Origin of the sequence: Mucilaginibacter frigoritolerans (assembly GCF_007830615.1) — a bacterium.
GTDB lineage: Bacteria > Bacteroidota > Bacteroidia > Sphingobacteriales > Sphingobacteriaceae > Mucilaginibacter > Mucilaginibacter frigoritolerans.
Genome location: NZ_VLLI01000008.1, coordinates 115344 through 173014, shown reverse-complemented (window position 1 = coordinate 173014; position 57671 = coordinate 115344). Strand labels below are relative to the sequence as shown.

Sequence of the window (57671 nt, the reverse complement as noted above, 5' to 3'; positions counted from 1 at the left end):
CTACAGCCTACACTTCACTAACTAATGCAAACTCGCAAGCTCCTTCATACGGGCTTACTGCATTATTTAATCACAAGTTTAAGCACCGCCATAATTTGAGTATTAACGTAACTTTAAGTTCTGCTCCAAGCACATCTTATCAAAACCCAACTTACGATTATACTCAAGGTACTCCTACAGCGCCACTTAACCAATTGGTTAATACCTATAGCCGCACTAACAGCTACGGAACAACAGTATCGTATCTTTCCCCTATTGGCAAGTTCTCTTATATTGAATTTAATTATGCTTTCAATCGTGCCATTACTACAAATAATAAGCAAACAGATACAACGTTTGACCCTTCAGTTGTCGCCTTTGCAAAAGACAGCGCTTTAAGCAACTTATACAATTACACATTTACTACCAATAAGTTTGGCTTAAACTACCGGTTTATACAAAAGAAATATAACTATACTTTAGGAGTTGCTGCGCAGCCTGCTGTTTTAGATGGCAATTCACCTTCTACCGGGGTTGACACACACGTATCTACATTTAATATCATTCCAACGGCCCGCTTTGTATACAATTTTTCAAGAAGCCGTAATTTCACTGTTAATTATAACGGATCAAGCAGTACGCCAAGCTTCTCACAATTGCAGCCTGTTACCGACTTTTCCAATGCGCTTTACCCCGTACAGGGAAATCCTAACTTGAAGCCCCAGTTTACCAACAATTTTTCTATCAGGTACAATAATTTTAGTTTTGCCACTGGGGATATCTTTTTTGTAAGCTTACAATACCAGGCTATATCTAACTATGTAACTACAAATACCACCACTTTCCCAAGAAAATACGGACCTGATACAGCTTTCCAGAATACCATATTAACCCAATATTTAAATACCAGTGGCTATAACACCACTACAGGCCAATTAACTTACGCAAAACCATTTGACAACCGGAAATTTACAGTTTACTTGCGGGGAACGGTAACCTATACTAACAGCGTAGGCTATTTAACAAATATCGATCCAACAACTTATGCAGCAGATATGGTTAAAAACGTTGAAAAAAACCTGCAGTTTACACCGCAATTTCAATTCAGGGTTGATATAACCGACGTTATAGACGCACAGGTTTTAACTAACTATGCCATTAATAAAACGCAGAATTCTGTACAAGATTCCCTTACAAACGGCAATTCAAACATACGCACCTGGAATGTTGGATTAAACGGTAAAAACTATTTTGGAGATTGGACCTTTAGCTATGATTACACCAAAGCTACCAATTATGGCTATGCAGCTAATTTAAAGGTTACTAATCCAAACATCTTAAATTTATATGTTGAACGCCGTTTTATGAAGGACCACAGAGGTACAATAAGGCTATCAGCTTTTGATTTATTTAATGAAAATACAGGCTTTTCATCAACACAAACAGTTAGCTCTCTTACTGAAACGCATGTTAACAGGCTTGCCCGCTACTATTTAGCAACCTTTACCTTGAGGCTGCAAAAATTTGCCGGCAAAGTACCTACACCAGATAATGGAATGCGTGGTTTCAGGAGAAATGGTGGCGGTGGTGGAGGCAATGGCCCTGATGGCGGTGGTTCTGGTGGCCCATCAGCAGACTAACCGATATCTAATAGTATTAATAAAAAAGGCTGTTTCCGTATTTCAGAAACAGCCTTTTTTTTAATATCAAAATCGTTTTCTAATTATTGTTTACCAAGACGGCATTGATAACCCGCTCAAGCTCTTCCAGATCAAATGGCTTTGCCAGGTAAGTTTCGGCACCGGCATGATTAGCCAGCAATTCAATGTCACTGTTAGCAGAAAAGTATATCACCGGTATACTTTTCAATTTTTCATCCTTTTTTAAGGCTTGGGTAGCAATAATCCCACCGTCATCGGGTATCCAGTTATCCATTAATATAACATTGGGCAAAATCGCTGATACTTTTTCTACGATGTTATTACATTCGGTAAAAGCATGGACTGTCCATCCTTGCTCTTCCAAAATAAAGCTACAGATTGACAGAATGTCTTCATCATCATCAAAAATGACGATCTTTTTCTCAGGGTTATTCATTAGTGTCGTGATTGGTGAAACTATGAATTTCATTTTATAAAAACAAATAATTTTATAGTTTCATAAAATTACTTTTAATTTAATTTCACCCAACATTTTAGTTAATAAAGGCTTTAATAGCGGCCAAATTAAATAATTTCAAGATAGTTAAAGCAGTTTTACCGGCAGGTGTTAATACGTTTTAAATAACGTAAAAATACGGTTGACTTTCCTATCAATTTAAAATACATTTAACTACCAATTTAAGCACCAATGGCCGAATTTATCACAGCTTTTAATATCACCATGCAAACTGAAGGAGGATACAATCCTGGCGATGGTGAAGCAGAAACTTATATGGGTATTGACCGTTCCCAAAACTCCGGATGGAGCGGCTGGAACGTTATTGATTCGGTAAAAGCGGCCAACCCGGGAGCTAGTGTTTCAACTTTAAATACAATCTTCCAGGCAAACACAGATTTACAGACCGATATTCAGCAATTTTATAAAGTTAACTATTGGGACACCCTGCAACTGGATACCGTTAATGACCAACAAGTAGCAAATGCCTTATTTGATTGTTCTGTAAATCCTTGTATTATAACTGCTTCAAAAGCTGCACAAATGGCCTGTAATACAGTTATTCAAAAATCTGTGGGAGTTGATGGATCAGTAGGCCCTTTAACTATTGGCAGCATTAATAGTTTACCTCCAAACTTATACCTAACTGCATTTAATGGTATCAGAGTAGCCAATTATTATGAAAGAATAAGGCTAACACCAGCCAACCAGCAATGGTTAAGCAGTTGGCTGGGAAGATGCAAATCTTATGCAGAGCCGAATGCCTGACATTCCAAATAAAATCGCATATATTAAACCTATTGACGTATCGAAACGTACTAAGGCTTCGGCAAAAGCAATATATTTTTACATATGTGATTTTTTTATCCCCTTATTAACTTTCAAGTTAAATTATTTTTAGATTTATCAAATATTAAATGGGGTGTATTTAGCCAACCGGATTTGATTTAATATTATTTTCATTTATCCAGCTTTAATGGCCGCGCCATTATTATAATAAATAATAACTATTTGACACAAACTGTACTTTTCCCTATGGTGATTAAAAAATGGGCGATAAAATTCTTCGCTATCGGAGTAGTTTTAATTTGCTCCTGCAAGTTAACTTACGCTCAAATAATTTATCAGCCTTACTCATTTCAGTTTTACCAAAAGCTAAATGATCAGCTTTATTTTGGTGATTCAAATTTGCATACTGCGGTAAAACCTTACCTGATAAGTGACTCTTCTTCACTAAGGATCACCTATGATTCATTGATGAATTTAGGCGTTGATACTAATAGAAAAAGCTGGTTAAGCCGTAAATTATTTAATGAACATGGCTTTGACGATCGTAACAAGGATTTCACTTTTTATGCAGATTACCTACCTGATTTGCAAATAGGAAAAGATCTTACCGGTAAAAAAAACACTTATCTTAATACGCGTGGCTTTCAGGTTGGCGGTACTATTGGAACGAAATTTTTCTTTTATACCAGCGCCTATGAAAACCAGGGCACTTTCCCGGCTTACCTTACTAATTATATCCATACTATTGGATTAATTCCGGGGCAAGCTTCTGAATTTACCTTGGGAACTCCTGATTGGTCTTACGCAACCAGTTTAATTGGATTTAACCTAAGCAAGTCGGTTAGTTTGGTTGCAGGGGTTGATAAAACTTTTATAGGCGACGGATACCGGTCCTTACTCTTATCAGACTTTGCTGCTAATTACCCATTATTCAGAGCAACATTTAGCCTGGGCAAGCATGTTCAATACATGGCTATGTGGGCTTTGCTGCAAGATCAATCGGCTACACAATTCCCTAGCCAGCACGCGCCTTACAGAAAGAAATGGGCCGCTTTTCATTATATAGACTGGACCATAACCAACAGGGCATCTCTTGGCTTTTTTAATGCCATTATCACCGCTGATGCTGATGATAATGGAAGCAGGCATCCTTTTGATGTTAACTTTATTAACCCAATATTATTTTCAAAATCGCTGGGGCCATCAACCCAAATACCTGATCATACTTTATTAGGCTTTAATGGCAAATACAAGGTATTGGATAAAACCACCCTTTATGGTCAATTATTATTTGACCAGGAAACGTCTACAGCCAGCTCGGGTACTGAATATGGCTATCAATTGGGTTTACGCGGGGCCGATTTATTTAAAGTACATGCCTTTAATTATTTGTTAGAATATAATACAGTAAAACCATATACCTACTCAAGTCAGTATCCGCTGGTAAATTACACTCAATTTAATGAAACACTAGGCGATCCTTTAGGCGCTAATTTTAAAGAGTTGGTTGGTATTTTAAATTACTCTATGGGAAAATTTGATTTTCAAGGTGAGCTTACCTATGCAAAGCTTGGCCTGGATGCAAATAACATAAGTTACGGTGGCGATATCTTACTACCATCGGGCATTGCTCCGACTAGTGTACCCGGATTTGGGACCAATACTACCCTTAAATATGCAGAAGGGAAGGTGGCATATTTAATTAATCCTAAATATAATTTAAGGTTTGAGCTTGGGCTTATTTATCGCAATGAAGATGGCCCATCCATAATCAGCAAAACAACCTGGATAACTTTTGGATTGAGAAGTACCTTCAGAGATATTTATTCAGACTTTTAAATCTGCAGGTAAATTAAACACAGTAAAAATCACTTCTATTTGAATTATGCATTTGCTACATAAATATAAAACAGGTTTAATTGCACTGATAATAACTATATCAGCAATGCAGATGGCTGTTGCGCAATCAGAATATCAACCTTATTCTTTTCAGTTTTATCAAAAATTTAGTGATGATCTGTACAGCAGGGATACCCGCATACATACTTCCATTGCACCTTATTTTGTTGATGACAGCTTACTAAAAAAGAAGTATGATTCCCTGATGAACGTGGGTGTAAAAACCCGCACCACCTGGCTTGGCCGCAAATTGTTTAATGAGCATCAGATTGATGTTAAAGGCAACAATTATACTTTATATGGCGATTTCTTACCGGATGTTTCTGTTGGGCGCGACTTTTCCAACCATGCTAATGTATGGAATACTACTATTGGTTATCAAATGGGCGGTAACGTTGGCAAACAGTTTTCTTTTTATGGAAGCATTTATGAAAACAAGGCTCAATTCCCTGCCTATATTACCAACGAAATAAACAGTACCTATTACATTCCAGGGGAAGGTAAAGACAACAACCCGGGGCAAAACGTTAAAAACTGGCTTTATACTTCCTTTTTACTCTCGTATACACCTGTTAAATATGTAAACTTCTCCCTCGGAAAAGATAAAACATTTATTGGCGATGGCTACCGCTCTATGCTGTTATCAGACTTTGCTTCTAACTATCCTTTCTTTAAAATAACGGCAACATTGGGCAATGTTAGGTACATGACTATGTATGCTTTTATGGATGATCCGAATGCCCCGCAAGTACCAAATAGTAATAGCACCCGTAAAAAATGGGCTTATTTCCAATACGTAGACTGGAACGTGAGCAAAAGGTTTTCTGTGGGACTCTTCCAAAATGTGATGGCAGTAACCCGCGACTCAACAGGGCAGCGACGTGGTTTTGACCCGAGCCTGGCCAGTCCGTTCATCCTTTTGTCGGTAATGAACAACAGCGAAAATGACCCAGATAAAAACCTGCTCGGCCTAACATCCAAATTTAAACTGTTTAACAAAACTATTATTTACGGACAGTTTGCCCTAAACGAATTCCGTGCTCAGGATTTCTTTAGCTCTGATGGCAGCTATACCAATAAATTTGGATTTCAGTTGGGTGTGCGTGGAGCCGATCTTTTCAATGTAAAAGGCTTAAACTACCTGGGCGAATATAATTCGGCCCGGCCATACACCTATTCATCATTTGATCAAACCAGCAATTACAGCCAGGATGATCAGCCATTGGCCGATCCTTTTGGTGCCAACTTCCGCGAATGGGTGGGTATTTTAAACTACTCTGCCGGGCGGTTTGATTTTCAGGGTCAGTTTGATTATGCCTATTTCGGTCTGGACCTGAATGGTGCCGACTATGGCCAGAATATTTTTATTTCCTACAATAAGGCGGTGCACATTTACGGCAACTACATTGGCCAGGGGTTAAGCACCAATTATTATTACGGACAGGGAAAAGTTTCCTACCTATTGAATCCTAAATATAATCTCCGCCTGGAATTCAGCGCATTATTCAGGGATGAAAAGAATAGCGTGTTTAACGCCAAAACATCAATGATCACTATTGGCTTACGCAGTTCATTCCGCAATATTTATACTGATTTCTAAGCAAAATTCATTTTATAAGCTGAGCCACACGTGCACCAGATGGCACACATGGCTCAGTTTAATTATTTAATCGCTATCCATTTTTCAGGAAGGTTCCATCCGCTTATGGCTACCTGTGCATTCGTAACCGGCAGATTATAATCTATCGTTACCTTTTTCACTTCACCAGGTAAAACAGATACATAGTTATCCGAATAAAATACAGGAAGTATCCTCTTTTTTGTTACCGGATTAACTAATGACAACCTGTTAAAAAAGGCAACAGGGGCATTTTTGTTATTGCTCAACGTAACTTCAACCTTCCCTTTTGTAATTTGTTTGGCTGATACAGATAGCTGTGCCGGTTTCATTTGCTGCAGGCCCGAATAGTTGCCGGTGTTATCAGGCAACCAGTAAAAATTGTCGCTGATGATCTTATTATTCGGATCAATTAACCGCAATGATAAAAACACACCTTTACTGTTACTTGCTTCTGCAACCGCTTTTTGTATGTTGGTAACAGCTGCTGAACCTGTTGCGATTGAATCTTTATAGATTTTTGCCAATGAAGTTTCTGCTCCATTAATATCAAATAGCTTTATAGAAACAGTGATTTTCTGTTTAGCCTTAAAGGTGTTGTTAACCGTGCTTACCGTACCATCAATGGCATTGTACATAATATGTACCGGTTCGCTTCCGCTGTGTAAACCATATAAACAAGCATTAGGGTCAAGGTAATAATCGTACATCTGCCCGCGCATGGCTGTCCACGGGTTTTGTGTTTTCCAGATAATTACACCGGTATACCAATCCCACATATGCGAACTAAAACCTTCCATTAAACCGCGGTACTGATCGTAATTTACCAGTTGTGCTTTTGCTGCAAAGTCTGCAACATCTTTAGGTTTGCCATAATTATCGGTATAGTGATACCCGATATAAGTATGGTACTCCCAAACAGAATCATACTTCACCTTATTTTTACCGTTCTCTTCTTCCGGAATCACCAGATTAGCTGCCGGGATAAATCTTTTTAATGATTCAATATCGCCTATCCCTACTGAACCTACTTCCGAGTTAAAAGGATAAGTTCTGTGCTGCCAGAAGGTTGACAAAGGTTGGATACCGTAAGGCCCATCACTGTTTACACCGGTTGAATCCTGCGACATGGCTGTCGAATTAGAAAAATCAACAAACCAGCGTGTATTATCCAGCTTAGGCATAATGGTATCGCGTATAGCAGCTAAAATATCATCAGGCGGGGTAATTTCATTGCCACCGCACCAAATGGCTAATGAGGCATAATTGCGCAGCATTTTTACCTGATCTTTTACCGATTCTAAAAACAGCGGATGGTTATCGGGATATTTACGGCGCGTAGCCTGATCTTCCAGCTTCATTGGGTCAACCCAGCGGCCATTACAATCGCCCGATCCCCACATATCCTGAAATACCAGGATCCCGTATTTATCACAGGCTTCATAAAATTCAGGTCTTTCGGTTAAACCACCGCCCCAAACCCTTATCAGGTTAAGGTTCATATCGCGGTGAAAACGCACTTCAGCATCATAACGTTCTTTCGAAAGGCGCAATAACTCATCTGATACAATCCAGTTGCCGCCTTTTACAAAAATCTTTTGCCCGTTAACATTGGTTTGCCTGCTGCGGGTATGCGCGTTCCACTCAGAAGTAAGCTCGCGTACCCCAACTTCAATATTCTTTTTGTCGGATAATTGATTACCAGCCGTTACAAACTGGAGTTGCAGATTATATAAATTTTGAGGGCCATAACCATTGGGCCACCACAATTTAGGGTTCTTTAAGCTATAATCAGCCAATTGAACAGTTTGTGTAGCATTGGGTTTAAGGGTCACTTTTTTGGCAACCGGAACGCCGTCTAAATTATATTTTAAAACACCGGTTACGGTTTTATTGGTAGCGTTTTGTAAGTCAGCCGATACTTTTATAATAGCTGGCTGCTGTACGCCTTCAACCTGCCTTACCCCCGGAACAAGGGTAATTACATGCGGATCAATAATTTTTACTGCCCCGGTTTTCTCTATTGTCACCTTATCCCAGATGCCGGTATTTCTATCGCCGATAGCTTTTATCCAGTCCCAGCCTGCGGTATATTGCAAACTTACATTGCGGGCTATGGTACCATCGCCTCCCTGGCCGCCATTAGGGTTACCCACTACATCTACCGGATAAACAATTACCGCTAAACGGTTATTGCCACTTTTGGCAAGCCATGAGGTAATGTTATAATTTGCGCGTAAAAACATACCTTCGTGGCTCCTCACATTAAGTTTATGTCCGTTTAAAAAAACATCAAAACTATAGTTAACTCCTCTAAAATTCAGGTAAACCTGCTGGCTGCCTGTTGCCGGTAATTCTTTAAAATCCTTTACAAACCAATAGGTATAATAATCCCTGCCGGTTTTATAAATCTCAGGGATCAGCTTGTTATTCATCCCATAAAATGGATCTGGAATCTGTTTATTGGCAATTTGTGAGGTTAAAACCGTACCCGGAACAACGGCAGGATACCATCCTTTAAGGGAGTAATTTAATGCCGAAATAGCTTCGCCTTTGTCGCCAACTGTTTTGATGGGCGCATATTTCCAGCCGCTGTTTAATTCATAAACAGTTTGGGCCGATGATTTTTGGATGCCGATAAATAAAAGGGTCAGCAAAAAAACAGATTTTAAAGAAACACTCAATTTGGAAAGATGATTGCGAAGATGATGCATCAGTTGTGAATTCGGATGATTAATAAATGTACATATCCATTGGAGGATCAGTGCCAAATATAATTAAAATGTTAAAATAGTATTGATGTGAGTTGTAACAAATAAAGCCCCCTCTATATCTCCCCCGGAAGGGGAGACTTTAGCTTCATCAGCGCTTATTTTAAGTCCTCCCTACCGGGGAGGATTATTCATAGCTTGTTTTATTTAAAAAGGCATTCATGAAGGCTTCGCCGTTTAGGAGGGGCTAACTCTCAACCTGTACTGCTTCACCAGCCTGAAAGTTTTAAGCAGCGAAAAAGTAATCACTCCGGTAAATAACGCGGCTATAAGGGCCAGGGTAAAACTGCCGTAAACGTATTGTAATAGATGGCTGTTGATGTTTTTGAATGACAGATTTGCATCACTACCACCCACACAGTACCGCCCAACCTTAAAGCTTAACCATATAATTACCGGGAAAATGGCAGGAAAACTCACCTGCGAAAAAACAATCACCAATGCCTTGTTCAGCTTAAAAGTTACTGCCAGAAAAATAGCTGTAATGGTTTGAAAACCCCAGATAGGAATTATCCCCATAAAGATGCCAAACGCTGCGGAAAAAGCTTTCAACTCGTCCGATTGGTCTGGGCTATAAAGTTGCGCAACTATCCTACTCCATGTTTTTTTTGCAAACAGGGTTTTAATTTGTTTAAGGATATTGGCGATAAGTAATTGCATTACAGCTCAGTAACACAAAAATAGTTTTGCTATAAAACCTGTACATAGCAATAGTATTAAACTTTTGTTAATAACCGTGAGTGGAGTTAAATCAATATCCCAGCAAAATTTATTTGCATTAATTAGGATAAGCCGGTAAATTGCATCACCACTAAACCATCACAACAATGAGCACACTATCAACAGGCGCACAAGGATATGAAGTAATGATATTACAGCAGGGGCTGAATAGTATCAATGGCACCACCATAACTGTCGACGGCAATTTTGGCAACGGTACCCAAGCCGCCGTAATTCAGCTGCAAACCGCAAAAGGACTCACCGCCGATGGCGTGGTTGGCCCCGATACCTGGGCCGTTCTGGATCAGTTGGCGCCGCAGGGCATGGATATATCGCACTTTAATACTATTAATTGGGATACCCTTTCGCCGCATATCCAGTTTGTGTATTGCAAGGCTACCGAAGGCAGCAACATACAGGATGCCCAGTTCACCAACAATATCAACAACGCAAAAGGAAAAGGCATCATCACGGGGGCCTATCATTATTTGTCGTTCCAAAATACGGCGCAGGCACAAGCGGATAATTTTTTGGCCAGCGGCTTTGATTTTTCTGCTCCCGGCACTTTGCCGCCTGCATTGGATGTGGAAGAAACATCGGGCATTACTGCCGCTAACCGCGCCAGCTGCGTGCAATTAATCAGCGATTGGCTATCAATCGTATCCGCCCAAACCAACCGTACACCTGTAATTTACACCTATAAAAGTTTCTGGATTGATAACTTATGGAACCCGGCACAGTTTGGGAATTACCCGCTGTGGATAGCCTCCTACCAGGCCCAAAAACCCGGATTACCCGCAGGCTGGGCAAACCAAACCATATGGCAATACTTTGGCGCACCCGACAGCCCACCAACTAACATAGCCGACCTTGACCAATTTAACGGAACGCAGGCTCAATTGAAAACTTTTGCTTTGGTGGGGATTTAGGGGTAAAAAAGCTTTCCGTTATTTCAACTAGGCGGCACGCTTAATTGGGCGGGTGACAATAAATAGAATAATCTATATGAAACAAATTTCTAAGAAGCACCACTATATTCCACAATTTTATCTTAGAAATTTCACTAACGATGAAAATAAATTCCATGTTTATTTAGTTAAAGAGAACCGTTATAAGGCAAATGGCAAGCTTTTTTCTCCCGAAACACATTTTTTTGAAAAAAACGGCAATACACTATTTATCAAAGATGAACCAACAGATTTTTTAGAGACAGATTTTTACGGTGATTTAGACAATGACGTGGCCCAGTTATTCAATAAAATAAAATATTCAACCGAAGAGCGCCATGGGTTAACCGAAGCAGATATGCCAATGCTACAATTCTTTGTGGCTCATTTATTTTGGAGAAATCCAAGTAATGATGAATTTGTAAAAGACTTATTGCAAAGAAAAGGTTTAAGTGGGCTCGGACTAAATATAAGCGATACAAATACTAAACAAATTTTATTAAATTCTAAATTTGAAAAAGAAATAGTAGGAAACGAAAGTTCCTATAAGATAATTAAATATTGGTTGCCGTTTATTCTTTTCCAAAATTTAATCGGTAATAATTCTCCTTTGACTATCTTGCGTTTCAATCCTGGCGAAAAGCCATCGTTAATATCTGATAATCCATTGATTTTACGAAATCCCCAAAATTGTAATGTGTACAAAGATGATTTTATACTGCCGCTTAGCGGCGATAAAGTTTTAATCAGAACAAAGAAACTAAAGCCTCTATATCACAATATGGCTAGAGTTCTTATTGATCACCTGTTAATTAAACAGGCTAATAATTTTATTAGCACAACAGATATGCGATATATTCCTCAGCTTAATGAGATAAAAAAAGATATATCTATTGAAGAACTAAGGCGACAAGTCTTCGCATGTCTTGTTGAATAATGGTAAAAGATATAAGGTAAGGAGATATTAAAAAATTAAAATCTAAACTTCTCATTCCTGGCGCGAGTATCCGGGCAAGCCATAGCTTTGGCAATACTCGTGACTTATCTTTGATTTTATTGAATGACTTAACCAAAAGTATCTGTTCAAATTAAGTCACGAGTCTCATTTTCGCACACAGACCCGCGCCAGGACAATGGGAATAATTCCTTTATTTTTTAGTGAATAGATCTATCATTGATTGACATGCATTATTATCATAATGAAGACTTTTGGCCATTTCAAAATCTTTTATTGCCGCAGCGCTATGAAAATTATATCCTTCAACATAACCTCTTTCAAAATATAAGTATCCATTTTGTTTATTTAAATATATCAAACTATCCAGCAATTTAAGAGCTTGATCAGACTTATTTGTACGAGTCAATTCTTTGACGGTTATCCTCAGTTTCTTTTCATCAATACCATAATTATCCATTCTTTTTTTTGATGAGGTGTATTTGTTATTTTTATGACACCCCCAAAGTAAAAAAATCAAAATTATGAACATGTATCTATTCATTTTGTCTCTTTTAAATTCATTATTAATCTAGTTCACAAGTCCGAACAAGCCATAACTTTGACAATATTCGTGACTCATCAGGTTTTAAATGCCTGACCGGTGGATTACTCATTTTATGCTCTCCTCATAATCAAATCCCCGCAAATAGGAAATTTTCCATTTGCCATCCTCTTTTACTACTTTAAATGGTTCTCCAAAATCTTTCCAACTCGGGTCAGTTCTCGGATCAAGCTTCCCCCAGTTCCATTTTAATTCTCCTTTATCCCCACTAAGTTTAATAACCTCAACCTCCACATTACCCCACGGGAAATTATCCTGGCATGAACACCAGGGGCTTGAATCATTGGCAAAAACAAATGGGGGTAATTCATAAACATTCCAGGGTTCAAACTCTTTGTTTTTTATTTTTTTGTCGAGGGTTTGAATAATTTGATCATAGTTATTAATGAACTCTTCAGCAAAAAATCCAGTCTCTTTTAGTTTTTCAAGCGTCTGCTTTTCCTTGTCAAAATCAAATCCAGTACAAATGCTATCTTTACTTAAGATTGGCAGCAAATCAATTCCTTTTCCAGAATCGGCCCAGATGAGCATATTTCTGATGAGCGTCTGAATCTCTTCCTTATCTTTAGTTATCGTTTCAGAACTATCTTTTGCTGAAACTTTGGCCTTACTATTACTTGATAGTTTTGTTGTATCAGTTTTAGTTTTCTTCGATGCTTCGGATTTAGTATCAGAACTGCATCCGGAAAGAATCAGTCCAAAAATTAAGCTTAAAAGTATAAGGTTTTTCATATTTTATTTCTGCTGGCTGTCTGTGGTTCAAATCAGCTTTTCGTTACTTCTGTCAAGCGGCACACTTGACAGAAGTGGTTTAGTTCTTATCAAATAAATAATCTGTATCCAGTTTAATAGAAGTCAAAATATCATTATCGAAATAGTAATAATCAAAAATGCCCTCAAGTGCTGAAACCATTTTTATTATTTTGATTCCTTTTAATTTCTCAGGTGAAACTCTATTGAAAAAAATATTTATAAAATCACTTTTTGTAATACCTATCCTAATATTCTTAACAAGAATTACTTCATGATCATGAATCTGACCGGATACAATTTCATATGTCTTTTTTTCATCGTCATAAAAAAACTTTAAAAAACTATTTTTATAAGTCATTCTATAAAGTTTGTTGGGTGATGAGGCATCCGATGTGTCAATTTCCAAAGAATCTTTAAAAATTCTCAAAGCTTGATTTAGACTGCCTAATGTTTTAAATTCCCCAAAAGGATAAAATAAAAAACCAGCATCAGAGACAATTTCCAAAGTATCTTTTTTGATGTGAAGCTCATTAAGCTCTAATTCTTTTTTTGCGAAATTCTGTAAACCGTCCGTAGACCTTTTATCTTCTGTAAGTACAGATTTAGTGACTTCATTGCTGCTACTATCAGATTTTGTGGTAGTACTTTCTTTTTGTTTGTAAGTGCAATTTAAAAGCAACAGTGAAAACAGTAGTAAAATTCTTTGTTTCAAAACTTTCATGCTATTATTAAAATTATTGTTTATTAATTTCTCACCGTTCATAGTTCAAATTAGCTTTTCGGTACTTCTGTTAAGCGGCACTCTTGACATGGCGGAGTGGGATACTTTTGCCATCAAAACATGCATTTTTTAGCCCACGTTAGCCCAGCTTGGCCCACACAGTGGCATTAACTTAGTGATTTATAGCGATAGCGTGCTCCGCCCGGCCCGGCTTGTATTTTTTGTCCCATATATTCGCGGGACAAGGATACTGCATCCCCACTACCCTGCCCAGCCTTCCCTGTCCAAACTTCTGAAATGGATAGCTTCGGCTAAGTGTTCCAGTTGAATTTCGTCGCTGCCTGCCAGGTCGGCAATGGTGCGGGATACCTTCAGGATGCGGTCGTACGCCCTGGCAGAAAGGCCGAGCTTTTCCATTGCTTTTTTGAGCAGATTTTGTCCGGCTTCGCTTATTTTGCAAATGTCGCGCACCATTTGCGGGCTCATCTGGGCGTTGGCATGCAGATCGGGCTTGTTGCCAAAACGCGTAGCCTGAACATCTCTTGCTTTAATTACCCGGTCGCGGATAAACTCACTTTTTTCCGCCAGTCTATCTGATGCCAGCTCGTTAAAGTTTACCGGGGTTACTTCTACATGCAGGTCAATCCTGTCAAGCAATGGGCCGGATATTTTGCTCAGATATTTCTGCACCGTTCCCGGCGGACAGATACAATCCTTCTCTGGATGATTAAAATATCCGCACGGACACGGATTCATACTGGCCACCAGCATAAACGAGCTCGGGTAGTCTACCGTAAACTTAGCGCGCGATATGGTTACCCGGCGTTCTTCCAGCGGCTGGCGCATTACTTCCAACGCACTGCGTTTAAACTCGGGCAATTCATCCAGAAACAAAACGCCATTATGAGCCAGCGAAATCTCACCCGGCTGCGGGTTGCTGCCCCCACCCACCAAAGCCACATCACTAATGGTATGGTGCGGTGAGCGGAATGGCCGCGTGGTAACCAATGCATCCGCAGCAGCCAGCTTCCCTGCCACAGAATGGATCTTGGTAGTTTCTAAAGATTCGTATAAACTCAAAGGCGGCAAAATAGAAGGCAAGCGCCGCGCCAGCATGGTTTTACCTGCTCCCGGCGGACCGATCAGGATCACATTGTGCCCACCTGCGGCGGCAATTTCCAGTGCCCGTTTAATATTTTCCTGTCCGCGTACTTCGCTAAAGTCGCTGTCGTAATTGGTAAGGCTTTTGAAAAACTCTTCGCGGGTATTTACTACTTCGGCTACCAGTTGAATTTCGTCATTGAAAAAAGCTGCTACCTCTTTAATGCTTTCTACGCCAAACACTTCCAGATCATTTACTATAGCAGCCTCGCGGGCGTTTTGTTTGGGTAATATAAAACCCTTAAATCCATCCTTACGGGCTTGTATGGCTATGGGCAATGCGCCTTTTATGGGCTGTAAACTTCCATCAAGCGAAAGCTCGCCCATAATGAGGTATTTGTCCAGGTTTTCATTTTCTATCTGGCCCGATGCCGCCAGTACGCCAATGGCTATAGTAAGATCATAAGCCGAGCCTTCTTTTCTGATATCGGCAGGGGCCATGTTAACCACCACCTGCTGACGGGGCATCCGGTAATCACAATTTTTCAAGGCAGATTCTATCCGGAAATAGCTTTCTTTTATGGCCGTATCAGCCAGGCCGACTACAAAATATTTTGTCCCGGCCAAAATGTTTACTTCAATAGTTATGGTGATGGCCTCGATACCATAAACGGCACTTCCGAAAGTTTTAACTAACACAGTAATAAAGTTTATTTACAGCGTAAGTTATATAATTTACTTGAGGGATAAAAAATATCGCTAAAAACCTTCAGGTGCGATGTTATGGGCAATTATGAAGCAGGCCCCGAAGAGCCTGCTATTTAGTAGATTATGTATTAAAACTCCAATTCGAGCAATACCGGGCAATGATCCGAGTGCCTGGCTTCCGGCAGTATAGCGGCTCTTTTTATGTTGTTTTCCAGGGCACGGGTGGCCATAGCATAATCAATGCGCCAGCCCAGGTTCTTGGCTCTTGCATTGGCCCTGAAACTCCACCAGGTATAATTATGCGGTTCCTTGTTCATATGCCTAAAAGTATCAATATAGCCCGACTCAATGAAGCTCTCCATCCACTCCCGTTCCTCGGGCAAAAATCCGGATGAATTGGCATTTGATTTTGGGTTATGAATATCAATTGGCCGGTGACAAATATTATAATCGCCACATACCACCAATTTAGGGCATTGTGATTGCAGCAGTTCCAGGTATTTGCCAAACTCATCCAAAAAGCGGTATTTAAATGCCTGCCGGTCATCACCGCTTGAACCTGACGGAAAATAAACACTCATTACCGAAACATCATCAAAATCAACCCGGATATTACGCCCCTCCCTGTCGAAATCGCTGATACCACATCCATATTCTACTTTGTTAGGCGTTTTTTTGGTGAGGATAGCGGTGCCGCTATATCCTTTTTTTTCTGCGGGATACCAGTAATGCTCATACCCTAATTGTTCAATCAAATGCAGATCAGTCAACACATCCGGCGAAGCCTTAATTTCCTGCATACAAACCACATCGGCATCAGTAGCCTGTAGCCAGCCCAAAAAGTTTTTGCTCATTGCCGAGCGGATACCATTAACGTTGTAAGTTATTATTTTCATTAGCGTAATTTGTTTTTTAATGGCAATGAGGCTATCATGAGCTGTTTTATTAGTTTCGGTTTATGAGCGGTGGCTCATGATGGTTTCATAACCCTTAATCCCCTGAAGGGTAATTTTTTATAGTGATAAATTTAAGTTTTTTCTGAGTCTATCCAACCCCTCATTTAGAAGCTACGGGCGGGTAAAGAATCGCATTCAATTGTTTACACTCTTTTTTGCTAAGCAGTTCCACAGTCATGGGTACATCTTCCAGCGGGCGGTCTTTTTTATCTTTCTTTACGGCAGCAATACGGTCAACCATATCAATGCCATAAACTACCTCGCCATACACGGTATAGTTTTGATCCAGATGCGGAGCGCCACCAACAGATTTATAATATTCCCTTTCCCAAGCCGGAATTTTGTGCCCTTTTAAACGGGTTTGCTCTAAAGTATCCATTTTACCATCGGTAAATCGTTTACCCTCCACAATATAAAACTGGCATCCGCTTGATGCCTTGGTTGGGTTATCATCCCTCGCAGCGGCTAAAACACCGCGTTTATGAAAAAGGCTATCCCTAAACTCGGCAGGTACAGTATAGCCTACATCTCCATTGCCCAGCTCAGCACCTGGTTTGGCTTTACTTGTATCTTTTGAATCGGGATCACCACCCTGTATCATAAAGTTTTGTATAACCCTGTGGAATAAAGTTCCGTTATAAAATCCCTGCTTTACCAATTTAATAAAGTTATCGCGGTGTTTGGGCGTTTCGTTATACAAACGAATAATACAGCTACCATAACTGGTTTTTATGCGTACATATTGATTTTTAGGCCCCTTGGCAAAGGCGGTAAATAAAATAAATACGGCTAATAAAAGTGTTGTAAAAAGTTTCTTCATTCTTATAAAACGATTTAGATTAAACTACGCAGAATCATTAATTATTCTCCAGCTCCTCAAAATAGGTTATGATTAATGATTTAATCATAAATTCCTGTTCAAGCAGGGTGTAATTGGGTACGGTTTTTACTAATTTCCAATGCGGCCACCCATCCTGATCTAACCCCTCCAGCTCATAAAAGCCCATCATACTGAACAACTTGCAATTGGCAATATGCATCAACTCCTCTTTTTGCCTTTTACTGAACTTACGCGGGCCCTGACCAAGCTCCTGTACGCCTATTAAAAACAGCATTACCTTTATATCTGGTTTCTCATTATCAAACTCATCAGCAATGCGCTGCTGTAATGCATCCCATTTTAAATTAATTTCAGCAGGTTTCATATGGGCAAAGATACATATAGTTCATAGTTTTTGGTTCATTGTTCATAGGCTCAGCTTGCCAAAAATACTTTTCCATTGAAAACCAAATAAGACATAAACCGCTTCATTAAATAAAACTTTGTTGCATTTAGCAACATTGTTACAATATGACGGTCTTCTGATCGTTTTATTAATTACTTTTGCATAAAGTTGTAAAAAACTCATTAACAGGTTTGAAAACGAATAAATATCATATTATCTATTCTAAATTATTGCTTATCTGCTTCATTGCCGGGCAATATATGGTATTTGCTCACCAGCACAATATTGTTAATATCCCTGCAAAGAATTACAGCTATACTAAAGGCATACCGCATCAAACGGTTACTGATAAATGTTCCCTTTGTGATGTGATGCATCATAATGCTATGGTGATTAACAGCCAGGTATACTTTAATCCTACCAATGTAAGTTTCCATGTATTTAAAAATGTTGAATATGGCTTTACCAGTATTCAGCTCATTCTCTCCTGTGGACGGGCTCCACCCCTATCCGGTTATAAATCATAAAATTTAAAGCTAAGAGCTCCTTATTGAGTCAATTTTTGAATGAATTAAATCATTCAAAATAAATATGAGCAAATCATTCTAAGTTTATTTATAACGATAGGTTAGCCCTATCTCCAAAAGGTTCAAATATTTTAATATTTTCTACTTCAATACAAATGAGCATTAAAATTCAATCATATATCACTGCATTCCTCTTATTCATATTATCCTCAACGGCCATGGCGGCAGGAAAACTGTCGCCCGATGATGGTAATGGAACGCTTAAGGGTGTGGTAACCGATAAAAAGGATGGCCAAGCCATTGTTGGGGCAACGATAAGCGTGCCTGATATTAAAAGCGGTACTACAAGTGATGTCAGCGGGCATTATTCACTAACCGGTTTACCAAAGGGAATTCACCTGGTACAGGTAAGCTATATTGGCTATGCCACTTTTACACAGTCGGTTGACTTTACCAAAACCACTGTACTAAACATTCAATTGCAATCCTCATCTATTGAAACCAGTGAGGTAGTGATTACTGGCGTAAGCAAGGCTACTGAAATAAAAAGAGATCCAGTTCCAATGGTTGCTGTTGGCAAGGCTTATATTGATCAGCACTCGGCATCGGGCAACGTAATTGATGAGGTAGCCAACCTACCTGGCGTAAGCGCAGTTACCACCGGACCAAATATTTCTAAACCATACATACATGGTTTAGGCTATAACAGGGTAATTACTCTACAGGATGGCATCCGCCAGGAAGGTCAGCAATGGGGTGATGAGCATGGCATTGAGGTTGATCAGAACTCTATTGACAGGGTAGAGATCATCAAAGGCCCTGCAAGTTTAACCTATGGCTCTGATGCCATTGGCGGTGTGGTGAACTTAATTACTGCCCCTTCCGTACCTGATGGTAAAATATTAGGATCTGTACAAGGTATTTACGGCACCAATAATGGATTAATCAACGGATCTTTCAAATTACAAGGCAATAATAACGGTCTGGTTTGGGGAACGGTAATATCAGACAAAGAAGCCAAAGACTACCAAAACCAGCACGACGGAAGGGTTTATGCTACAGGTTTCCAGGAAAAGGATGCCAGGGCGATGATCGGCTTAAATAAATCATGGGGATCATCATATTTAAATGCTTCCATTTTTGATGATTTGCAGGATATTCCTGATGGCAGTCGCGATTCGATAACCCGTCAGTTTACCAAACAAATTACCGATGCAGATACCTACAGGCCAATTGTTCCGGAGTCAGAATTAAACTCTTATGCTATTCCTACGTTGCACCAGCATGTTCAGCTATACCGCATTTATGATAACAGTAATTTTAATGTTGGTGGTGGCACCCTGATTGTTAACCTTGGTTATCAGTACAGTCATCGAAGAGAATATACACACCCTGAAGACCCAACCATTCCCGGCCTTAACCTGGAACTAACCACTTATACTTATGATGTTAAGTACGATTTTGACCTTGGCAAAGGCTTCGAAACTACGGTAGGTGTAAATGGCATGTACCAGAATAACAACTTAGGTTATAGTACTGATTTTCCTATCCCGGCTTATCACCAGTTTGATATAGGCCCGTTCTTTGTATTGAAGAAAACTTATGGAAAACTTGATCTTTCCGGAGGATTAAGAGAGGACAGCCGTTCATTTAGCGGGAAAGCGGCTTATATTGATACCAGCAAACAGTATTTCCCAACCCTTTATACCGGCCCAAATCCAACCGGAACACCTAACGTTACGCAGCAATTTAGTGCGTTAAATAAAACTTTCTCGGGTACTTCTGGCAGTATAGGCGCTACTTATAATTTCTCAGATAGTTTCCTGTTGAAAGGCAATGTTGCCCGGGGCTTCCGTGCGCCAAGCATTGCTGAATTATCAGCCAACGGCCCCGACCCTGGTTCACAAATCTACCACGTGGGCAATAGCAGCTTTAAACCCGAATTTAGTTTACAGGAAGACATCGGTGCGTTTTTAACACTGCCAAATGTATCTGCAAGTGCCGAGTTTTTTGATAACAACATACAGAACTATATTTTTCAGGAACAAATACTGGATGCAAACGGTAATCCTGAAAGGGTAAATGCTGATGGTTCAAGTAACCCTAACGGCGAGTACAGTAAATTCACCTATGTACAAAGTAAAGCCCGTATTGCCGGTGGCGAATTTAGTTTAGATATTCACCCTGTTTCATGGCTGCATTTTGAAAACTCCCTTACCTTAACTTATGGTACTAACCTGGGTAATGGTGGCAAAGTTCCTGATAGTTTAAGATATTTACCTTTCATTCCACCAATGCACACTCACTCCGAGTTGCGCGGCACCTTTGCTAAAGGCGCGGGCAATTTCAAAAATCTGTATGCTTTTGTTGGCTTTGATCATTTTAATGCACAGGGACACTTTTTCTCAGCATATGGAACAGAAACTTATACGGGGGCGTACAATCTGTTAAGTGCAGGCATTGGGGGCAACCTGGTTGATAAAAATGGCAAAAAGGTAGTTGAACTATTTATTGAAGGCACCAATCTGGCCAACATCAATTACCAAAGCAATATGAGCAGGTTGAAATATTTTGATAATGCAACCGTACCACCAGGTGTACAACCCGGTATTTTCAACATGGGTCGCAACATCAGCTTTAAAGTTGTAGTACCATTTGATTTATCGGCACATCCCAAATCATAATTGATTTATTTAACGTTATAAAAAAAAGCGATGGTTTAAAACCCATCGCTTTTTTTATAGAATACGATTTTTTGATTAAAATGAAAATTTCAGAATTTCTTCAACCGATTTCTTTTCCTGGGTGCCCGAAATCATATTTTTAACGGTCAGCAACCCGCTTTCAATTTCTTCACTACCGATGATAATGGTATACGGTATATTTTTACCATTAGCGTAATCCAACTGTTTCTTCAACTTGGCTCCCGCAGGATAAAGCTCTGCATTAATATCCTTTTTACGCAATTCCTGTAAAACCGGGAATGCAAATTTTTCGCCCTCCTTATCAAAACAGCAGATCAGTAATTGAGTAGATTGACTGCTTGCCTCCGGAAACAGGTTCAGTTCTTCCAGTACATCATAAATCCTGTCAGCACCAAAAGAGATCCCTACACCTGTCAAACCTTTCAGACCAAACATCCCAGTAAGATCATCATAACGGCCACCGCCGCCAATGCTGCCCATTGCAACCTCATTAGTCTTTACTTCGAAGATCGCACCTGTATAATAGTTTAATCCGCGGGCCAGCGTGATATCCAATTCCAGTTTGGCAGTTTGGAGTTTACCGTTAGCAATATAATTGAATACTGTTTCTATTTCCTCGCAGCCTTTCAATCCGGTTACTGAAGTTGAAAGCGCAGTGCGCAGGCTTGCCAGCTTCTCTTCATTTGAGCCTTCTAACAAAATAACTGGTTTAATCTTTTCAATATCGGTTTCGGTAAAGCCACGCTCTATTAACTCCTTTATTACACCTTCAAGGCCAATTTTATCCAGTTTATCAATGGCTACAGTAAGGTCAATTATATTATCTGCCTTATCTATAATTTCGGCAATACCCGATAGAATTTTTCTATTATTAATTTTTATGGTAAAATCCTTTAACCCAAGCTTACTCAAAGCATCATCATAAATCAGGATAAATTCCGCCTCATTCAACAGTGAATCAGATCCTACCACATCGGCATCGCACTGATAAAATTCACGGTAGCGCCCTCTTTGTGGTCTGTCGGCACGCCAAACAGGTTGCACCTGGAACCGTTTAAATGGAAAAGTGATGTCATTTTGGTGCATTACCACGTAACGAGCAAAAGGCACTGTCAGATCATAACGGAGTGCTTTTTCTGAAATAACAGGAGTCAGTGTTTTCGAAGTAAACTCAAAGTTTTCTATCTTCTGCTTTTTGCTTTCTGCATCGCTCCAAAAATCACCGCTATTCAATACCTTAAATATCAATTTATCTCCTTCATCTCCATACTTGCCGGTTAGCGTAGACAGGTTTTCCATTGATGGAGTTTCAATCTGTTGATAACCGTATTTTCTGAATACACTTTTAATCGTATCGAAAATAAAATTACGTCTCACCATTTCTGTTGGTGAAAAATCACGGGTGCCTTTTGGTACTGATGGTTTAATAGATGCCATTCGGCAAAGGTAATATTATAGTTTTAAAGGTTATAATGATTAAAGGCACTTGAATAACATAGATATCAACTGCAAACAGCGGGCATTTTTTCGGGTTTTAACTAGTCTTTTGTCATAAAACAAAATAACTAATAAAACCCCGCTGAATAATCGCTGATTCGCATAAATTTGGATACATGAACATTATAGCCCAAACGCCTAGTTTTGTAATCCGAAATTTTACGCCCGAAGAAGAAGCAACCTATTTATCCCTTTTTGAGGATGAAGATGTAATTGAACATTTACCCAAGCGGAGCTTAAAAGAAAACATTGCCATTTTTCATACAACACTAATCGACTACACCGAAGGCAAAGCTTTAGGCAGATGGGGAATTTTCAATAATGGCGATAATGATTTTATAGGCATTTGTCTTTTAAGAACCTATAACTATGAACCTGGCAAGGTTGAATTGGGCTATGTATTAAATAAAAAGTTTTGGGGCAAGGGAATAGCCAGTGAAATGGCCCGCATAATGGTGGCTTACGGTTTTACACATACTGGTGCCCATGAAATTGTTGCCGTAACCTCTTTAGGAAACACCGGATCACAAAAGGTATTGGAAAAAGCAGGTTTAAAACGCATGCCCAATTTTAAAAGAGATGGTGAGGAACTGGCTTATTTTAGGGTAGAAAAACTGGCCTGGTCTTAATTGGGAATGTACCTAACCAGGTTCATCATTTTAACATGCTTGCTATCAATCCTGTCGCAATAGGTAAGCTTTAATGTATCCTTGTTCAGGATGTATACTTTACCGCTATTGCTGTCATCAAAAAAGATATCTCCATTGCTTAAAATATTGCATCGACCCTCGGTATAGGCTTGTATTTTTAAATGATTCATCCATTTGTGATAGGGCGTGTCAATAACATTGGTTTTAAAGTTATAGGTATAAATATTACTGTGCCCGTATAAAAATTTCGTGTACCGATCATTCCTAATCACATCGTTGCCAAAAACCATTATACGTTCATCATCCATAAAACTACAGCTGTGCTGGTTAGTCCACGGGCCGGTTTTAAGCCATAAAATTTTATTGATTGATGGCCTGTACAAAAACACTGTATTTCTGTGCCTTAAAGAAATCAGCAAATCGCCTTTATTCCAGTATTTGGTATCCTTTGGTGCCGGGTCAACATCGTTTAAATGAAATGCATCATTCTCAAAAGGCCCAATCGTAATCAAATAATTATAACCGTTTTCATTAAGCATATCATAAAGCGATTTCTGAAAAATCACTTTTCCTGTATTGGTATTAACAAGCGTTACCGCATCATTTATCAAAGTATCTTTATGGGTTAACAGATACATGGGCTTTTTATTTACAATAGTGCCGCACGCCCAAACTGAGGTATCACTGGCACTTTCAATAGCATGGTGAAAGATGTGTTTATTTACCCAAACTATTTTTGAATGCTTATCTATCTTAAAAAGTAAATACTGCGTATTAAAAACCAGCGACGAATCTTTCAAAAGCACCGGGTGGAACAGCCTGATATTATTATGATTTATTTCGCCCATAACCGAGTATTTTAAAATACTGTCCGGGTTAAGATCCCAGTGTTTAACAATAATATTTCGTTTTATATCCAGCAATTTAATCTCCAGGCTTTTGTCTTTTTTAAATGTAGAGATCAAAAAACCACCATTGGGTATTTGAGCAGTATCAACCCAATAATGGAGCCCCGCTTTAGTTACCGTATCAAAAATATAACGGTCGTCTGTTATCCCCTCTTTGTGAATGAAGTTATATACTGTGGTTGGGAACGATGCAAAATCAATAACCGCATTTTCTACTTTTGGACTAATCCTATTGCCACCCAGCATACTGTAACGCACCAGCCATGCCGTAAGCATTAAGATGATTAAACCAAAATATCCGATCTTAAAATATTTGATCAATTTTTTCATTGTAAACCGGTCGGCTGGTTGTTAATATAGGTCCTTTTTGATTGAAGATCGTTATAAACCTCCATACATTTATGGTATACGTCTTCATTATATTTAACAGTTGGAAATGGCTTCGGGAAATGCTTATCAGCCATAACAACCGGTGTTTTTAAGGCAATAAAGCTGTTTAAATATTGGGCTATCATGGCTGGGTGCTCACAAACATCTTCAAAAGCAATTAAATGTAAGCGCTCATTAAAATTAGCCAGCAAATAAGCATAATAGTTATACCAGTTTATCAGCCAGTAATCTATCCCGTTCTTATCACCCTCCAAACTTTCTTCGTTAAAAGAAAAGGGCTTTTGGTTCAGTCCAAATTCGTGATGACCCAGGTAATTCATATAATCAACCGCAAAACTATTCTGTCGTTGTAAACCTGAAAAATGAATATGCTGCCTTAATAACGATTGGGCATGTGTTAAGGGATCACGATACAACACAATAAATTTAGCTTCGGGAAATGCAGCCAGTAAAGGATTTAGCCGGAGTACATTGTTATTGTTTTTGCTTAGATAGCTTGTTTTCTGGCTGCTGTAAGCTATCAATTGAATGTATTTTTTATATTCCTCAATTATGGATAAATCAATTGAATGCGGAATTAGTTTGTCGGCTTTAATGTATTGATCATTCAGAAACACTTTCCAAAAATATTCATCAAATGCTTCCGGACTTTTATTATTCATCATGATGCCATCCTGATGGACACGTTCCACAAATGCCGATGGAGGGGTATTTGAAAAAGATTTCGCCAAATTTGGCATCAATAAAAAAGGCATATGCGCATAGGTTAATGACCCAAAACTACCGGTATTGTAAAGGGTATTAAACAACGCAGTAGTGCCTGATCGGGCCAACCCGCTTACAAATACTATCTCTTCTAAATTTTTAGCGCGGGCCTTTTTAAGGTAAAGCATTTGCTCCATCTCAAAACTTGTTTTTGAAACAAAATAATTAGCCAAATAGGTTTGATGCAATAGACTCGAAGCTTTTGAATAATTATTTAAAGGCATAACGCTTAACTAAAAAATAAACCACTGCAACTAAAACAACTAAAATATTGATGTATAAATTACCTGTTACCTGGTAAACGCTTTGATGCCTTACAAGCAGGTAGGCGCCCACTATTAAAAAGGGAGCCATTGTAAAAATAAGCTTTAAAAACAGCAGAAAAATAAATTTGAATTGCCTTACAGACTGTTGGATAATCAGTTCCGTTTTATCCTTTTCACTTACCAGCTTAAAAGTTATCTGGTAGCTTTCCTTTAAACTGTTAACCTGCTCCTTAAAGCTAATGCGCTCAAAAAGGTAACAGGATAAAAAGGTACAGACAACTATTAAGAAGTATATCATTAAGCTGCGTTTTTAGGGGTGATTTTGTTTTTAATGATATGAAAAAACGTTCTGATTCACTTTTTATTTTTAGAGGATAACAGAGTACTCAATTTCTTAAAAAAGTCGATAACTTTCCTTATCGGGTACCAGATAATAGCAATTATAAAAGTAAAAAGGGAAACTATAAAGGCTATAATAAGCGATAACAAACCACCGCCCATGCCGGGCCCAAGGTATAAAAACGATTTGCACCAGGCATAGTGATCAATGGAAATAAGTGCAGTTTGTGAAATCATTTTATATCAACATAAACAATCCTGGTAAATAAATACCTTATACCGGGCAATGCAAGGTAAATGTAGCAAATATCAATAAACACAGGGCATAAATTAAACCTGAGAAACTATCCGAATAAATTTGAGCATTACTACGTGCCGGATAATAACAAGTTTCAGTATTAGGGGGATTTTAATAAATATCGTTACTTAGTTGCTTTATAATAACCTGGCATCCTTCTTCAATCATCTTAAATACCGGCTCAAACTGCTTGTCGTCGTAGTAAGGATCGGGCACTATTTTATCGCCCAGCAAAAGCTTTACTTTTTCTTTGTCTTCCTGGTTACTGGCTTTTGCCAATACATCGCTCAGGTTATTCTTGTCCATCACAAAAATCCAATCGAACTCATCAAAATCACTGGTATTAAACTGGCGGCAAATTTGTTTGCTGATATCAATGCCATGCTCACGTGCAGTACGGGTGGAGCGGCGGTCGGGGCCTTCGCCAACATGCCAGTTACCTGTCCCTGCTGAGTCAACCTCCCAATCCAATCCCTGTTCATCAGCCATATGCTCCAAAATTCCATGAGCCAGTGGCGAGCGGCAAATATTGCCAAGGCAAACCATTAATATCTTCATTTTGAGGGTTGATTGAGTGAGTAGCTGACTAGGTTGATTAAGTTTTAAAAATAGCGATAGGTTTAAAACCCATCGCTATAGTGATATTTTTTAAGTGAGTGCTGTTTAACTTAATCAACAATTCAACCTAATTAACTTGTTTAACCAAATATGGTGTTCAGTATTCCGGCTAACCTTACCCCTGCTTTAAGCAGTTGTTGATTTACTATTTCAATATGAGTGAAATTGTATTTGTAGTTAAGGGTATCACCAGGTTTTATTTCGGTGTACAGTTTTTCGGCAATCTGGTTTGATTCAAATAACCACTGGCTGATAGGCTCTTTTTGCCATGCTGTACGCTGTGTCAAAGTGCTGTGATTAATCCATGTTGCATATTCTGTATAGCTCAATTGCTGAAAATCAATCAACTGCGAGTCCCAAACAGAATGCAGGTTAGTTGACGTACTAAACCAGTTTACTTTAAAATCATTACCACCTTTATCATCAGCATGTGCGGTATGCATCGGTTGGTGCACATCTTCAATAATGTGAATCAGCATGCGCAGGTAAAGCAATTTATTTTCTTTGCTTAAATCTTTCTTTTTTAATTCAGCAATTAAAAAGTTCAGCTTGGTATAGGCATCCACATTAACGTCGCGGTTTAAATATTCAACCATTTCGGGATAGCTGTATGCCTTATCAAAATCAATATAGTGCCATACTGATAAATAATTATATGTAGGGTCTGATTTAATAAAATCGGCCCAGTTACTGGCCATTGCAATTGATTCATTACCCAAAATAGCTTCAATAGCCTTACGGGCCTGCGGCGTTAAATAGTTATTGGCAATTTGTCCGCAAATACGGTGGCCCTGGGTGCCCCAGGCCATAGATTGCAGCGGAAGATAGAATACCGCAACGACTAATAATAGTTTTTTAAAAAAGGTTTTCATTTTACAATGGTTTTGGGGTACAGGTTGTTTTTTTAATTAAACGTGCGTTTACAGGGATAATATTTGTGGTGCTGGCAAACTGAACCAAAGAATCTGCCTTTTTACTTACTTTAAAAAACTCTTCATAATCACCTGATCTAAAACAGCCCTTATCATCTTTAAGGCTCATATCGGCATTACAAAACTGTCCTTTTAAATGCAGGGTATCGTTCTTTTGATCGTAAGTACCTCTACAATATTCTGTCCAGTGGCCGCTATTCATACAGCTATCTGCTCCCGTATTTACTTTGCTGAAAGAACTGATCGACACAAAGAAAGAATCGCAGCTAAATTTAAGATGATACAAGGAATAAGTTACCAGTTGTTTTTGTTTGGGGATAGAGTCCTGCTGCCATTCGCCCTGCAAATAACTTTCCCCTGGCGTTTGCATGTTAGGGTTAAATTTACAGGAAAAACTCAGGGCCCCAATTAAGGCAATAAATAAAAAGTAAAAGGCGAAAGGGTGCTTTTGCATTTATCTTGTTTAAAAGCCCCCTCTTTAAAAGAAGGGGCTGGAGTAAGATTCTTATTTTAAGCTTCCTATCATATCTTCCGGGCGTACCCATTGATCAAACTGCTCGTTGGTTAATAAACCAAGTCCAAGGGCAGCTTCACGCAGTGATAAGTTCTCTTTCAATGCTTTTTTGGCAATTTTAGCAGCATTTTCATACCCGATATGCGGGTTTAATGCAGTAACCAGCATCAATGAGTTTTCCAGGTGCTTTTTGATACCTGCATAGTTTGGCTCAATGCCAACCGCGCAATGATCGTTAAAAGAAACGCAGGCATCCCCAATTAAACGGGCCGATTGCAGAAAGTTAGCTGCCATAACCGGTTTAAACACATTCAATTCATAATGTCCGTTTGATCCGGCAATGGAGATGGCTACATCATTACCCATAACCTGTGCAGCTACCATGGTAACAGCCTCGTTTTGGGTTGGATTTACTTTACCCGGCATGATAGATGATCCCGGCTCATTATCCGGAATGTGTATTTCACCAATACCTGAACGCGGACCGGAAGCCAGCATACGGATATCATTGGCAATTTTCATTAAAGAAACCGCAATTTGTTTCAAAGCGCCATGGCTTTCTACAATAGCATCGTGAGCGGCTAGTGCCTCAAATTTATTTTCAGCAGTGCGGAAAGGCAGGTTGGTAAATTTGGCAATGTACTCGGCTACCTTAACGTCATATCCTTTTGGTGTATTAATCCCTGTACCAACAGCGGTACCGCCCAAAGCCAGTTCAGAAAGGTGATCTAGCGTATTTCTTAAGGCCCTTAAGCCATGATCCAACTGCGATACATAGCCAGAAAACTCCTGACCCAAAGTAAGAGGCGTAGCATCCATTAAATGGGTGCGGCCAATTTTAACCACACTTTTAAAAGCTTCTGATTTTGCTTTCAAGGTATCGCGCAGCTTTTCAATACCCGGAATGGTAACATCAATTACCATTTTGTAGGCCGCAATGTGCATAGCGGTTGGGTAAGTATCGTTTGATGACTGTGATTTATTTACATCATCATTAGGGTGAATAAAGGTTTTACCCTCGCCCAGTTTATTTCCGGCTATAACGTGTGCACGGTTAGCAACAACCTCGTTCACGTTCATGTTTGATTGCGTACCCGATCCTGTTTGCCAGATAACCAGTGGAAATTCACCGGCCAATTTACCGGCCAGTATCTCATCGCAAACGGCAGCTATCTGATCGCGTTTTTCGGCAGGTAAAACACCGCAGTCAGTATTGGTATAAGCGGCGGCTTTTTTAAGGTAAGCAAAAGCAGCAATAATTTCTTTAGGCATAGATGCTTCCGGGCCTATTTTAAAGTTATTGCGTGATCTTTCTGTTTGTGCTCCCCAGTATTTATCGGCAGGTACCTGTACCTCGCCCATGGTATCGTGTTCGGTTCTGAAACTCATGGAATTTGTATTTTTTTACTGGGCAAAGTTATGTTTTTATGTGATGGTTGAAAACCCACAAGGGTAATCTTTTTAGTACAAAAATAAATATGATTATACAGCCGATTTCAAACATAAAAAACGAATTCTTAATTGCCGTCTTCACTTAAAAACTTCTTTCCGTCGCTTTTACCCAATTATTCAAATCTGTCATAGGCTGTGGGTTTTCCTTTATCCATTGAGCGCTTTCGGTGGTATTTCCATTAACCAGCCGGGCAAAGGCAGTCATGTTTGGCGATTGTGCCAGTTTGTAGAAATAATCGGCATAATATTTCCAGAAAAAGTCTTTCTCTGCATCTGTTTTCTTTTCCGACAATTGTCCGGCCAGCTCAAACATGCTTTTCAGTTCATACTCAAACAATGCCTGTCCGCTAAGTTTTTTCTGCTGACCCGAAAGCACTACCAGTGAAATGCCCATATTAAGGGTGCTTATATCATTGTTATCTTTTGGCGAAAGTAATATCGTTGCCTTACCATCCGCATCCCTCAAAACGCCTCCCTGTATAATATGCTGAATATTGTTATATGATTCAACGGAACGTGCCGTATTGGGCTCCAGCAAAATAAAACTGCAGAAACCCAGTAATGCCGGCACCCGTTTATTTTGATGAAAGCAAACCAGTGCATACATCCGCTGGCTGCTGGCATGTGTAGGATCAAGCTTAATGGCTTCAATAGCATACTTTTCGGCCTCAGCGTATTGTTTATATCTGAAATAAACCAGACCGAGGTTGTAGTATAACCGCTGGTAGGTTGGATTTGCTTTTATACCGGCAGTGTATGTTTCAATTGCCTTATCTTTCTGGTTATCCTTATCATAAATACTGCCCAATAAATCATAGGCACCAGCTGACAATGAAGTATTTGCCGCAATTACCTTTTGGATGTAAGGGATGCCATCATCACCTTTATTTGACAAAAACAGTGTATAAGCCATTTCAAAATCAGCATATAAATTCTCCTGATCTATTTTTAATGCTTCATTGTATTTCGCAATAGCTTCGGCATATTTACCTTCATCATTCAGTTTTACGCCCTCTTTTACCAATGTATGTGCATCTTCATTAGTTTGAGCAAAAGAAGCCCTGTAACATATAAGCAGTAAAACAGGTATAAACAGATATTTCAAAAATTTCATTTCTAAAAATATAAAGAGCTGGCAATTAAAAGAAAAAATAATTAAAACAATGTTTTAACCCTATTGTAATATTTCTGATTTTTACACACGATAAAGTGTGTGAAATTTATTTATAAGATTTGTGTATAAAAGTATCCTGACAATTGCCTCCCTTTCGTTCTTCTTAATATCCTGTTCATCAAAACAAAACGATAAAACAGCAGCCGATACCACCGCTGCAACCTCGGCTAAACCAGCAGTCCCTTTTGATCCTAAAGCTTTTTTAGCTTATAATCCTAAAGATGCTGATAAACGCATTGATGCTGTAATGCAGGAATTGCATCGTACACGTGGCTTTAATGGCAACGTATTAGTGGCCAAGCATGGTAAAATCATCTATGAAAAAGCAATTGGCTGGGCCGATTACCTGCATCGCGACAGCTTAAAAATAAATTCACAGTTTGAGCTTGCCTCGGTTACCAAAACCATGACCTCAACTGCTATACTGATGCTTTGGGAACAGGGCAAACTAACGCTGGATGATGACGTAAAAAAATACTTTCCTGATTTTCCTTATGATGGCGTTACCATCCGCCTGCTGCTCACTCACCGCTCAGGAATGATGAACTATGTTTATTTTACGGATGACCTTTATCGCGCAGAACATCGTGATGAACGGAAAGGATTATCTAACCAGGATGAAATGGCGCTGATTGCTCAATATAAACCACGTCCGTTTAATAAACCCAACAAAAGGTTCCTGTACAATAACTCCAACTTTATGGTACTGGGTTCTATTATTGAAAAGATAACCGGCCAGTCATATGCTGATTTTATGAAGAGCCATATTTTTAACCCTGCCGGGATGGAACATACTGCTGTTTACTCCAAGGCTGTTTATCAAAAAATTCCGGTTGATGTGGTTGGGCACGATAGAGGGCAATGGCGATATTCTGTTGCACAAAACTTTTTGGATGGCCCCGTTGGCGATAAGGGCATTTACAGCACCGTTGGCGATCTTTACCTTTTTGACCGCGCCCTTCGCGATGGCAGACTGTTAAAACAAGCCACCATGGATTCGGCCTATGTGCCACGCAACCCGATGATACATGGCCACTTTAGCTATGGCTACGGTTGGCGCATATTTGAAGCCCCTGGAAAACAAGTAATATACCATACCGGATGGTGGCACGGTTTCAGGCACATTTACCTGAGAGATATACAGGATGATATTACTGTGGTATTGTTAACCAACCTATCCAATGGAAGCTTGTTAAAACTGGATCCCCTGTTCAATGCTGTTGGCATGCCTATTGTACGTAAAAGTGCATACAAAGGAAACGGTGATACAAGTGATGATTAAAGGATTGGTTGATTGAGTTGGATAGGTGAATAGTTGATTAAGTTAAAAACGATTCGCTTAACAAAACCATTCACTTAATAAACCTAATCAACTACTAAACTTATAACAACATGTTTGATAAATTAATGGAAGCCCAGCAAAAGGCTGGCGAAGTAAAGAACAGGCTTGATGCCATTACAGTGACCGGCACTGCCGAAGGTGGAAAAATTACAGTTACAGCCAATGGCAATAAGGTGGTACAAAGCGTTACCATTGAAGATGCCTTTTTTAAAGATGCCGATAAAGAAGAGCTGGAAGAACTTTTAGCAATCGCTATAAACAAAGCTATGGAACAGGCAGACAATGTTAGCCAAAGTGAAATGGCGGCCATGACCAAAGAAATGTTTGGCGGCATGGGCGGATTGTTCTAAAAGTAGCAGGTAAGTAAAATTTCCTTTACACCCGCATCTATTCGGAACCGATAGAAGTTTGAACACTTATTATTTCGATATTTGCAGTGGACATTTTTATTATTTGGATTAACCCATTTAAAAACGCTATTTTATGAAAACTACCTTTTACGGACATGCCTCTTTTGAACTGGAAACAGCAGGCAAAAAGTTATTATTCGATCCATTTATATCGCCAAATCCATTGGCTAAAGACATTGATGTAAACAGTTTAAAACCTGATTATATCCTGGTATCACACGGTCACGGCGACCACATTGCTGATTTGGAAAGCATCCAGAAAAACAGTGGCGCCAAAGTAATTTGTATTGCTGAAATTGCCGGATGGCTTGGCGCCAAAGGAATTGAGAACACCCACGGCATGAATATTGGCGGTGGTTTTGATTTTGATTTTGGCCGTGTTAAAATGGTTTACGCTTTGCATTCCAGCTCAATGCCTGATGGAGCTTATGGTGGTACACCTGCAGGTTTTGTATTGTATACTGGTGGAAAGAAAATTTACTATGCAGGCGACACCGCGCTTACCCTTGACATGAAATTGCTGGCTGATGAAAATCTTGATTGGGCGATTCTTCCAATTGGTGATAATTACACCATGGGTGCTGATGATGCCATAAAAGCGGCAGAATTTATCAACTGCAAAAACATTATCGGTATGCATTATGATACTTTCCCGGTAATTAAGATTGACAAAGAAGTAGTAAAAGAAAAATTTAAAAAAGCAGGATTAAACCTTCATTTGCCAGCAATTGGCGAAAGCATAAGCCTTTAACAGCCATAAAAAAAGAGCATCCACTTAGATGCTCTTTTTTATTTATCTACTTTTTATCGTGGATATTAAATTATCGTACCGTTTGGTATAACAGCCCGCTTCTTAACAATTACAATTCCATCCTGCACAACGTACGAGCCATAATCGCCGTTTTCCAGTTTCTCTCCGCAATTTATCTGCACATCGTCCCCAATAAAGGAGTTCTTATCAATTATTGCATTTTTGATGTGGCACCTGTCTCCAATACCCATAATAGGAGCTTTGCTTTGGTGTGATTCTTCAATCTGCTCCAAAGTTTGATAATTATCATTACCCATCACATAGCAGTTTTCAACAATTGTCTCAAAACCTATACGTGAACGGATGCCAATAATAGACCGGGTAATGTGGCTTGCGTTAATGATGCACCCATCGGCTATAATCACCTTATCAACATGCGTGCCCGACATTTTTGAAGGCGGTAGCATACGAGCACGGGTATAAATAGGGTGTTTATCAAAAAGGTTAAAAAGTGGAATATCATCCGTTAAACCAAGGTTTGCATCAAAAAAGGAAGGTATGGTACCAATATCCGTCCAGTATCCCTCATATTGATAACTGATAACTTTATGCGTTTCTATAGATTGGGGAATAATTTCTTTACCAAAATCTGTACGGTCGTTACCCTGCAACAAATCATACAAAAGCTTACGGTTAAAGATATAAATACCCATTGAAGCCAGGTAAACTCGGCCTTCTGCCTGCATTTGCGGACTAACTTCTGATACCCAATTTTCAAACCCGCTTTTTGGTTTTTCAATAAAAGAAGTAACCAGGTTAGCTTCGTCTGTTTTTAATATACCAAAACCGGGGACATCATTTACATGCACGGGTATGGTGGCAATAGAAATATCAGCATCGGCCTTAATGTGGGCTTCGATCATTTCAGCAAAATCCATCTGATACAACTGATCGCCGGAAAGGATCAACACATACTCAAACTCATGTACGGCAAGGTGATGCAGGCTCTGCCTAACTGCATCAGCAGTACCCTGAAACCAGGCTACGCTTGATGGGGTTTGTTCGGCAGCCAAAATATCAACAAAAGCCTCGCTAAAACTGCTGAAGTGATAGGTGTTTTTTATATGCTTGTTTAGTGACGCCGAGTTAAATTGCGTTAGTACGTATATCCTATCGATGCCCGAATGCAGGCAGTTGGAAATAGGGATATCAACCAGGCGGTATTTACCTGCAATAGGTACTGCCGGCTTTGAACGTGTTGCAGTTAGTGGAGATAACCGGCTTCCCTGGCCGCCACCAAGTACTATGCAAATTGCTTTTGAGGTCATATTATTGGAGTTAAACTTTTGTATAGATCAATATATTCTTTTGCCGACCGATCCCACGAGAAGTCAAGCGACATCATTGTTTTGCGCAGCGATTGCAGCTGCGTGTTATTTTCATAAAGCACTAAAGCACGACTAACCGCGTCACAAATATCTTCAACACTGGCATTGTTATAACGGATGCCGTAGCCACCTTCGTCGCCAAAGTCAATTACGGTATCTTTTAATCCGCCGGTAGTTCTAACCATTGGCATGGTACCATAGCGCAAAGCATACAACTGGTTTAGGCCACAGGGCTCTACCCTCGAAGGCATGAGCAAAAAGTCAGAACCTGCATAAATTAAATGCGCTAAGGCCTCATCATAACCAATAAACACATTACATTGTTCTGGATAAAATGATTTTAATTCAAGTAGTTCCGTTTCTGTTTCTTTATCACCTGCACCAAGTACTAAAAAGTTAAATTTCCCCTCGTGTTCATTAAAGCTTCTCTCCATTGCCGAAGCAATCAAATCGGCACCTTTCTCCACTACCAGACGTCCAATAAAGGAGATTAATGGTTTATCGGGCGAGAAATCAAATCGGGTACATAGTATTTCTTTATCGGCTTGTTTACCCTTTGCAATTTGTGTAACGGAAAACTTTTTAGGAATCATCGGATCTGTTTTTGGATCCCACACCTCCGTATCAATTCCATTTAAAATACCAAAGCCTTTAGCATGCTCCATATAAAATAAATATTCCAGGCCATTTGAGTTTATGGTAAGCTCGTATAAATAAGTTGGTGACACAGTAGTATATTTCCAGCAGCATTTTACCGCACAGGCCAATGGATTTATTGCGCCGTTCCAATCAAGCAAGCCTGTTTTATAAAGGTCAATCTCTGGCAGGTAGGCTAATTTATCCCAGCCAAAAGCACCATGATATTGCCCGTTATGAATAGTAAAAACGGTTGGCGTATTGGCTAACCGGGTGTATAATTTAGAATGTTTTAATAAAAACGGCACCAGGCCCGAATGGTGATCATGACAATGAATAATATCAGGCGATTGCTGGGAGTAGTTAATCCAATCTAAAAAAGCTATTTGAAAAGCAATGAATTGTTCTGTTTCATCAGGATAGCTGTAAACCTCTTCCCTGTCAATCAAACCAGGAATTTTAACCAGGTAAAGCTCAAATCCCAGTTTATCTGTTTTTTCTTTTAGTATCTCAAAATAAAGTCGGCGTGTACCCAACAGAGTTGATGCCTGGAAAACAGTATCAAACTCATTTTCCTGCACAAACTTACGGTTATAATAAGGCATCACTACAGCAGCCTGCAAACCAGCCAAATTTTGATATTTAGGCAGCGCGCCAACTACGTCTGCCAGCCCGCCCACCTTGGCAACGGGATAACATTCAGCACTCAGATGAAATATTCTCATTGGGGATTATTATTGGCTCAATTTAAGCAAAGAATTGCTTAAATATAGAACGGAACAAACTACAATCTGTTTAAAAAAACATTTTTATTATTTGTTTAGCTTTACTATCATTTCGTTTATAAAATAAGATATAATATTCTTGATTTTTACGAAAATGGCATTTTAAGACACAATAATGACAAGCTTATTAATAAAATGACAATAAATAAAATACTCAAATATGTAATTCAGGTATGAATTAAAGCAATTATTGGCGGGGAAATATTATTTACCTGGCCGTATTTATTTAATATAGATCAAACATCATCTATCATAATGTTTGATCTATATTATCCCGGTCATCAATTTTAAAATTGTTTTATTTGGAGGCAGCCTGTATATCCTCTCTTAAAATAGGATTATTACAGGAGCTTTTACTTAACCATTAATGCGCTTCCAGCCAATTGGCACCTGTCCCAATTTCAACCATAATAGGCACCGTGGTTTTGATAGCGTTTTTCATATTTTCCATAATGATAGGTTTTACAATTTCCACTTCGTTATGGGGCACATCAAACACCAACTCATCATGTACCTGCATAGTCATACGGGCATCTAATTTCCTGAGGTTAAATTCGCGGTGAATGTTAATCATGGCAATTTTGATCATGTCGGCAGCCGAGCCCTGTATTGGTGCATTGATGGCATTTCGTTCTGCAAAGCCGCGAACGGTTGCATTGGCCGAATTAATATCACGCAGGTATCTGCGCCTGCCCATCAATGTACATACGTAACCATTTTCCCGGGCAAAGTTCATGGTATCGGCCATGTAATTTTTAATGCCGGGGAACTGTATAAAGTAGTTATCAATAATCTCAGCAGCTTCCTTACGCGGTATACCCAGATTTTGTGATAAACCAAAGGCAGATTGCCCGTAGATGATTCCGAAGTTTACGGCCTTGGCATTGCGGCGCTGTTCGCTGGTTACTTCATCCAAAGCAATACCGTAAACATTGGCAGCCGTTGCAGTGTGAATATCCAGATTTTTAACAAAGGCATCCATCATATTGGCATCCTTGCTTATTTCAGCAATAATGCGCAGCTCAATCTGCGAATAATCGGCAGATACGATAGTATGACCACTATCCCTTGGGATAAATGCTTTCCGCACTTCCCTGCCCCGCTCTGTTCTGATTGGAATATTCTGCAGGTTAGGATTGGTGGAGCTTAGGCGCCCGGTAGCAGCAACCGCCTGGTTATAGGAGGTATGCACCCTGCCTGTTTTAGGGTTTACCATTTGTGGCAACGCGTCAACATATGTTGATTTTAACTTTTGCAGCTGACGGTAATCCAGAATATCCCTAACAATATCGCTTTTTGCAGCCAATGAAAGCAATACATCCTCCCCTGTTTGATATTGGCCCGTTTTAGTTTTTTTTGCTTTGGGATCGAGCATTAGTTTTTCAAAAAGCACTTCGCCCAATTGCTTAGGCGATGCAATATTGAAACGGACACCAGCCTTTTCATAAACCGTTTTCTCCAGCTTGGCAACATCGGTTTCCAGTTCTTTTGAAAATTCTTTTAGTGTATCATGGTCTATCTTTACCCCTTCAAATTCAATATCAGCCAATACATAAATCAGTGGATGTTCAATTTCATGGATCAGTTTTTCACTTTCAACCTCTTTTAGCTTAGGCTCAAAAACTGTCCTTAATTGCAGGGTGATATCGGCATCTTCAGCGGCATATTCTTTTATCTTTTCAATCTCTACATCGCGCATACTGCCCTGATTCTTGCCTTTGGCACCTATCAGTTCGGTTATAGAAACCGGTTTATAGCTCAGGTAATTTTCAGACAAAATATCCATATTATGGCGGGTATCCGGATCAATGATGTAATGCGCCATCATGGTGTCAAACAACTCACCTTTTACCTCAATGCCATACCATTTCAGCATCAGGATATCAAATTTCAGGTTCTGTCCGGTTTTGCCGATAGCCGGGTTTTCCAGTACAGCTTTAAACTCATTGGCAATGGCCTGCGCTTCCGGTTGATCAGCTGGAACAGGAACATACCAGGCTTCGCCAGCTTTTATGGCAAATGATAAACCTACCAATTCGCAAAAATTAGCATCGGTGCCGGTTGTTTCCGTATCAAAGCAAAAGCTTTTTTGCTGGGCTAATATATTGATCAGTTCCTTACGTTTTTCAGCGGTATCAGCCAAATGATATTCATGCGGAACGGTATTTATATTTTTAATATCAAGAGGTACAGGCGCTTCGTAAATATCTTCTACGTCAACCGTTAATGTTGTTCTGCCATCGGCAACAGGATTGCCAAACAGATCTGTTTGGATAGATACGGCTTTGGTTTCGGTAATGCTGAAATCGTCGCCAAAAACACGTTTTCCAAGAGTACGGAATTCCAGTTCAGCAAATAAGGGCTCCAACAAATCCTTGCTTGGTGCACACATTTCTAAACCCGCCTCATCAAGCTCAACAGGTGCATTTAGGTTGATAGTAGCTAATCGTTTGGACATTAATCCCTGCTCTGCAAAAGCTTCAACATTTTCACGCTGCTTGCCCTTTAACTCATGGCTATGATTAATGATCTCTTCAACCGATCCGTATTGTTTAATTAATGCTTTGGCTGTTTTTTCACCAATTCCGGGTATGCCTGGAATACCATCAACCGCATCTCCCCAAAGGCCCAGGATATCTATCACCTGCTCTACGCGCTCTATTTCCCATTTCTCTAACACTTCTTTTACACCCAGTATCTCCATGTCATTTCCCATTCGGGCAGGTTTGTACATAAAAATATTTTCGGATACCAGCTGTGCAAAATCCTTATCGGGCGTCATGCAATAAACCTGGTAGCCTTTTGCTTCGGCCTTTTTAGCCAGGGTACCGATAATATCATCAGCTTCATAACCATCAGAGGTAATAAGCGGTATATTGAAACCTAATACCACTTTAAAGATGTAAGGTAAAGCAGTAGACAAATCCTCGGGCATGGTTTCACGATGAGCTTTATAGGCTTCAAATTCGGTATGACGTTCTGTAGGTGCCTCGGTATCAAACACTACGGCCATGTGGGTGGGCTTTTCCTTTTTTAAAACCTCCAGCAAGGTATTGGTAAAACCCATAATAGCCGAAGTATTTAAGCCTCCCGACGTAAAGCGCGGGTTTTTACTCAAAGCAAAATGCGCCCGGTAAATAAGGGCCATGCCATCCAGAAGAAATAGTTTTTTCATTTTATTTTTGATTGCACTGATTATTATTTGTGATTGCACCAATTGCTATATGATTTCGCGGCAACTAAGCGATTCACAAATTACAAAGCGATTTATTGAAAAAAGTGTGTTTCAAAAATACAATTTAGTTACTCACTAAATCAATCGGCACGTTCATTTTTTCCAATTCCTAAAATCAATAAAATCATCGGTCTAAATCGGTGAAATCATTTCCATCAATCGGTGAAATCAAAATTACTTAAAGCTGCAATCGGGCAAATGATCATTCACCATACCGGTGGCCTGCATATGGGCATAGCAAATGGTAGTGCCAAAAAACTTAAAGCCCCGTTTTTTCATATCCTTGCTAATGGCATCAGAAATAGGTGTGCTTGCCGGAACCAATCCCGAAAAATTATTGATTGGCTTACCATCGGGCATAAAGCTGTACAGGTATTTATCAAACGAACCAAATTCCTTCTGAACGCCGATAAACAGTTTGGCATTATTAATAGCAGCCAATATTTTTAAGCGGTTACGGATAATACCAGTATCCTGCATTAAGCGCTCCACATCCTCATCAGTAAAGGCGGCCACCTTATGAACATCAAAATCAACAAAAGCCTTGCGGTAACCATTTCGTCTGCGCAAAATGGTTATCCAGCTCAGTCCCGCCTGTGCCGATTCCAATACCAAAAATTCGAAAAGTATTTTATCATCATGAACTTCTTTACCCCACTCATCATCATGGTATTTCATGTAGAGCTCATCCGTTCCGGGCCAGATGCATCTTTTTAAGTTTTCGGTTGGCAGTTTTGAGTTGGCAGTTGACATATTGCTAATTTTAAAAGCTAAATTAAACTAATAAAGCTACTGTACACTATTAACTGCCAACTTCATTCAACTCGTCCCAGTACTCAACAGCACGGCGGTAATGCGGAATAACTATCGATCCGCCGACCAAATTGGCAATCATAAATACTTCGTTCATCTCATAGTGATTGACGCCCGCCTCGTGGCATTTTCCTAAATGGTATTTGATGCAATCATCACAACGCAATACCATGGAAGCTACAAGCCCAAGCATCTCTTTGGTTTTTACATCAAGCGCTCCGTCGGCATAGGTAGTGGTATCCAGCGCAAAGAAACGTTTGATGTTGGTGTTCGCGGTTTCCATTATCCTGTCGTTCATTTTGGTTCGATAGGATTCAAATTCTTCTATAAGGGACATATAATATTGATTTAATGTTATGTAATGATAACTCTTTAAAGCACCATCAAGCTTACAAATTGAACTATAAAATTTGGTGTATAAAAATCCGAAATAGAACATTTAAATCCCGAAATAAAAAAATACTTTTACTTAACAATTGAAAACTATGGAAAGCTTATCCCCCAATATTTTTGTGAATGATATTGCCGAAACCATTGATTTTTATAAATCGATAGGCTTTCAGGTAGCAATGACCGTTCCTGAAACTGGAACCGAATTTGTTTGGGCCATGATGGTTAATGGCGATGTTACCTTTATGTTTCAAACTTTTGAAAGTTTGGGCGATGAACTGCCAAACATCAACCGTCATAATGGAGGCTCTTTACTCCTGTATATCAAACTAAAAAAGATCAGGGAGTTTTTTGGTTTGATACACGAAAAAGTGACTGTACTTAAACCATTGGAAACTACTTTTTACGGGGCCACTGAATTTTCCATACTGGACAATAATAACTATGTGCTAACCTTTGCAGAAGACGAATAATGATTGATTTTATACGTGCGGATCATATCCACATTTGTGTCCCCAAGGAGCGGTTAGAAGAAGCGAAGATCTTTTATACTGACGTAATGGGCTTGCAACTGATTGACCGGCCCAATCATCTTTTCAGCACCGCTGGTTATTGGTTAAACATTGGCAATATCCAATTGCACATTGGGGTTGAACCTTTTAAGGGCCGGTCCATAAGGCATACGGCTTTTGAAGTAGCTGACATTACTGCTGCAAGGGCGCATCTTCAAAAAAACCATATTGAAATAACCGAAGAACCTGCAATTCCCGGTCGTACAAGATTTGCTTTTATTGATCCTTTTGGCAACAGAATGGAGCTTTTGCAGCTAATAGATTGAGTTTTTATTTTGATTTGAAAAATAGTATTTTAGAGAACTGTAACGCATGGCATTCCGTATCTAACCATACACCTAAATATTATTATTTATGAAGTTCATTTCTCCAACTATTCATGGTTTAATTGATTACCTGGTTGTAGTATTTCTGCTGACTTCACCGGCTACATTTGGCTTTACCGGACTACTAGCGGGTTTTACTTATGTTATAGGAATAATACATTTATTACTTACTATTTGTACAGAATACAAATTGGGGATTTTTAAATTTATTCCTTTAACCATACACAGTGGTATTGAGCTAATGATGGGTGTATTGCTTATAGTGATTGCTTACACGCTTTTCAGCAATAATTCAGAAGGGAAACTGTTTTACGTAATATTTGGAACGGTAATTTTGCTCACCTGGCTGTTTACCGATTATAAAGGCATTCATCATAAAAAAGTTGAAACTACCTGATTCTATAACGCCAGTTCAATAGAGGGGTCCCAAAATAGTGTTTTAAAATCCTGCACCTGATCATCTATTACTTTTACGCCTTCGCTTTCCAGTAATTGCTCCATTAAATTACCACCGAAATGAAACTTTGCAGTCAACAAACCCTGCCGGTTAACTACCCGGTGAGCGGGCACAGGAGGATTAGCCTTACCACAAGCCTGCATGGCATAACCCACCATTCTTGATGATCCTTTTGTACCCAGGTAAGCTGCTATAGCGCCATAAGAAGTTACCCTGCCCGGTGGAATAAGCCTGACAACTTCATAAACCCGTTCAAAAAAGTTATCATCTTTCATTCAGTTGCATTAAAAAGAAAACTTAAGATAGTTAATGTTTTTATTGTCTTTCAGATATTTCTTTTCGTAATAGGTCTTTATCGACAAAACCTCATCAGCAAATTCAGAGTGATAAAGGTCTTCTGTTCTGACATGCAGATTTAAGCCTGTTTCTTCTATTTTTTCAACTGTATAGGCGTGCAGGTCGTCGTTATCTGTTTTTAGGTTGATGAAACCGCCTGGCCTTACAACCACTTTATACATATCCAAAAAGCGTGACGAGGTAAGTCTTTTCTTCTCGCGGCTTATTTGAGGCTGAGGATCAGGAAAGGTGATCCAAATCTCATCAACTTCGTCATTTGCAAAATAATCTAGCAGGGTTTCTATTTGGATACGCAAAAAACCTACATTGTTTACGCCATCCTCCAATGCGGTTTTAGCCCCACGCCAAATCCGGTTACCCTTATAATCAATCCCGATAAAATTTTTATCCGGAAACAGAGTAGCCAGATTAACGGTGTATTCGCCTTTTCCACAGGCTAACTCTAATACCAAAGGATTATCATTTTTAAAAAAACTGCTGCTCCACTTTCCTTTAAACTCTTTGCCTGCATCTAATTGTAAAACGTTACTAAAAGTATCTATCTCCGCAAAGCGCCTTAATTTGTCTTTTCCCACTTAAAATAATTAAAGTGCAAAAATAGTGTTTTAAGGAAATTATTGGAGGATAGATTTCTTAGCACATTTACACGGATATGAACTGTTCAAAATTTTAAACTTCTGTCATTTTTGCAATAATCATTTTGAGGTTACGTTTTGATTTGTATAATTACCACATCATTTAATTACTCACTTATTTATTATGAAACTGATCCGATCTGCCTTCTACCCTTCTATTATTCTGTTTGCATTACTTGCTTTAAATGCCTGCAAAGCAAAAAAGCTTGCTGAAAAACCAGCACCTGTTGCAGAAACCCCGGCACCTGCTCCTGCTGCTCCTGTAGAACAACCGAAAGCTGAACCCGCTACTGAAACTGCACCTGCCCCAGCGCCAACACCGGCTCCTGACTATAACTTCAGCAATATTCAATTTGAATTTGACTCAGGCGTTCTGAAAACGGCATCATACCCGATATTGGACAAGGCTGCTGCCGAAATGAAAATTGACCCGACAGTTAAATTTACCTTAAGTGGATATGCATCTGCCGAAGGTACTGCCGACCATAATATGCAATTATCTGTTGATAGGGCAAATGCGGTAAAAGCATACCTGGTAAATTCAGGTGTAAGCATCAGCAATTTAACGGCTAACGGTTATGGCGAAAACAATCCAGTTGCCGATAACAGCACCGATACCGGCAGGGTAATTAACCGTCGTGTTGAAATAAAAAAGCAAAACTAAAAAACTAAAAACCGGCATAGGCATAATTGTTTATGCCGGTTAAATATCTCAATTGAATAAGCGCATTTATATTTCTATCTCAGGCAACTGAACTTCCATAACTGCCGTAACCTATTGTAAAAGCTTTTAAACCATAAAGCCGCCATTACAATAGCATTTTGAAACACTTAATTAAAACAGTTTTAAGCATACTCATCCGCAAGGAAAAAGTAAGGCTGTGTATCCAAATTTTGCTCGATCTGTTTATCGGCATTCTGGATATAGCATTCCTGGGGGCTTTGCTTTTTGTTATCAATTTTTACACTGGTAACCGCGCTGACAAGCATACCTTTTTATCATCCCTGTTCAATCAAAATTCATTGCTGCTCATCAGCATTTTTTTTGTGTTTTATGCTATCAAAAACTGGGTGGGCTATCTCATCACCAAATCACAAAACATATTTTTCTATGCGGTTGCTTCGCGATTATCAAAACGGAACATACAGCATTATTTAAAGGATGATTACCAGCAGTTTGTTCACGTTGATTCGTCTGTTTATATCCGTAAAATAAGCCAGCAGCCTATTGAATTCAGCAACTATATCTTAACCAATATCCAGCAGATTATTTCGCAAGGAGCATTGATCCTGTTTACAGTAATTGGCATACTGTTTTACCATCCATCCTTGTTCCTTTCCTTATTTCTGCTGCTGCTACCGCCGGTGGTTTTGCTGGGATATTTTATTAAGAAGAAGCTGAAAGATATACGCAGCAATTCAAAATTAACCAGCCAGCTCACGCTCCAATATCTAAAAGAATCATTATCCGGCTATGTTGAAAGCAATGTTTATAATAAAAATGACTTTTTTACCACCCGGTATTATCGTTACCAAAAACAACTGAACGATTATATTGCCACCCAACAAACCCTGCAGGGATTACCATCGCGACTGATAGAGGTTTTTGCGGTGCTTGGCTTTCTGATACTCATGGCCATTAATAAATGGGCAGCAAATAATCACGCCATCGGCTTGCTTGATATCGGAGTTTTTATGGCCGCATCCTACAAAATCATTCCCGGAATTGTTAAAATATTAAACAGCGCAGGTCAAATCAAAACCTATGAATTTACCGTTAATGATCTGGCCAATAATGCAGCAATTCCGTATGAGGCAATTTCGGCTGAAACTTATATCGATTCCATAAAATTTAACCAGGTCAATTTCAATTACGGACATAAGCAAATATTAAACAACTTTTGTTTTGAAGCCTACCGCGGCGATTTTGTGGGTATATCAGGGCCTTCAGGATTGGGTAAAAGCACTATTATTAATCTGCTGCTTGGTTTTCTGGAGCAGGAAAGCGGAACCATCTCCATAAATCATATGCCTGTTGATATTAACGGTAGAAAAAGTTACCGGAAAAGCATTGCTTATGTTAAACAGCAGTCATTTTTTATAAATGATTCTATTTTAAAAAACATCATACTTACAGAAGGCAAGTATGATGAAGATAAATTAACTAAAGCACTTTCCTTTTGTGGAATAGACGATATTATTAAACAATATCCGGAAGGCGTAAATAAAATACTCACCGAAAACGCTAAAAATATAAGCGGCGGCCAGCGCCAAAGATTAATGTTAGCCAGGGCCCTGTACCACGATTTTGATGTCTTGATTTTGGACGAACCCTTTGGTGAAGTTGATGATGCCGCAGAAAAAACAATTTTAATAAAGCTCGAATTGCTGGCTAAAATGGGTAAAATGATTATCATGATCACACACAATAAAAATAGTTTGTCGTTTTGCAATAAGGTGGTTTTGTTAGATGGAGCATATGCTTGAAACATTAGTTATCCTTACACCCGGCTTCCCAGCAAATGAAGCTGATACTACCTGCATACCGCCCCAGCAACTGTTTGTAAAGGCACTTAAGGAAATTTGCCCGGGATTAGAAATAATTGTGGTAAGCCTTCACTATCCTTTTACCTCAAGCGAATATAAATGGCATGGGGTTAAAGTAATCCCAATTGGCGGAAAAGATAATGGCCAATTTCTAAGGGGCATTACCTGGATAAAAACATGGCGTATTTTAACAAAGCTAAATAACAAATATCACCCTGTCGGACTGCTTAGTTTCTGGATGGGCGAATGTGCTTTTGTGGGCCATTATTTTGCCAAATCACACAGATTGAAGCATTACAGCTGGCTGCTGGGTCAGGATGCCAAAAAAGGAAACAAATATTTTAAGTGGATAAAGCCCGGGGCCGGTTCATTGATTGCCTTATCTGATTTTATAGCTGAAACAGTGCAGCGTAATTATGGCTTATTACCGGCAAATATTGTCCCGGTAGGGATTGATACCACTATGTTTAAAAAGGGGCACATTAAAAGAGATATTGACATTTTAGGAGCAGGCTCACTGATTCCGCTTAAACAATACTCCATTTTGGTTGAAGTTGTTGGCTTTTTAAAAGATCATATCCCCGATATTAAAGCGGTGCTGTGCGGCAAAGGTCCGGAAATGGAAACGCTGAAAACAATGGCCAACTCTTTCAATTTAACTAACAATCTTTCCTTTGTTGGTGAGTTGCCCCACAAAGAAGTGATTGAGCTGATGCAACGCTCCAAAGTTTTTTTACATACTTCAAATTATGAGGGCTTCGGATCGGTAATGGCTGAAGCTTTGTATGCCGGCGCGCACGTAGTTTCTTTTTGTAAACCGATGGCAAAAAATTACCGGCATCATTATGTAGTAAAAAATAGGAGTGAAATGAAAAAAGAGTCTTTAGCTATCCTCCAAAGCCCCAGGCCGGGGCATGATCCGGTGCTGATGTTTCCCATCCAAAAGGTTGCCAAAAACATCATCAGCCTTTTTGCCGATGAAATTGATTATAGTGATGTTGAAACTTTATGAATTTGAGTCGCAATGGCGTCAAACGAAAGTGTGGATTTAAAATAGGCCAATGATTTAGCTTTCTTATCTTCTATATCCAGTGTTTTAGATTGCTCAAGCACATCCAACAGCGCTTGTTCATTGCCTGCTTCATATAATAATCCACAGTTTCCGTTATCGGTTGACATTCTGAAAGCAGGGATATCGGTTACAATGGGAATACAACCACATGACATTGCTTCGCAAACTGCAGTACCACTCCCTTCATAATACGAGCCTGAAATAAAGAAAGTGGCGCTATTAAACCAGTATAATAACTCATCATGCGGCACCTTACCAATCAATGTGATTGGACTATTATCTCCATACTTTTCCAACAATATCTTTATATCATTAAGCAGATCATCAGTATGATAAATCATATAAAGATGTACACCGGGATTGCTTTCGGCAAACTTTAAAAATGCTTTTACTACATTAAGCGGATCCTTATTGGCATTGAGTCTTCCAACCCACAAAAACATAGGATTGCCCGATACTTTAATATTTAATTTTGACGCTGCATTTTTATCTGGATAAAACAAAGAGGAAACTTCCATAACCTCATGTATCTTTTTCGCCGACGAAATATTGCCTTTTGCTACCCATTCGGCACCGATACCATGTGATGCAAATAAATAAGCATTAATACAACTATCAGCAAGCCTTTGCACTTTGCCTTTAATACCCGGAAACGGCTTTTCGGCATGATGCTGGGCAATTATCCGGGTTCTTTTATTCAACATCAGCCTTAATTGTATTACCTGCAAAGGATTGTGCAGCCCCTGTATAAAAACTATATCAGGAGCTAAACTTTTAACATATTGATGTAACCTAGATGGGAAATAGGTTTTCTTTTTATCAAAATTCACAAATCTGTTATCAACGTTATTATAGGTCACATTCCCCACATAATCTATTTGTACCACATTAATTACCGTATGCATTTTCCCCAAAGATTCTAATACCCCTGAATACATCTCGGTTCGTTTAAACCAACTTTGTGGTGAGGTGAAGCCTGGTGAGTAATGATAAGTAACAAAAACGTATTTCATAATTGTTTCAGATTAATAAATGACCTTTACTCTTAGGCCCCATGCAAAAACTGTAAAAAACTAATATGATGAAACGAAGAAATGCATTCTCTGATTTTTCACCAATTAACAATCTACCTTCCATCAGCACATAGATTTCGACTTTTTAAAAACAACGTTAGAGTGAGACATTGGTCAAACCGACTTAGTTAAACTTACAGGGAATTTTGCTTCAGGGTAATATCTTATAATGTTTTCAATTAGTTGAGGCAAGTTACCTTTAACGTATTTTCCAACCCCATGAATGTATATTTTACTAAAATTTTTCAACGCAGTTTCATCAAATTGCTTAAGCAAGCTTTCGTCAAACATACTGATCTTTCCTTTATGCATAACCAGCAGCAAATCATCAGGTTGAGTCGCAAAAAAGGCATTAAACCCAGTTAACCCTTCTTTTACCCTGGCCACAACAATGTCCGCATCTTTGCCGGGTAAAATTTCACCGCTGTTTAACTGCCATGTTTTTGCAGCACTAACCGTTAAGCTCCGGTAAATTTCTTCATCGTTTAATAACCGGCTTTCCCGGGCAATATGTAAATGGTTCCACATGTTCCAGTCACCGGTAAGTGTTGAATCAGTGCCAAACAGCATAGGGGTGTGCTGTCTTAAAATATCAACTCTTGCTGTTTTATTCAGCAAAAAATAATTTGACTCAGGGCACCATACTATAGCATCAAACTTCTTTGCCTGGTGCTCCGTCATCGCTACGGCATGTACGCCAATCAGTCTTTTTCGTAGCAGGTTCCATTTAATTAACCTGTCAATTTCATGGCATGATAACCAGTCATTGCCTTCACCTGTGTGGATATTTACAGGAAGTGCTTTTTTAAAAGGGTTGTTCAACTTTAAACGCCATCCCTTTTCAAACTGCACCGAATGCAGGCAATGCGTTTCTTCAAAAACTGTAATTATATCATCTGCAATGCCCAGCTTTTCACCATGATTAATAACCGTGGTAACACCGGCTAACAGGTTTTTATAAACACCCCATTGTGCACGCAAGGTAACAGGAATTTTAAGCACAGCAGCAATCTCTGCCTTATATTTTTCATGAATGTGCTTTCCCCATTCAGTATAATTATTGTAAGTAATTGTGCCCAATTGAGGGAACAAATTAAAATCGAGATGATCATGTGAATTAATCAATCCCGGAAAAACCATTGCCCTTTCAAAGGTTAATTTTAAAGATGCCACAGTATCAACCATTTCTGTTGATGATACATCCGCTACTTTCCCATTGTTAATAAGAATATTAACCTGCTCATCGCCACCTACCGGTAATACATTATTAAGGGTCATTACGCCCTCCTGAAGTGCAGCCCGTAAATAATCGGAAAATCTTTAAACTTATCATAAACATGCAATGCATTTTGCTGCTGATAATAATGCTTTACCGTTTCATCCACCCGTTTTTCCTCTTCGGCAAAAATATAAAAACCCTTACTCAAAAGAATGTCCTTAATTGTATCAATCTTGTGAACATAGTTTTCAACTGCAATATGGATGTTCTTATGCCTGAAAGTTCTTTTACCACCAGAGGCTAAAGCATCAGGATGAAAATCGGTAATAATGATCTCTCCTTTCTGCTTCAAGATCCTGCACCAGGCTTCCAATGCTTCCTCAATATTTTCAATATGTGCAACCGTTAAGGTTGAGAGGATCACATCATAAACATGATCTTCAATCTCTGTAAAATAATTATCGGTAATAACGTGCGTATTGGCTTCCGGATACTTTTGCTTTAATTGATTGAGCATCCCCGGAGAAACATCAAACCCAGTTAACACTAATGGCGACTGGTCAAATATTTGTGGCCAGTGCCTGCCTGTGCCGCAGCCTATGTCAGCAACCACTTTGTTAGCAAGCTCAATATTCCGCATCAGCTTGGCAAACAAAATGGCGTCAAAATCAAGCATCAGGTTGCCGGGTTGTGCATCATAATTTTCGGCCCAGATATCATAGGCCTCTACAACTCCCCTGTCCTGTACCGCCCAACCGGAAACATGTTGTTTAATGTATTTTTTTATGGTATTGATCACTGCATTTACTTATTAAAGGTGATTAATGACTTTTCTATCAATATAAACTACGATTCATTTAACATAAAGGTTGCTCTGCTAATTTATTTAACCCATAAGGCAACCATTACATTTTAGGGGGCGTAATTACTAATGAGTATTTGTTTAACATACATGGTTATGAGTTTGGGTTTGGCCATTGTGTGTCTCCGCGTAGTGGGTAAGTACCGGTGGGTTAAGTCCCGCCGGTATCGCGGATATTTTAGTGCTCAATTTACTTTGCAATAAAAAAGATGAATAAGATTTTACTGTTTAATCCTAAAAGCGCAATAAATAAATACAGGATCCCCAATTCCATATTAAACATTGCCGCCTCGGTTGATGGGAAATACGAATGGGTAATTGTTGATGGCAACTGTGAAGCCGACCCGATAAAAAAGATAGAAAGCTATTTAAACACAGGCGAGTTTAAATACCTGGGCTTTACTGTTATGCCTGGCCCTCAATTAAGGCAGGCTATACTGGCATCAAAATCAATTAAAGAAAAGTTCCCTTATACCACCATGATATGGGGTGGTTATTTTCCCTCTAATCAACCCAATGCGGTATTATATTCGGGCTATGTTGATTTTATTATAAACGGCCCCGGCGATAATGCTTTCCCTAATTTGATTGATGCTTTAGAACATGGCCATCCTTTTGAGTTCATCAAAAACCTGATCTATAAAGGAGTAAACAATCAAATTGTTAAAAATGCAAAAGAAGACCTGCTCGACCAGGATTCATTGCCGCCATTGCCTTATGATAAGCTGAACAACTTTTATCCTATCACCAAGTTTTTAGGAAAGACTTATCTGGGCGAAAAAACACTGGCTTATCACTCCAGTATCGGCTGTCCTTTTACCTGTTCCTTTTGTGCGGTAGTGCCCATTTACGAGGCCCGCTGGAAAGGAAAATCGGCCCAAAACGTGTATAAGGATGTAAAATACATCAAAGACAAATGGGGTGCCGATGCCATTGAGTTTCATGACAATAATTTCTTCGTATCAGAAAAACGTGCGGTTGAATTTTCAAGGCTGATAAAGGATGAGAACATGACCTGGTGGGGAATGGCCCGTATTGATACGATGAGCAAGTTTAAAGACTCATCATTAGCTGCCATTCGCGAAGCTGGTTGCAAGATTATATTTTTTGGTGCCGAAAGTGGCAACAACGAAGTACTGGCCCAGATGGACAAAGGCGGCACACAAACCGGCAACCAGATTATTGAATTTGCCGAACGTTTGAAAAAGTTTGACATCATTCCGGAATATTCATTTGTATTGGGAACACCTGCACCTACGCCTGAAAAGGTACAAGGGCAGATTGATTTTGAGATTGACTTTATTAAAAAGGTAAAGCATGTAAATCCCAAAACAGAAATCATTATCTATACCTATAGCCCTGTGCCAACCGAAGGTTCAGAAATGTACAACCAGGTATTGGCCAGTGGCTTTAAATTTCCACAAACACTGGAGGATTGGATAAGCCCGGCATGGGAAAGTTTCGACCTGAGGAAAAACCCTTTAACACCCTGGCTAACGCCCGAAATGATTGACAAGATCAGGAATTTTGAAACGGTATTGAATGGCGTATACCCAACCGTTACAGACATCCGCCTTAACATGATCAAGAGAAAAGCAATACAAATAATTGCCGGACTAAGATATAGAGTAAATCTATATCAATACCCTTACGAAATAAAATTATTGCAAAAGGTGTGGCGATACCGCCAGCCTGAAATACAGGGATTCTAAATTTCCTCCCCATATTTCGTTAAAAATAATACTATGGCCCTGCCTGCATTATACCAAACATACAAGCGTTACCGCACTTTGCAAACGCACAAAATTTCGGCATTACCGGTAGTAATCCTGATGCCGCATAGTGCCTGCAATTGCCGCTGCGTAATGTGCGATATCTGGAAGGACAATAAAAACCTGAAACAACTTACCGAACATGATGTAAGCAAATTAATGGCGGCGCTAAAAAAGTTCGGCACGCAGCAGGTGGCCATGTCTGGCGGTGAAGCATTGCTCAATACCAACTTTTTTAAGCTATGCGCTATCCTCAAAAAACAAAACATAAAAATATCGCTGCTTACTACCGGGCTATCCGTCAAAAAATATGCAGAACAGATACTGGAATGGGTAGATGATATGGTGGTTTCTTTAGACGGCGATGAACCCCTGCATGATGCCATAAGGAATATTCCGGGTGCATTTAATAAGTTGAGAGAGGGCGTTGAATACATTAAAGCCATAAAGCCCGATTATAAAATTACTGCCCGCACGGTAATCCATCGCCTTAACTTCAGAAACTGGCAAAGCATTATTAATGAAGCTAAAATAATGGGCATTGACCAGGTTAGCTTTTTGCCCGCCGATGTAAGCAGTCATGCTTTTAACCGCCAGATGGCCTGGGAAGAACCCAAACAGCACGAGATACTGATATCAGAAAAAGAGCTTCCCGAATTATTGGAAGTAGTGATGAAAATCATCGCTAATCAAAGTGATTTCAGTTCAGGTTTTATTGCCGAGTCGCCCGAAAAAATACAGCAGATTTACCAGTATTACGCAGCCTTTTACGGGCTAAACCCTTTCCCCTTTAAAAAATGTAACGCCCCCTGGGTATCAACCGTTGTTGAAGCCGATGGCAGCGTACGGCCATGCTTTTTTCATGATGTAATCGGTAACATCCATCATTCATCATTAGATAATATTTTAAACAGCAAGGAAGCTATCCGTTTCAGGCAAACGCTCAATATGGGTGTTAATGATACCTGTGTAAAATGTGTTTGTTCATTAAACCTATCGCCTTTGGCAAAAATTGCATAGTATGAAAAGTATCCTTTTTAGCCATTCATATTTTTTACGGTTTGATCCCAAACAATGGCAACTGGGGCAGCCATATCCGCCGTTGGGCACTTTGTATGCGGCTGCATTAATGAGAGAAAACAATTACAAGGTATCTTTATTCGACACCATGTTTTCGAGCGACCCCGAGGAGGTTATCCCTGTAATTACGCAAAGCAATCCTGATTTTTTTGTGATTTATGATGATGGCTTTAACTATCTCACCAAAATGTGCCTCACTAATATGCGCGAAGCTGCTTTCAGCATGAGCAAAATTGCCAGGGCAACAGGCAGCACCGTTATTGTTTCCAGCTCCGACTCAACCGATCGTTACGAGGAATACCTGAAAGAAGGTGCCGATTTTGTGATTATCGGCGAAGCTGAGCATACCCTGCTGGAGCTAACCAATTACATCCAAACCGGAAATAAAGATTACTCCACCATACAGGGACTGGCCTATATTAAAGATGATAAGATTGTTAAAACACCCGGCCGGCCGGTTTTAAAAGACTTGGACAGCATGCCCCTGCCTGCCTGGGATTTGGTTGATATACCCAAATACCGCGACAGCTGGCTAAAAAGCAGTGGGTATTTTTCCCTCAATATGAGCACCACCCGCGGCTGTCCCTTTAAATGTAACTGGTGCGCCAAGCCCATTTATGGTAATAGGTACAACTCCCGCAGTGCGGCTAATGTGGTTACCGAAATAAAGCTGCTGAAGGAATTGTATAACATGGACCATATTTGGTTCTGCGATGATATTTTTGGCTTAAAACCGGGCTGGGTTAAAGAGTTCGCCAGGCTTTTAGAACAGGACGATATCAGCATCAGGTTTAAAATTCAATCGAGGGCCGATCTTTTGGAGGATGAGGAAACTGTAAATGCCCTGGCAGCTTCCGGCTGCCAAAATGTTTGGATAGGTGCCGAAAGCGGCTCGCAGAAAATACTGGACGCCATGGACAAAGGCATCACGGTTGATCAGATCCGTAAGGCTACCCTGTTGATGAAAGCAGAAGGGATTAAACCATCTTTCTTTATCCAGTTTGGTTATCCCGGCGAGTTAAAGGAGGATATTCAGCTAACCATTAACATGATTAATGAGCTGCTGCCTTTTGAGATAGGCATATCCGTTTCATACCCGCTGCCAGGCACCCTGTTTTATGAAAGGGTAAAGGCCGATCTGAAGAAAAAAACCAACTGGACCGACTCTGACGAGATGGCGCTGATGTTTCATAACACCTTCCCGCCATCGTACTATAAACAATTGCACCGTTATGTGCATCAAAACTACCATAAACACCTGGCAAAAAACAGTTTGGTTAAATTGATGAAGAATCCGCTGCGTACTAACTTAAAAAGCATCCGGAAAGCATTGTCGGTTTTTTATCATGCCCCGGCCACACTGGTTGAAGGCTTTAAATTAAAACAACTGGAGGGTGCGCAATGAAAGCCGCATTAGCCCATAACGAACAACTGGCCGAAGCAGCATTTACCAATCAGTCGGTAATTTTTGATGCCATTTATGCTGATAACACCATTGTTAGCTACAAACGCGACCGTGTACGGAGCCATGTATTGCAATATTTAGCTCCTGATAGCCTGATACTCGAACTAAACAGCGGCACGGGCGAGGACGCCTTATTCTTTGCACAGCAAGGGCACAGGGTGCATGCAACTGATGTCTCTACCGGGATGCAGCAGCAGCTTAAACAAAAAATGGAGCTCAACGGCATGCAGGCAAGAGTGAGCAATGAACTGTGCTCCTTTACTCATTTGCATGAGCTTTTAAACAAAGGCCCGTACGATCATATTTTCTCCAACTTTGCGGGCCTCAACTGCACCGGCGAACTGGACAAGGTATTAGCTTCATTCCACAGCTTATTGAAACCAAACGGCAGAGTAACGCTGGTAATATTACCCCAATTTTGTTTGTGGGAGTTCCTGCTTATTTTTAAAGGGAAGTTCCGCACCGCATTCAGAAGACTTTTCAGCAGCAAGGGCATCACCGCCCATGTAGAAGGCACGTATTTTAAGTGCTGGTACTATAATCCTTCGTTTATTATTGAGCGCTTAAAGGGCCAATTTAAGGTATTAGGTGTTGAAGGTTTGTGCACCATTGTACCCCCATCATACATTGAAGGCTTTGCAGAGAAGCACCCCAAAGCATATTCCTTTTTAAAGGCTAAAGAAGACAAGCTAAAATCCAAATGGCCCTGGAAGTATATCGGTGATTATTATATTATTTCGCTGGAGAAGAAATAATCTTTCTACCTATCAACTACATAATTCTTGTAACGGCTGTAACACTTGTAACGCCTGTAACACCCCGTTACAAGTGTTACAAGCGTTACAAAATCATCCTCCATTACAAATTATTTATTCCCAATCATCCGCAGAAGAATCTCTTTCGCAGGAATAAGGGAGTTGAGACAGGTTCTTTTCAATTGCCAGCAATTAGAAACATTAGAAACATTTAGAAACACTTGTTTCTAATGTTTCTAAATGTTTCTAGTGTTGCTACTACAATAGCTATTGGTATTAATAAAACAGATTAGCAACAATTACCAATACCAGCAAGCAAACACCACTTGCAAGGCCTGTTACCCCTAACGTCATGGCGAGGTACAGCCTGTCCCGAACTTGCTTCGGGGAAGCTATCTCTACAGAGGACAATCAATGAAACGAAAAGCTTGTGTAGATTAAGAATATTAATCCAATAATCTATTTTAATATTATATTTATTTACTTTCATAAAATATAAACCTAATCCATGACACCACAGACTTCAAAACTTATTTACCCATCAATAGGGAGAGTCGATTCACTATCAAAAGCTTTAAACATTTTACAGCATAAAACAGATAGCATACAGCTTGCATTAACAAAAACAGTCATTGGAAAAGAATATTTTGATCTATCAAAAAGTTTAGGCAAATTGGAAAGGAATGCAATGAAAGGCATTTATTTTAGTCTTGAAAAAGATGATAATAACAATGAAAAGGATGCTAAGAATTTTGTCCCTTTTTTATGGGCACTTAGATTAGCAGCCTCCTACAATCAATCAGAAGATCAAAAAATGACCTCCTTGTGGGTTCTTAACGTATATCGAAAAAAGGACATAGGCGCAGGCGTTGTTAAATACGATAAATATTTTTCTGAAGTAAAAGAGCTTCTAAACGGCCTTAAATCTTCTGATGATCCAGAAACGAAAAGACAAGTTGAAGAAATCGAAAGTGAGTGCTATCGGCAAAAATATGCTTCTATCAAAGTGAAAAAAAATAACGTTAAGAATATTTAAATCTATTAACCCTCCTACGTAGAGATTGCTTTACCGAAACAAGTTCGGCACGAGCTGTACCTCGCAAGGACGTAGTGGAGAGTATAGAGGAATAACCTAGCACTACAAAACCTTCAAACCCCTGCGTCATGGCGAGGAACGAAGCCATCTCTACAGAGGACAATCAACAGCACGCGGAATTAAGTTAATTGAAATAAGCCGTCTCCATTGACTTGCAGAGCGTAGAGATTGCTTCGTTCCTCGCAAGGACGTAGTGGAGAGTATGCAGGATAACTTATAAAAAGGTTAATAGAATTGGGCTATAATATTTTATATCAATAGATAATATAATTATTATAGAGGATTAGGTATTTTAATAAATAAGCCCCTTTCAATTTGGAAACATTTAGAAACATTAGAAACAAGTGTTTCCAAATGTTTCCAATGTTTCTAATATTGATACTACAATAGCCATTGATATTGAAACTGATTACAAGCAATTTCTTGTAACACTTGTAACGCCTGTAACGGGGTGTTACAGGCGTTACAAAACCTCAAACTCCGTCGTCATGGCGGGGTACAGCATCACATCCATTGTCTGAACCCGAATTTTCAGAATTTTGAAATTTCCAGAATATCACGTTAAGAATTCCTTTCATTCTGCAAATCCTATAAATCTAAGTCCAAACAGTTTTAATGCGCCAAACTATGCCCATAATTATGCAAAAGTTCGGCTACTTTGTTATTGTACCGGGTAAGCAGTTTTTTCTGAAAGTTTACCGGATCGGGTTTGGCATAGTGTTTACCGGTGAGCATCCCCATTATTACACCGTGACTGTTTAGCTTTTTCAGAACTGTTTTTTTCTTCCAGCGGCCGGCAGTAATCCGTTCCAGCAAATTATCCAGCCAGTTTATTGGCATAAAATTAAGCACCTGCTCCATCAGGCTTTTAAATGCTGAAGTTTTAACAGGTTTGGCCGATGAGATCCGCATATTTTTATTGGGCAAATACTCGCGTGTCCAGGTATTGGCAGCATAAAACTTTTCAAAAATCACATCGCCCTGTAGTGGTATCAGGGTGCCTACTTCAATTGCAGTATAAATGTTCTGCTCCTTTATCTCCAGCTCCTGCATGTCAATATAATAGTTCATGCAAAACAGGTGCTCTTTATTAATTAAAAAAGTAAGTTTCTTAAAGCAGTGCATAATAGAACGGGCAATCCAGAGCCTGTTTTTCTCAGTAATAATAAACAGGTCGATGTCTGATTCATCATCAGCAAAGTTTTTAGATAACGAGCCCGAAATGGCAATGCCCCGCACAAATGGAAAGCGGATCAATAAATCGCCAACCTTTTCGGCAACCTTTATCAGCTCAGCGGCTTTCTTATTGCCGTCGTTGCGTCTTAATATAGTGTTATGATCATTCTTTAACGTATAAAACCTATCAAACTGATGAATCACCGTATCATTCAGCAAACACCGCAAAGCATCCTCAAACTGCTCATAGTGATGCTTGCTTTTCAGAAACAGGTAAATTTCGGCCCTGGTTAAAGGGTAATTAAACATGTCGAAATAGGCCAGTGTTGCTAATATGTTTTCTTTAATTTCTGACAAGTTGTTACTGATTAAAGGATATGATCTGTTTTGCATTTAACTGTTATTTATCGTTAGCCCCAATAGTTTAAAATAGGTCCGTTTAATAAGCCTCGCCCAAATCCTCTCCGATGGAGAGGACCGGGTAAGACAATTAAAATTTATTTTAATCCTGGTTATTA

The 57671-nt window shown here is 39.4% G+C and carries 54 protein-coding genes (1 of these 54 only partly in view); 23 read left to right on the top strand and 31 right to left on the bottom strand.

All coding sequences use genetic code 11. The features are described from left to right. Positions 1 to 1619, top strand: the 3' portion of a protein-coding gene (locus tag JN11_RS14540; RefSeq protein ID WP_144913702.1) for an outer membrane beta-barrel protein. The gene continues 1306 nt to the left of window position 1, outside the view; 1619 of the gene's 2925 nt are visible here — the last part of the coding sequence; its start codon lies beyond the left edge, outside the window; it ends in the stop codon at positions 1617 to 1619. Positions 1620 to 1698: 79 nt separating this feature from the next. Here the strand turns inward: JN11_RS14540 and JN11_RS14535 are convergent, their stop codons facing one another. Further along, positions 1699 to 2076, bottom strand: coding sequence for a response regulator (locus JN11_RS14535; RefSeq protein WP_144913700.1), 378 nt, complete (start codon positions 2074 to 2076; stop codon positions 1699 to 1701). A 252-nt stretch (positions 2077 to 2328) separates the two neighbouring features. Here JN11_RS14535 and JN11_RS14530 point away from each other — a divergent pair, with 252 nt between their 5' ends. From JN11_RS14530 to JN11_RS14520, 3 genes are all read left to right on the top strand, one after another. Further along, positions 2329 to 2904: a glycosyl hydrolase 108 family protein gene (locus JN11_RS14530; protein WP_144913698.1), complete on the top strand. Its 576-nt coding sequence runs from the start codon at positions 2329 to 2331 to the stop codon at positions 2902 to 2904. 243 nt (positions 2905 to 3147) lie between these two features. Next, a complete protein-coding gene (locus JN11_RS14525) occupies positions 3148 to 4764 on the top strand; it encodes a gliding motility protein RemB (protein WP_246139015.1) in 1617 nt (538 codons plus the stop codon). A 46-nt stretch (positions 4765 to 4810) separates the two neighbouring features. After that, positions 4811 to 6424 carry a gliding motility protein RemB gene (locus JN11_RS14520; RefSeq protein WP_144913696.1) on the top strand — a complete coding sequence of 538 codons (1614 nt, stop codon included), beginning with the start codon at positions 4811 to 4813 and terminating at the stop codon, positions 6422 to 6424. A 62-nt stretch (positions 6425 to 6486) separates the two neighbouring features. Here JN11_RS14520 and JN11_RS14515 read toward each other — a convergent pair whose 3' ends face one another. Together JN11_RS14515 and JN11_RS14510 are read right to left on the bottom strand one after the other, a co-directional pair. Then, positions 6487 to 9213 carry a glycoside hydrolase family 2 protein gene (locus JN11_RS14515; protein WP_246139014.1) on the bottom strand — a complete coding sequence of 909 codons (2727 nt, stop codon included), beginning with the start codon at positions 9211 to 9213 and terminating at the stop codon, positions 6487 to 6489. Between the two features lie 177 nt (positions 9214 to 9390). Beyond that, entirely contained in the window at positions 9391 to 9873 is a 483-nt protein-coding gene (locus JN11_RS14510; RefSeq protein ID WP_144913694.1) for a DUF2062 domain-containing protein, read from the bottom strand. A 167-nt stretch (positions 9874 to 10040) separates the two neighbouring features. Between JN11_RS14510 and JN11_RS14505 the strand changes: the two genes are divergently transcribed. Both JN11_RS14505 and JN11_RS14500 read left to right on the top strand, forming a co-directional pair. Next, positions 10041 to 10862, top strand: a complete 822-nt coding sequence (locus JN11_RS14505; RefSeq protein WP_144913692.1) for a GH25 family lysozyme — start codon at positions 10041 to 10043, stop codon at positions 10860 to 10862. A 76-nt stretch (positions 10863 to 10938) separates the two neighbouring features. Continuing rightward, on the top strand, positions 10939 to 11817 hold the full coding sequence (locus JN11_RS14500) for a DUF4238 domain-containing protein (protein ID WP_144913691.1): 879 nt from the start codon (positions 10939 to 10941) through the stop codon (positions 11815 to 11817). Between the two features lie 211 nt (positions 11818 to 12028). Here the strand turns inward: JN11_RS14500 and JN11_RS14495 are convergent, their stop codons facing one another. From JN11_RS14495 to JN11_RS14465, 7 genes are all read right to left on the bottom strand, one after another. After that, complete coding sequence (locus JN11_RS14495; protein WP_144913689.1) at positions 12029 to 12295, bottom strand: hypothetical protein; 267 nt, start codon at positions 12293 to 12295, stop codon at positions 12029 to 12031. 192 nt (positions 12296 to 12487) lie between these two features. After that, entirely contained in the window at positions 12488 to 13171 is a 684-nt protein-coding gene (locus tag JN11_RS14490; RefSeq protein ID WP_144913688.1) for a hypothetical protein, read from the bottom strand. 79 nt (positions 13172 to 13250) lie between these two features. Further along, positions 13251 to 13955: a hypothetical protein gene (locus JN11_RS14485; RefSeq protein WP_144913686.1), complete on the bottom strand. Its 705-nt coding sequence runs from the start codon at positions 13953 to 13955 to the stop codon at positions 13251 to 13253. 219 nt (positions 13956 to 14174) lie between these two features. Next, positions 14175 to 15713: a YifB family Mg chelatase-like AAA ATPase gene (locus JN11_RS14480; RefSeq protein ID WP_144913684.1), complete on the bottom strand. Its 1539-nt coding sequence runs from the start codon at positions 15711 to 15713 to the stop codon at positions 14175 to 14177. A gap of 137 nt (positions 15714 to 15850) precedes the next feature. After that, positions 15851 to 16618, bottom strand: coding sequence for an exodeoxyribonuclease III (locus tag JN11_RS14475; RefSeq protein WP_144913682.1), 768 nt, complete (start codon positions 16616 to 16618; stop codon positions 15851 to 15853). 160 nt (positions 16619 to 16778) lie between these two features. Then, positions 16779 to 17498: a peptidylprolyl isomerase gene (locus JN11_RS14470; RefSeq protein WP_144913681.1), complete on the bottom strand. Its 720-nt coding sequence runs from the start codon at positions 17496 to 17498 to the stop codon at positions 16779 to 16781. A gap of 37 nt (positions 17499 to 17535) precedes the next feature. Then, on the bottom strand, positions 17536 to 17883 hold the full coding sequence (locus JN11_RS14465) for a hypothetical protein (protein WP_144913679.1): 348 nt from the start codon (positions 17881 to 17883) through the stop codon (positions 17536 to 17538). A gap of 212 nt (positions 17884 to 18095) precedes the next feature. On the opposite strand from JN11_RS14465, the gene JN11_RS14460 reads away from it, so the two are divergent. After that, positions 18096 to 18431 (top strand): hypothetical protein, encoded by a 336-nt coding sequence (locus JN11_RS14460; RefSeq protein ID WP_144913677.1) that lies wholly within the window; start codon positions 18096 to 18098, stop codon positions 18429 to 18431. 218 nt (positions 18432 to 18649) lie between these two features. Continuing rightward, complete coding sequence (locus JN11_RS14455; RefSeq protein WP_170227759.1) at positions 18650 to 21115, top strand: TonB-dependent receptor; 2466 nt, start codon at positions 18650 to 18652, stop codon at positions 21113 to 21115. Positions 21116 to 21190: 75 nt separating this feature from the next. Here JN11_RS14455 and hisS read toward each other — a convergent pair whose 3' ends face one another. Next, positions 21191 to 22573 carry a histidine--tRNA ligase gene (hisS, locus tag JN11_RS14450; protein WP_144913673.1) on the bottom strand — a complete coding sequence of 461 codons (1383 nt, stop codon included), beginning with the start codon at positions 22571 to 22573 and terminating at the stop codon, positions 21191 to 21193. Between the two features lie 176 nt (positions 22574 to 22749). Between hisS and JN11_RS14445 the strand changes: the two genes are divergently transcribed. Continuing rightward, complete coding sequence (locus JN11_RS14445) at positions 22750 to 23262, top strand: GNAT family N-acetyltransferase (RefSeq protein WP_144913671.1); 513 nt, start codon at positions 22750 to 22752, stop codon at positions 23260 to 23262. On the opposite strand, the gene JN11_RS14440 is transcribed toward JN11_RS14445, so the two are convergent. The 9 genes from JN11_RS14440 to JN11_RS14400 all read right to left on the bottom strand — a co-directional run bounded on the left by JN11_RS14440 (position 23259) and on the right by JN11_RS14400 (position 30879). Next, complete coding sequence (locus JN11_RS14440; RefSeq protein ID WP_144913669.1) at positions 23259 to 24521, bottom strand: arylsulfotransferase family protein; 1263 nt, start codon at positions 24519 to 24521, stop codon at positions 23259 to 23261. The two genes, JN11_RS14445 and JN11_RS14440, sit on opposite strands and share 4 nt — an antisense overlap. Next, entirely contained in the window at positions 24518 to 25570 is a 1053-nt protein-coding gene (locus JN11_RS14435; protein ID WP_144913667.1) for a sulfotransferase, read from the bottom strand. The genes JN11_RS14440 and JN11_RS14435 overlap by 4 nt, the downstream gene beginning before the upstream one ends. After that, a complete protein-coding gene (locus JN11_RS14430; RefSeq protein ID WP_144913666.1) occupies positions 25557 to 25910 on the bottom strand; it encodes a hypothetical protein in 354 nt (117 codons plus the stop codon). Before JN11_RS14430 ends, JN11_RS14435 begins: the two co-directional genes overlap by 14 nt. Before the next feature lie 56 nt (positions 25911 to 25966). Further along, positions 25967 to 26188 (bottom strand): hypothetical protein, encoded by a 222-nt coding sequence (locus JN11_RS14425; RefSeq protein WP_144913664.1) that lies wholly within the window; start codon positions 26186 to 26188, stop codon positions 25967 to 25969. 172 nt (positions 26189 to 26360) lie between these two features. After that, positions 26361 to 26807 (bottom strand): low molecular weight protein-tyrosine-phosphatase, encoded by a 447-nt coding sequence (locus JN11_RS14420; protein WP_144913662.1) that lies wholly within the window; start codon positions 26805 to 26807, stop codon positions 26361 to 26363. Positions 26808 to 26947: 140 nt separating this feature from the next. Next, positions 26948 to 27739, bottom strand: coding sequence for a S1/P1 nuclease (locus JN11_RS14415; RefSeq protein ID WP_144913660.1), 792 nt, complete (start codon positions 27737 to 27739; stop codon positions 26948 to 26950). Between the two features lies 1 nt (position 27740). Next, positions 27741 to 28253: a fumarate hydratase gene (locus JN11_RS14410; RefSeq protein ID WP_170227758.1), complete on the bottom strand. Its 513-nt coding sequence runs from the start codon at positions 28251 to 28253 to the stop codon at positions 27741 to 27743. A gap of 51 nt (positions 28254 to 28304) precedes the next feature. Next, entirely contained in the window at positions 28305 to 29702 is a 1398-nt protein-coding gene (fumC, locus tag JN11_RS14405) for a class II fumarate hydratase (RefSeq protein ID WP_144913657.1), read from the bottom strand. Positions 29703 to 29847: 145 nt separating this feature from the next. Further along, positions 29848 to 30879, bottom strand: a complete 1032-nt coding sequence (locus JN11_RS14400) for a tetratricopeptide repeat protein (RefSeq protein WP_144913655.1) — start codon at positions 30877 to 30879, stop codon at positions 29848 to 29850. Between the two features lie 121 nt (positions 30880 to 31000). On the opposite strand from JN11_RS14400, the gene JN11_RS14395 reads away from it, so the two are divergent. The 3 genes from JN11_RS14395 to JN11_RS14385 all read left to right on the top strand — a co-directional run bounded on the left by JN11_RS14395 (position 31001) and on the right by JN11_RS14385 (position 33442). Then, positions 31001 to 32221, top strand: coding sequence for a serine hydrolase domain-containing protein (locus JN11_RS14395; protein ID WP_246139013.1), 1221 nt, complete (start codon positions 31001 to 31003; stop codon positions 32219 to 32221). Between the two features lie 110 nt (positions 32222 to 32331). Further along, positions 32332 to 32631 carry a YbaB/EbfC family nucleoid-associated protein gene (locus tag JN11_RS14390; protein ID WP_144913653.1) on the top strand — a complete coding sequence of 100 codons (300 nt, stop codon included), beginning with the start codon at positions 32332 to 32334 and terminating at the stop codon, positions 32629 to 32631. Positions 32632 to 32764: 133 nt separating this feature from the next. Continuing rightward, a complete protein-coding gene (locus JN11_RS14385; RefSeq protein ID WP_144913650.1) occupies positions 32765 to 33442 on the top strand; it encodes a metal-dependent hydrolase in 678 nt (225 codons plus the stop codon). A gap of 65 nt (positions 33443 to 33507) precedes the next feature. On the opposite strand, the gene JN11_RS14380 is transcribed toward JN11_RS14385, so the two are convergent. From JN11_RS14380 to JN11_RS14360, 5 genes are all read right to left on the bottom strand, one after another. Further along, the gene (locus tag JN11_RS14380; protein WP_144913648.1) at positions 33508 to 34770 is read right to left on the bottom strand and encodes a glucose-1-phosphate adenylyltransferase; all 1263 of its coding nucleotides are present in this window, start codon (positions 34768 to 34770) and stop codon (positions 33508 to 33510) included. After that, entirely contained in the window at positions 34767 to 36191 is a 1425-nt protein-coding gene (locus tag JN11_RS14375; protein ID WP_144913647.1) for a glycogen synthase, read from the bottom strand. Before JN11_RS14375 ends, JN11_RS14380 begins: the two co-directional genes overlap by 4 nt. 424 nt (positions 36192 to 36615) lie before the next feature. Then, positions 36616 to 39426, bottom strand: coding sequence for a DNA polymerase I (polA, locus tag JN11_RS14370; RefSeq protein WP_144913645.1), 2811 nt, complete (start codon positions 39424 to 39426; stop codon positions 36616 to 36618). A 234-nt stretch (positions 39427 to 39660) separates the two neighbouring features. Then, positions 39661 to 40239: a DNA-3-methyladenine glycosylase I gene (locus tag JN11_RS14365; RefSeq protein WP_144913643.1), complete on the bottom strand. Its 579-nt coding sequence runs from the start codon at positions 40237 to 40239 to the stop codon at positions 39661 to 39663. A 49-nt stretch (positions 40240 to 40288) separates the two neighbouring features. Continuing rightward, positions 40289 to 40582 (bottom strand): carboxymuconolactone decarboxylase family protein, encoded by a 294-nt coding sequence (locus JN11_RS14360; protein WP_246139012.1) that lies wholly within the window; start codon positions 40580 to 40582, stop codon positions 40289 to 40291. Positions 40583 to 40784: 202 nt separating this feature from the next. On the opposite strand from JN11_RS14360, the gene JN11_RS14355 reads away from it, so the two are divergent. The 3 genes from JN11_RS14355 to JN11_RS14345 all read left to right on the top strand — a co-directional run bounded on the left by JN11_RS14355 (position 40785) and on the right by JN11_RS14345 (position 41984). Beyond that, positions 40785 to 41162 carry a VOC family protein gene (locus JN11_RS14355; RefSeq protein ID WP_144913641.1) on the top strand — a complete coding sequence of 126 codons (378 nt, stop codon included), beginning with the start codon at positions 40785 to 40787 and terminating at the stop codon, positions 41160 to 41162. Further along, the gene (locus JN11_RS14350; protein WP_144913639.1) at positions 41162 to 41527 is read left to right on the top strand and encodes a VOC family protein; all 366 of its coding nucleotides are present in this window, start codon (positions 41162 to 41164) and stop codon (positions 41525 to 41527) included. The genes JN11_RS14355 and JN11_RS14350 overlap by 1 nt, the downstream gene beginning before the upstream one ends. 88 nt (positions 41528 to 41615) lie before the next feature. After that, a complete protein-coding gene (locus JN11_RS14345; protein ID WP_144913637.1) occupies positions 41616 to 41984 on the top strand; it encodes a hypothetical protein in 369 nt (122 codons plus the stop codon). A gap of 2 nt (positions 41985 to 41986) precedes the next feature. Here the strand turns inward: JN11_RS14345 and JN11_RS14340 are convergent, their stop codons facing one another. Then, positions 41987 to 42319 (bottom strand): MGMT family protein, encoded by a 333-nt coding sequence (locus JN11_RS14340; RefSeq protein ID WP_144913635.1) that lies wholly within the window; start codon positions 42317 to 42319, stop codon positions 41987 to 41989. A 9-nt stretch (positions 42320 to 42328) separates the two neighbouring features. Further along, on the bottom strand, positions 42329 to 42976 hold the full coding sequence (gene trmB, locus JN11_RS14335) for a tRNA (guanosine(46)-N7)-methyltransferase TrmB (RefSeq protein WP_144913633.1): 648 nt from the start codon (positions 42974 to 42976) through the stop codon (positions 42329 to 42331). 184 nt (positions 42977 to 43160) lie between these two features. Here trmB and JN11_RS14330 point away from each other — a divergent pair, with 184 nt between their 5' ends. From JN11_RS14330 to JN11_RS14320, 3 genes are all read left to right on the top strand, one after another. Further along, positions 43161 to 43700, top strand: a complete 540-nt coding sequence (locus tag JN11_RS14330) for an OmpA family protein (RefSeq protein ID WP_144913631.1) — start codon at positions 43161 to 43163, stop codon at positions 43698 to 43700. Positions 43701 to 43858: 158 nt separating this feature from the next. Further along, the gene (locus tag JN11_RS14325) at positions 43859 to 45523 is read left to right on the top strand and encodes an ATP-binding cassette domain-containing protein (RefSeq protein WP_144913629.1); all 1665 of its coding nucleotides are present in this window, start codon (positions 43859 to 43861) and stop codon (positions 45521 to 45523) included. Next, the gene (locus tag JN11_RS14320; RefSeq protein ID WP_170227757.1) at positions 45516 to 46595 is read left to right on the top strand and encodes a glycosyltransferase family 4 protein; all 1080 of its coding nucleotides are present in this window, start codon (positions 45516 to 45518) and stop codon (positions 46593 to 46595) included. The genes JN11_RS14325 and JN11_RS14320 overlap by 8 nt, the downstream gene beginning before the upstream one ends. Here JN11_RS14320 and JN11_RS14315 read toward each other — a convergent pair. The 3 genes from JN11_RS14315 to JN11_RS14305 all read right to left on the bottom strand — a co-directional run bounded on the left by JN11_RS14315 (position 46571) and on the right by JN11_RS14305 (position 49746). After that, the gene (locus JN11_RS14315) at positions 46571 to 47668 is read right to left on the bottom strand and encodes a glycosyltransferase family 4 protein (protein WP_144913625.1); all 1098 of its coding nucleotides are present in this window, start codon (positions 47666 to 47668) and stop codon (positions 46571 to 46573) included. The two genes, JN11_RS14320 and JN11_RS14315, sit on opposite strands and share 25 nt — an antisense overlap. Positions 47669 to 47842: 174 nt before the next feature. Beyond that, the gene (locus tag JN11_RS14310) at positions 47843 to 49006 is read right to left on the bottom strand and encodes an amidohydrolase family protein (RefSeq protein ID WP_144913623.1); all 1164 of its coding nucleotides are present in this window, start codon (positions 49004 to 49006) and stop codon (positions 47843 to 47845) included. After that, the gene (locus JN11_RS14305) at positions 49006 to 49746 is read right to left on the bottom strand and encodes a class I SAM-dependent methyltransferase (protein WP_144913620.1); all 741 of its coding nucleotides are present in this window, start codon (positions 49744 to 49746) and stop codon (positions 49006 to 49008) included. The genes JN11_RS14310 and JN11_RS14305 overlap by 1 nt, the downstream gene beginning before the upstream one ends. Positions 49747 to 50018: 272 nt before the next feature. On the opposite strand from JN11_RS14305, the gene JN11_RS14300 reads away from it, so the two are divergent. From JN11_RS14300 to JN11_RS14280, 5 genes are all read left to right on the top strand, one after another. Beyond that, positions 50019 to 51521, top strand: a complete 1503-nt coding sequence (locus JN11_RS14300) for a B12-binding domain-containing radical SAM protein (RefSeq protein WP_144913618.1) — start codon at positions 50019 to 50021, stop codon at positions 51519 to 51521. A 33-nt stretch (positions 51522 to 51554) separates the two neighbouring features. Beyond that, positions 51555 to 52601, top strand: coding sequence for a radical SAM protein (locus JN11_RS14295; protein WP_144913616.1), 1047 nt, complete (start codon positions 51555 to 51557; stop codon positions 52599 to 52601). Between the two features lies 1 nt (position 52602). Further along, on the top strand, positions 52603 to 54066 hold the full coding sequence (locus tag JN11_RS14290) for a B12-binding domain-containing radical SAM protein (RefSeq protein ID WP_144913614.1): 1464 nt from the start codon (positions 52603 to 52605) through the stop codon (positions 54064 to 54066). After that, positions 54063 to 54881, top strand: coding sequence for a class I SAM-dependent methyltransferase (locus JN11_RS14285; protein WP_144913612.1), 819 nt, complete (start codon positions 54063 to 54065; stop codon positions 54879 to 54881). Before JN11_RS14290 ends, JN11_RS14285 begins: the two co-directional genes overlap by 4 nt. 508 nt (positions 54882 to 55389) lie before the next feature. Continuing rightward, a complete protein-coding gene (locus JN11_RS14280) occupies positions 55390 to 55917 on the top strand; it encodes a hypothetical protein (protein WP_144913610.1) in 528 nt (175 codons plus the stop codon). Between the two features lie 672 nt (positions 55918 to 56589). On the opposite strand, the gene JN11_RS14275 is transcribed toward JN11_RS14280, so the two are convergent. Beyond that, complete coding sequence (locus tag JN11_RS14275; RefSeq protein ID WP_144913608.1) at positions 56590 to 57546, bottom strand: nucleotidyltransferase domain-containing protein; 957 nt, start codon at positions 57544 to 57546, stop codon at positions 56590 to 56592. Positions 57547 to 57671 lie beyond the last annotated feature (125 nt).

Coding starts and splice junctions, on each gene's coding strand:
- JN11_RS14530 (WP_144913698.1), top strand. CDS start 2,329: ATGGCCGAATTTATCACAGCTTTTAATATCACCATGCAAACTGAAGGA.
- JN11_RS14380 (WP_144913648.1), bottom strand. CDS start 34,770: ATGACCTCAAAAGCAATTTGCATAGTACTTGGTGGCGGCCAGGGAAGC.
- hisS (WP_144913673.1), bottom strand. CDS start 22,573: ATGGCATCTATTAAACCATCAGTACCAAAAGGCACCCGTGATTTTTCA.
- JN11_RS14300 (WP_144913618.1), top strand. CDS start 50,019: ATGAATAAGATTTTACTGTTTAATCCTAAAAGCGCAATAAATAAATAC.
- polA (WP_144913645.1), bottom strand. CDS start 39,426: ATGAAAAAACTATTTCTTCTGGATGGCATGGCCCTTATTTACCGGGCG.
- JN11_RS14490 (WP_144913688.1), bottom strand. CDS start 13,171: ATGAAAAACCTTATACTTTTAAGCTTAATTTTTGGACTGATTCTTTCC.
- JN11_RS14435 (WP_144913667.1), bottom strand. CDS start 25,570: ATGCCTTTAAATAATTATTCAAAAGCTTCGAGTCTATTGCATCAAACC.
- JN11_RS14465 (WP_144913679.1), bottom strand. CDS start 17,883: ATGAAACCTGCTGAAATTAATTTAAAATGGGATGCATTACAGCAGCGC.
- JN11_RS14385 (WP_144913650.1), top strand. CDS start 32,765: ATGAAAACTACCTTTTACGGACATGCCTCTTTTGAACTGGAAACAGCA.
- JN11_RS14350 (WP_144913639.1), top strand. CDS start 41,162: ATGATTGATTTTATACGTGCGGATCATATCCACATTTGTGTCCCCAAG.
- fumC (WP_144913657.1), bottom strand. CDS start 29,702: ATGAGTTTCAGAACCGAACACGATACCATGGGCGAGGTACAGGTACCT.
- JN11_RS14425 (WP_144913664.1), bottom strand. CDS start 26,188: ATGATTTCACAAACTGCACTTATTTCCATTGATCACTATGCCTGGTGC.
- JN11_RS14360 (WP_246139012.1), bottom strand. CDS start 40,582: ATGGAAACCGCGAACACCAACATCAAACGTTTCTTTGCGCTGGATACC.
- JN11_RS14365 (WP_144913643.1), bottom strand. CDS start 40,239: ATGTCAACTGCCAACTCAAAACTGCCAACCGAAAACTTAAAAAGATGC.
- JN11_RS14320 (WP_170227757.1), top strand. CDS start 45,516: ATGCTTGAAACATTAGTTATCCTTACACCCGGCTTCCCAGCAAATGAA.
- JN11_RS14375 (WP_144913647.1), bottom strand. CDS start 36,191: ATGAGAATATTTCATCTGAGTGCTGAATGTTATCCCGTTGCCAAGGTG.
- JN11_RS14410 (WP_170227758.1), bottom strand. CDS start 28,253: ATGCAAAAGCACCCTTTCGCCTTTTACTTTTTATTTATTGCCTTAATT.
- JN11_RS14390 (WP_144913653.1), top strand. CDS start 32,332: ATGTTTGATAAATTAATGGAAGCCCAGCAAAAGGCTGGCGAAGTAAAG.
- JN11_RS14430 (WP_144913666.1), bottom strand. CDS start 25,910: ATGATATACTTCTTAATAGTTGTCTGTACCTTTTTATCCTGTTACCTT.
- JN11_RS14455 (WP_170227759.1), top strand. CDS start 18,650: ATGGCGGCAGGAAAACTGTCGCCCGATGATGGTAATGGAACGCTTAAG.
- JN11_RS14310 (WP_144913623.1), bottom strand. CDS start 49,006: ATGACCCTTAATAATGTATTACCGGTAGGTGGCGATGAGCAGGTTAAT.
- JN11_RS14440 (WP_144913669.1), bottom strand. CDS start 24,521: ATGAAAAAATTGATCAAATATTTTAAGATCGGATATTTTGGTTTAATC.
- JN11_RS14495 (WP_144913689.1), bottom strand. CDS start 12,295: ATGGATAATTATGGTATTGATGAAAAGAAACTGAGGATAACCGTCAAA.
- JN11_RS14470 (WP_144913681.1), bottom strand. CDS start 17,498: ATGAAGAAACTTTTTACAACACTTTTATTAGCCGTATTTATTTTATTT.
- JN11_RS14445 (WP_144913671.1), top strand. CDS start 22,750: ATGAACATTATAGCCCAAACGCCTAGTTTTGTAATCCGAAATTTTACG.
- JN11_RS14420 (WP_144913662.1), bottom strand. CDS start 26,807: ATGAAGATATTAATGGTTTGCCTTGGCAATATTTGCCGCTCGCCACTG.
- JN11_RS14340 (WP_144913635.1), bottom strand. CDS start 42,319: ATGAAAGATGATAACTTTTTTGAACGGGTTTATGAAGTTGTCAGGCTT.
- JN11_RS14535 (WP_144913700.1), bottom strand. CDS start 2,076: ATGAATAACCCTGAGAAAAAGATCGTCATTTTTGATGATGATGAAGAC.
- JN11_RS14355 (WP_144913641.1), top strand. CDS start 40,785: ATGGAAAGCTTATCCCCCAATATTTTTGTGAATGATATTGCCGAAACC.
- JN11_RS14330 (WP_144913631.1), top strand. CDS start 43,161: ATGAAACTGATCCGATCTGCCTTCTACCCTTCTATTATTCTGTTTGCA.
- JN11_RS14400 (WP_144913655.1), bottom strand. CDS start 30,879: ATGAAATTTTTGAAATATCTGTTTATACCTGTTTTACTGCTTATATGT.
- JN11_RS14315 (WP_144913625.1), bottom strand. CDS start 47,668: ATGAAATACGTTTTTGTTACTTATCATTACTCACCAGGCTTCACCTCA.
- JN11_RS14290 (WP_144913614.1), top strand. CDS start 52,603: ATGAAAAGTATCCTTTTTAGCCATTCATATTTTTTACGGTTTGATCCC.
- JN11_RS14295 (WP_144913616.1), top strand. CDS start 51,555: ATGGCCCTGCCTGCATTATACCAAACATACAAGCGTTACCGCACTTTG.
- JN11_RS14520 (WP_144913696.1), top strand. CDS start 4,811: ATGCATTTGCTACATAAATATAAAACAGGTTTAATTGCACTGATAATA.
- JN11_RS14505 (WP_144913692.1), top strand. CDS start 10,041: ATGAGCACACTATCAACAGGCGCACAAGGATATGAAGTAATGATATTA.
- JN11_RS14475 (WP_144913682.1), bottom strand. CDS start 16,618: ATGAAAATAATAACTTACAACGTTAATGGTATCCGCTCGGCAATGAGC.
- JN11_RS14485 (WP_144913686.1), bottom strand. CDS start 13,955: ATGAACGGTGAGAAATTAATAAACAATAATTTTAATAATAGCATGAAA.
- JN11_RS14285 (WP_144913612.1), top strand. CDS start 54,063: ATGAAAGCCGCATTAGCCCATAACGAACAACTGGCCGAAGCAGCATTT.
- JN11_RS14415 (WP_144913660.1), bottom strand. CDS start 27,739: ATGAAAACCTTTTTTAAAAAACTATTATTAGTCGTTGCGGTATTCTAT.
- JN11_RS14280 (WP_144913610.1), top strand. CDS start 55,390: ATGACACCACAGACTTCAAAACTTATTTACCCATCAATAGGGAGAGTC.
- JN11_RS14500 (WP_144913691.1), top strand. CDS start 10,939: ATGAAACAAATTTCTAAGAAGCACCACTATATTCCACAATTTTATCTT.
- JN11_RS14345 (WP_144913637.1), top strand. CDS start 41,616: ATGAAGTTCATTTCTCCAACTATTCATGGTTTAATTGATTACCTGGTT.
- JN11_RS14275 (WP_144913608.1), bottom strand. CDS start 57,546: ATGCAAAACAGATCATATCCTTTAATCAGTAACAACTTGTCAGAAATT.
- JN11_RS14510 (WP_144913694.1), bottom strand. CDS start 9,873: ATGCAATTACTTATCGCCAATATCCTTAAACAAATTAAAACCCTGTTT.